Annotated in this window: 37 protein-coding genes, 1 tRNA gene and 3 pseudogenes; 15 read left to right on the top strand and 26 right to left on the bottom strand. The window is 67.2% G+C overall.

The window, feature by feature from the left end; genetic code table 11:
- Positions 1–508 precede the first annotated feature (508 nt).
- Positions 509–1,987 (bottom strand): PLP-dependent aminotransferase family protein, encoded by a 1,479-nt coding sequence (locus ACCD11_RS24720; protein WP_413315823.1) that lies wholly within the window; start codon positions 1,985–1,987, stop codon positions 509–511.
- Between the two features lie 94 nt (positions 1,988–2,081).
- Here ACCD11_RS24720 and ACCD11_RS24715 point away from each other — a divergent pair, with 94 nt between their 5' ends.
- On the top strand, positions 2,082–2,798 hold the full coding sequence (locus tag ACCD11_RS24715; protein WP_413315822.1) for a GNAT family N-acetyltransferase: 717 nt from the start codon (positions 2,082–2,084) through the stop codon (positions 2,796–2,798).
- Positions 2,799–2,820: 22 nt separating this feature from the next.
- Here ACCD11_RS24715 and ACCD11_RS24710 read toward each other — a convergent pair whose 3' ends face one another.
- Complete coding sequence (locus ACCD11_RS24710; RefSeq protein WP_413315821.1) at positions 2,821–3,666, bottom strand: symmetrical bis(5'-nucleosyl)-tetraphosphatase; 846 nt, start codon at positions 3,664–3,666, stop codon at positions 2,821–2,823.
- Between the two features lie 23 nt (positions 3,667–3,689).
- Between ACCD11_RS24710 and ACCD11_RS24705 the strand changes: the two genes are divergently transcribed.
- The 5 genes from ACCD11_RS24705 to ACCD11_RS24685 are packed head-to-tail and all read left to right on the top strand — an operon-like array spanning position 3,690 to position 8,580.
- Positions 3,690–5,003: a hemolysin family protein gene (locus ACCD11_RS24705; RefSeq protein WP_413315820.1), complete on the top strand. Its 1,314-nt coding sequence runs from the start codon at positions 3,690–3,692 to the stop codon at positions 5,001–5,003.
- 10 nt (positions 5,004–5,013) lie between these two features.
- Positions 5,014–5,997, top strand: a complete 984-nt coding sequence (locus tag ACCD11_RS24700) for a lipopolysaccharide kinase InaA family protein (protein ID WP_007835619.1) — start codon at positions 5,014–5,016, stop codon at positions 5,995–5,997.
- A 33-nt stretch (positions 5,998–6,030) separates the two neighbouring features.
- The gene (locus ACCD11_RS24695) at positions 6,031–7,011 is read left to right on the top strand and encodes a VWA domain-containing protein (RefSeq protein ID WP_413315819.1); all 981 of its coding nucleotides are present in this window, start codon (positions 6,031–6,033) and stop codon (positions 7,009–7,011) included.
- 7 nt (positions 7,012–7,018) lie between these two features.
- Positions 7,019–8,365 (top strand): adenylosuccinate synthetase, encoded by a 1,347-nt coding sequence (locus ACCD11_RS24690; RefSeq protein WP_413315818.1) that lies wholly within the window; start codon positions 7,019–7,021, stop codon positions 8,363–8,365.
- A gap of 8 nt (positions 8,366–8,373) precedes the next feature.
- Positions 8,374–8,580 (top strand): hypothetical protein, encoded by a 207-nt coding sequence (locus ACCD11_RS24685; protein WP_413315817.1) that lies wholly within the window; start codon positions 8,374–8,376, stop codon positions 8,578–8,580.
- 18 nt (positions 8,581–8,598) lie between these two features.
- Here the strand turns inward: ACCD11_RS24685 and ACCD11_RS24680 are convergent, their stop codons facing one another.
- A complete protein-coding gene (locus ACCD11_RS24680) occupies positions 8,599–9,798 on the bottom strand; it encodes an amylo-alpha-1,6-glucosidase (RefSeq protein WP_413315816.1) in 1,200 nt (399 codons plus the stop codon).
- Between the two features lie 46 nt (positions 9,799–9,844).
- Positions 9,845–11,746: a GspE/PulE family protein gene (locus tag ACCD11_RS24675; protein WP_413315815.1), complete on the bottom strand. Its 1,902-nt coding sequence runs from the start codon at positions 11,744–11,746 to the stop codon at positions 9,845–9,847.
- Between the two features lie 162 nt (positions 11,747–11,908).
- On the opposite strand from ACCD11_RS24675, the gene ACCD11_RS24670 reads away from it, so the two are divergent.
- Complete coding sequence (locus tag ACCD11_RS24670; protein WP_056590389.1) at positions 11,909–12,250, top strand: hypothetical protein; 342 nt, start codon at positions 11,909–11,911, stop codon at positions 12,248–12,250.
- A gap of 38 nt (positions 12,251–12,288) precedes the next feature.
- Here the strand turns inward: ACCD11_RS24670 and ACCD11_RS24665 are convergent, their stop codons facing one another.
- The 7 genes from ACCD11_RS24665 to ACCD11_RS24635 form a co-directional block, all read right to left on the bottom strand.
- Positions 12,289–12,729 carry a cupin domain-containing protein gene (locus ACCD11_RS24665; RefSeq protein WP_413315814.1) on the bottom strand — a complete coding sequence of 147 codons (441 nt, stop codon included), beginning with the start codon at positions 12,727–12,729 and terminating at the stop codon, positions 12,289–12,291.
- Between the two features lie 80 nt (positions 12,730–12,809).
- Positions 12,810–13,271, bottom strand: a complete 462-nt coding sequence (locus ACCD11_RS24660; RefSeq protein WP_413315813.1) for an N-acetyltransferase family protein — start codon at positions 13,269–13,271, stop codon at positions 12,810–12,812.
- A 78-nt stretch (positions 13,272–13,349) separates the two neighbouring features.
- Entirely contained in the window at positions 13,350–14,330 is a 981-nt protein-coding gene (locus ACCD11_RS24655; RefSeq protein ID WP_413315812.1) for a LysR family transcriptional regulator, read from the bottom strand.
- Between the two features lie 429 nt (positions 14,331–14,759).
- Complete coding sequence (locus ACCD11_RS24650; protein WP_413315811.1) at positions 14,760–15,482, bottom strand: Crp/Fnr family transcriptional regulator; 723 nt, start codon at positions 15,480–15,482, stop codon at positions 14,760–14,762.
- 52 nt (positions 15,483–15,534) lie between these two features.
- The gene (locus ACCD11_RS24645; RefSeq protein WP_081502672.1) at positions 15,535–16,137 is read right to left on the bottom strand and encodes a response regulator transcription factor; all 603 of its coding nucleotides are present in this window, start codon (positions 16,135–16,137) and stop codon (positions 15,535–15,537) included.
- A gap of 27 nt (positions 16,138–16,164) precedes the next feature.
- Positions 16,165–16,947 (bottom strand): Crp/Fnr family transcriptional regulator, encoded by a 783-nt coding sequence (locus tag ACCD11_RS24640; protein ID WP_413315810.1) that lies wholly within the window; start codon positions 16,945–16,947, stop codon positions 16,165–16,167.
- A 30-nt stretch (positions 16,948–16,977) separates the two neighbouring features.
- Positions 16,978–18,183, bottom strand: coding sequence for an EAL domain-containing protein (locus ACCD11_RS24635; protein ID WP_237726114.1), 1,206 nt, complete (start codon positions 18,181–18,183; stop codon positions 16,978–16,980).
- Between the two features lie 477 nt (positions 18,184–18,660).
- Here ACCD11_RS24635 and ACCD11_RS24630 point away from each other — a divergent pair, with 477 nt between their 5' ends.
- Positions 18,661–19,689, top strand: a complete 1,029-nt coding sequence (locus ACCD11_RS24630) for an alpha/beta fold hydrolase (RefSeq protein WP_413315809.1) — start codon at positions 18,661–18,663, stop codon at positions 19,687–19,689.
- 27 nt (positions 19,690–19,716) lie between these two features.
- On the opposite strand, the gene ACCD11_RS24625 is transcribed toward ACCD11_RS24630, so the two are convergent.
- The 7 genes and pseudogenes from ACCD11_RS24625 to ACCD11_RS24595 form a co-directional block, all read right to left on the bottom strand.
- Positions 19,717–22,848: an autotransporter outer membrane beta-barrel domain-containing protein gene (locus ACCD11_RS24625; RefSeq protein ID WP_413315808.1), complete on the bottom strand. Its 3,132-nt coding sequence runs from the start codon at positions 22,846–22,848 to the stop codon at positions 19,717–19,719.
- 374 nt (positions 22,849–23,222) lie between these two features.
- Positions 23,223–23,600 carry a hypothetical protein gene (locus ACCD11_RS24620; RefSeq protein WP_413315807.1) on the bottom strand — a complete coding sequence of 126 codons (378 nt, stop codon included), beginning with the start codon at positions 23,598–23,600 and terminating at the stop codon, positions 23,223–23,225.
- Positions 23,601–23,651: 51 nt separating this feature from the next.
- Positions 23,652–24,956 (bottom strand): c-type cytochrome, encoded by a 1,305-nt coding sequence (locus ACCD11_RS24615; protein WP_413315806.1) that lies wholly within the window; start codon positions 24,954–24,956, stop codon positions 23,652–23,654.
- Positions 24,953–27,205 carry a molybdopterin cofactor-binding domain-containing protein gene (locus ACCD11_RS24610; RefSeq protein ID WP_413315805.1) on the bottom strand — a complete coding sequence of 751 codons (2,253 nt, stop codon included), beginning with the start codon at positions 27,203–27,205 and terminating at the stop codon, positions 24,953–24,955. Before ACCD11_RS24610 ends, ACCD11_RS24615 begins: the two co-directional genes overlap by 4 nt.
- The gene (locus tag ACCD11_RS24605; protein WP_413315804.1) at positions 27,202–27,705 is read right to left on the bottom strand and encodes a (2Fe-2S)-binding protein; all 504 of its coding nucleotides are present in this window, start codon (positions 27,703–27,705) and stop codon (positions 27,202–27,204) included. Before ACCD11_RS24605 ends, ACCD11_RS24610 begins: the two co-directional genes overlap by 4 nt.
- Positions 27,706–27,890: 185 nt before the next feature.
- On the bottom strand, positions 27,891–28,112 hold the full coding sequence (locus tag ACCD11_RS24600; RefSeq protein ID WP_007835573.1) for a DUF1059 domain-containing protein: 222 nt from the start codon (positions 28,110–28,112) through the stop codon (positions 27,891–27,893).
- A 91-nt stretch (positions 28,113–28,203) separates the two neighbouring features.
- Positions 28,204–28,326, bottom strand: a pseudogene (locus ACCD11_RS24595) (SAM-dependent methyltransferase); the annotation flags it as partial.
- A 144-nt stretch (positions 28,327–28,470) separates the two neighbouring features.
- Here ACCD11_RS24595 and ACCD11_RS24590 point away from each other — a divergent pair.
- Entirely contained in the window at positions 28,471–28,959 is a 489-nt protein-coding gene (locus ACCD11_RS24590) for a response regulator transcription factor (RefSeq protein WP_413315803.1), read from the top strand.
- Positions 28,960–29,047: 88 nt separating this feature from the next.
- Positions 29,048–30,250, top strand: coding sequence for a DUF2252 domain-containing protein (locus tag ACCD11_RS24585; protein WP_413315802.1), 1,203 nt, complete (start codon positions 29,048–29,050; stop codon positions 30,248–30,250).
- Positions 30,251–30,288: 38 nt separating this feature from the next.
- On the opposite strand, the gene ACCD11_RS24580 is transcribed toward ACCD11_RS24585, so the two are convergent.
- On the bottom strand, positions 30,289–30,810 hold the full coding sequence (locus ACCD11_RS24580) for an Lrp/AsnC family transcriptional regulator (protein WP_413315801.1): 522 nt from the start codon (positions 30,808–30,810) through the stop codon (positions 30,289–30,291).
- A 92-nt stretch (positions 30,811–30,902) separates the two neighbouring features.
- On the opposite strand from ACCD11_RS24580, the gene ACCD11_RS24575 reads away from it, so the two are divergent.
- Positions 30,903–34,511 (top strand): indolepyruvate ferredoxin oxidoreductase family protein, encoded by a 3,609-nt coding sequence (locus ACCD11_RS24575; RefSeq protein ID WP_413315800.1) that lies wholly within the window; start codon positions 30,903–30,905, stop codon positions 34,509–34,511.
- A gap of 318 nt (positions 34,512–34,829) precedes the next feature.
- On the opposite strand, the gene ACCD11_RS24570 is transcribed toward ACCD11_RS24575, so the two are convergent.
- Positions 34,830–35,822 carry a helix-turn-helix transcriptional regulator gene (locus ACCD11_RS24570; RefSeq protein WP_413315799.1) on the bottom strand — a complete coding sequence of 331 codons (993 nt, stop codon included), beginning with the start codon at positions 35,820–35,822 and terminating at the stop codon, positions 34,830–34,832.
- A 390-nt stretch (positions 35,823–36,212) separates the two neighbouring features.
- Between ACCD11_RS24570 and ACCD11_RS24565 the strand changes: the two genes are divergently transcribed.
- The 4 genes and pseudogenes from ACCD11_RS24565 to ACCD11_RS24550 all read left to right on the top strand — a co-directional run.
- Positions 36,213–36,371 carry a hypothetical protein gene (locus ACCD11_RS24565; protein ID WP_413315798.1) on the top strand — a complete coding sequence of 53 codons (159 nt, stop codon included), beginning with the start codon at positions 36,213–36,215 and terminating at the stop codon, positions 36,369–36,371.
- A gap of 27 nt (positions 36,372–36,398) precedes the next feature.
- Positions 36,399–37,229 carry a hypothetical protein gene (locus ACCD11_RS24560; RefSeq protein ID WP_413315797.1) on the top strand — a complete coding sequence of 277 codons (831 nt, stop codon included), beginning with the start codon at positions 36,399–36,401 and terminating at the stop codon, positions 37,227–37,229.
- A 2-nt stretch (positions 37,230–37,231) separates the two neighbouring features.
- Entirely contained in the window at positions 37,232–37,573 is a 342-nt protein-coding gene (locus ACCD11_RS24555; protein WP_413315796.1) for a hypothetical protein, read from the top strand.
- Between the two features lie 498 nt (positions 37,574–38,071).
- Positions 38,072–38,318 (top strand): annotated as a pseudogene (locus ACCD11_RS24550) (transposase); the annotation flags it as partial.
- Positions 38,319–38,327: 9 nt separating this feature from the next.
- On the opposite strand, the pseudogene ACCD11_RS24545 reads toward ACCD11_RS24550, so the two are convergent.
- The 6 genes and pseudogenes from ACCD11_RS24545 to prfB all read right to left on the bottom strand — a co-directional run.
- Positions 38,328–38,492 (bottom strand): annotated as a pseudogene (locus ACCD11_RS24545) (IS30 family transposase); the annotation flags it as partial.
- A gap of 185 nt (positions 38,493–38,677) precedes the next feature.
- Positions 38,678–38,753: transfer RNA gene (locus tag ACCD11_RS24540), tRNA-Thr, on the bottom strand.
- A gap of 25 nt (positions 38,754–38,778) precedes the next feature.
- Positions 38,779–39,792, bottom strand: a complete 1,014-nt coding sequence (locus tag ACCD11_RS24535; RefSeq protein ID WP_413315795.1) for a class 1 fructose-bisphosphatase — start codon at positions 39,790–39,792, stop codon at positions 38,779–38,781.
- 23 nt (positions 39,793–39,815) lie between these two features.
- A complete protein-coding gene (gene pepN / locus ACCD11_RS24530) occupies positions 39,816–42,512 on the bottom strand; it encodes an aminopeptidase N (RefSeq protein WP_413315794.1) in 2,697 nt (898 codons plus the stop codon).
- The gene (locus ACCD11_RS24525) at positions 42,499–43,170 is read right to left on the bottom strand and encodes an HAD family hydrolase (RefSeq protein ID WP_007835554.1); all 672 of its coding nucleotides are present in this window, start codon (positions 43,168–43,170) and stop codon (positions 42,499–42,501) included. Before ACCD11_RS24525 ends, pepN begins: the two co-directional genes overlap by 14 nt.
- Positions 43,170–44,274 (bottom strand): peptide chain release factor 2 gene (gene prfB / locus ACCD11_RS24520; protein ID WP_108137465.1). Its coding sequence is split into 2 segments (ribosomal slippage): positions 43,170–44,192 and positions 44,194–44,274, totalling 1,104 coding nucleotides; the frame shifts between segments, so codons are not numbered across the junction. Before prfB ends, ACCD11_RS24525 begins: the two co-directional genes overlap by 1 nt.
- Positions 44,275–44,432 lie beyond the last annotated feature (158 nt).

Below are 44,432 nucleotides of genomic sequence, written 5' to 3'. Positions count from 1 at the left end.
TTGCCCAGCAGGGTCTTGGGATCGATGGCGTTGCTGCTGCCCAGCAGATCGATTTCAAAAACGTAAGCCTGGCTGAGCGTCTCTCGACCGACGAGGCGGTGGAATTGCAGTGCCTCGCCCAAGGGCGTCTGGATCGTGACGCGGCGCTTCACGGATGGCGTCTCCACGGGATCGGCAAGATCACCGGGGACGCGACGAATGTTGTCGCAATGGCGTGAGTCACGCACTCTCCCTGCTGTCGTTATTGATTGCTGCTTGCCTTGAGAGCGAATGGCCAGCTCTCGATGCGTCATCGTGCACTGCGACAGGACGCTTCAAGCGATTGCAATTATGTGATTCCAATGTTCGGCAACGCGCAGGTTTTGCCTTTTGGCGTAGGGATTCTTGTTGCAGGTATGCCAACAAGTTGACATGCCAAATCCACGCTTGCTTACGACGGATGTAGTCAATGGGCTCCAAGCCCCTTCCTTGTTTTGAACGAAAGGACTCTTGAGCCGTGTGATGCTGGCTAATCCGGCGATGCCGCTGCGCGCGCGAACTGTGACAAGCGTTTGACCAGCGGCTCGAACAGTTCCATGGGCGTGTTCCCGTAACCCAGTACCAACCCGTTGTCCGATGGCGTCGGCCGCATCGCAAATCCCGACAGCGGAAACGGCGCGATGCCATGTCGCAGCGCCTCGGCCGCGATCCGGCGGTCATCGAAGCGCGCGGGCAACCGCACCGTCAGGTGCAACCCGCAGTAGCCGCCGTCGATCTCGTGCGGCACCTTGAAATACTTCTGCAGCGCAAGCCGCAGCGCCTGCTGCCGGTCGCGGTACAGCCGCCGCATGCGGCCCAGGTGCCGGCTGAACTGCCCGCTCTCGATGAAGTCGGCCATGGCCAGCTGCTCGTAGCGATGCCCGCCGCGCAGCATTTCTTCCAGCGGTGCCTGCACGACTGGCAGCAGCTGCGCGGGCAGCACGAGAAAGCCCAGCCGCAGTGACGGAAACATCGTCTTGCTGAAGGTGCCGACGTAGAGCACGGGCGCGTCGTCCACCAGTCCCTGCATCGCACCGATGGGCTCGCCCGTATGGCGGAACTCGCTGTCGTAGTCGTCCTCGATGATCCACGCGCCGTGCTGGCGGGCTTGCGCGATCAGCGCGAGCCGGCGCGCGATGCTCAGCACCGAGCCGCCCGGGTACTGGTGCGAGGGCGTGGTGTAGATCAGCCGGGGCGGGTGCTTTTGCCAGTCGCGTTCGGTCACGCACAGGCCTTCGGCGTCGACCCGCACCGGCACGATGCGCATGTCGCCCGCATGCATGGCGGCCTTCACGCCGCGGTAGCCCGGGTCTTCGACCCAGCCGGTCTCGCCCGGGTTGGCCAGCAGCCGCACGCACAGCGAGATGGCCTCCTGCGCGCCTTCGGCGATGACGACATGTTGCGGCTCGCAGCGCACGCCGCGCGCCACCGACAGATGCCGCGCGATGGCCGCGCGCAGCGGCGATTCGCCCAGCGGATCGCCGTAGCCCAGCGCGGCCGATCCGGCGCCGCGGATCGCCCGGTCGAGCGCGCGCCGCCATGGGGCCGACGGAAAGTGCGACAACGCGGGCACACCGGGGCGCAGCGCCGCCTCCATCTCGCCGCGCGACGTGCCTGGCTTGATCTTCGCGAGACGCAGCGCGGTGGCTGGTGCGCCGGTCGGCTTGCCCGTGCGCTTCGGCAGGACGGAAGACGAGAGTTCGGTCACGCGCGTGCCCTGCCGGTCGGGCTGCACATAGCCCTCGGCCGCCAGATGCTCGTAGGTCGCGGTGACGGTGTTGCGGGATACGGCCAGCGCCTCGGCCAGGGCGCGCGAGCCCGGCAGGCGGCTGCCGGCGACCAGGCTGCCGTCGAGGATGGCGCGCTTGAGCCGGTCGTGCAGCTGGTGCTGCATCGAGCCTGCGCCGCGGTCCCTTAAGAGGGAGGACTCGAGCAGGGCAGTGGGAGAGAGGGTAGGTCGTGGCACCATGAAATGAATCCAACGTGGCACTTACGCTGGAGCCACGTTGCGCGTACTTTACGTGCTCCCGCCCAGTTTTTCCTTTTTTCCGAAAGAGCCTTTCATGTCAGCCCGCCAAAACAAGTTCGGCCAGTCCATCGGTCCCGATCTTCCCGAATGGACGCCGCGCGCCCAGCCGCCGCGCCGTGTGGTCGAAGGCCGTTTCTGCAGGCTCGAACCGATCGATGCCTCGAAGCACGCCGACGATCTGCACGCCGCCTACGCCCAGGCCCCCGATGGGCGCGACTGGACCTACCTCGGCGTCGAGCGCCCCGCCGAAGCGGAAGGCACCCGCGCCTACATCGAGCGCATCGCGAAGAGCACCGACCCGCTGCACTTCGCCGTCATCGACAGGCAAAGCGGCCGCGCCGTGGGCTCGCTGGCGCTGATGCGCATCGACCCGGCCAACGGGGCCATCGAAGTGGGGACCGTCAATTTTTCGCCGCTGCTGAAGAACACGCCGATGTCCACCGAAGCGCAGTACCTGCTGATGAAGCTCGCCTTCGACGAACTCGGCTACCGCCGCTACGAGTGGAAATGCGACAACTTCAACGAGCCATCGAAGCGCGCGGCGCTTCGGCTGGGCTTCAAGTACGAGGGCCTGTTCCGCCAGGCCGTGGTCTACAAGGGCCGCAGCCGCGACACCGCGTGGTTCTCGATCATCGACGGCGAGTGGCCCGCGGTGCGCACCGCGTTCGAGCGCTGGCTGGCGCCCGGCAACTTCGACGCGCAGGGCCGGCAGCGCATGTCGCTCGACAAGTTCCGGCTGCCTTCTTCCTGAGTGAGTCGCGCCGGGCCGGAATCTATTTGCCCGGCTTCTGCGACTGCTCGCACTCGACCTGGATCAGCTCTCGCTCGTCCAGCGTCGCGCCGATGCGCACCGCGCTCAGGCAGCCGCCCCACACGCAGCCGGTGTCGATCGAGAGCAGGTCGGGCCGCGACAGCCAGCCCAGCGTCGACCAGTGGCCGCAGGCGACCGTGGCCTTGGCCGTCTTGCGCCCGGGCACGTCGAACCACGGCATGTAGCCTTCGGGCGGGGTGGCCGCGCTGTCTTTGGCCTCGAACTCCATCACGCCTTCAGGTGTGCAGAAGCGCAGCCGCGTCAGCGCATTGACGATGGCGCGCAGCCGCGCGCTGCCCGTGAGCGTGTCGTGCCATTGCGCCGGCTCGTTGCCGTACATCGACATCAGGAACTCGCCCAGCGCCGGCCCGCGCAGCACCGACTCGACCTCGGACGCCAGCGCCAGCGTGTCGCCCACCGTCCACTGCGGCAGGACGCCCGCATGCAGCATCAGCAGGTCGCCGTCGCCAATGCGCATGTGCAGCGCCATGTGCTGCAGGCGCACCCATTCGAGCAGCGCCTCGCTGTCGGGCGCGGCCAGCACTTCGGCCAGCGTGTCCTTGCGGCCGGCCTTGCGCGCGCCGTGCGCCACGCCCAGCAGGTGCAGGTCGTGGTTGCCGAGCAGGCTCAGCGCCGAGGCGCCGTAGCCCTGCACGCGGCGCAGCACCGCGAGCGAATCGGGGCCCCGGTTGACCAGGTCGCCCAGCAGCACGATGGTGTCGCGGCTGGGGGAGAAATCGATCTTCTGCAGCAGCCGACCGAAGGGGGCGTCGCAGCCTTGCAGGTCGCCAATCAAGTAAAGTGACATTCCCTCATTTTCTCCCTCAGTTCATGGATGTCTTCCTCCTGGCCTTGTTGACCACGCTCAACGCGTTGTTCGCAATGTCCGAAATGGCCCTTTCCACCAGCCGGCGCGCACGTCTCGCGGCACTGGCCGAAACGGGAGACACCGGCGCGGTGGCCGCGCTGAAGCTGATGGAGTCACCCACGCAATTCCTCTCGACGGTGCAGATCGGCATCACCTCGATCGGCATGCTCAGCGGCATCGTCGGCGAGGCCGCCTTTGCCGAGCCGCTCGCGGTCTGGATGGAAGGCGTCGGCATGGGGCGCGGCACCGCCAGCGTCGCGTCCACCGCGGTGGTCGTCACCTGCATCACTTTCTTCACCATCATCTTCGGCGAACTGGTGCCCAAGCGCATCGGCCAACTCTATCCCGAGCCCGTGGCGCGATGGGTGTCGCGCCCCATGCGCGGACTGGCCAAGGGCGCCAAGCCTTTCGTGTGGCTGCTGGCGGGCGCCACGGCCACCATGCTGAAGCTGCTGCGCATCGACGCCAACGCGGCCCGTTCTGTCACCGAGGAGGAAATCTCGGCCAGCCTCGAAGAAGGCGTGGACGCCGGCGTCATCGAGCAGCACGAGCACCAGATGGTGCGCAATGTGTTCCACCTCGACGACAGGCGCCTGTCGTCGCTGATGATCCCGCGCGCCGACATCGAATGGCTCGATGCTTCGTTCACCGTGGAGCGGGCACTGCAGCAGGTTGCCGACGCGGCCGAGCTCAACCTCGTGCATTCCTGGTACCCCGTGTGCCGCAACTCGCTCGACGACGTGGTCGGCGTCGTCAGCGTGGCGCAACTGCTGCGCCTGGGCTCCGCGCATCGCGGCGTGCTGGGCCAGGAGGCGACGCCCGCCGTGTTCGTGCCCGAGACCCTCACCGGCATGGAGCTGCTGGAGCAGTTCCGCGCCCGCGCCGGCCGCCTCGTGTTCGTGGTCGACGAGTACGGCGTGGTCCAGGGCCTCATGACCCCGCGCGACCTGCTCGAAGCCATCACCGGCGAACTGCAGCCCGGCATGCAGACCGACGCCTGGGCGCGCGAGCGGGCCGACGGCGTGTGGGAGCTCGACGGCCTCATGCCCGTGTCGGAGCTGCGCGCGCGCCTGGGCATCCGCGAATTGCCCGATGAAGAGCGCGGGCGCTACAACACCGTGGCCGGCTTGCTGATGTCCGTGTCGGGCCACCTGCCCGAGGTGGGCGAGCGCATCGACTGCGCCGGCTGGTGCTTCGATATCGTCGCGCTCGAAGGCCGCCGCATCGACCGGGTGCTGGCGTCGCCCGACCCGACGGCGCCGTCCAAGGAAGATTGAGGCGGGGGCCATGCTGTCTCTGCTCGCTCTCAGCTGCCCCCAATGCTCCGCGCCGTTGCCGCGCGCTGCCCGCTGGCGTACCGTCAACTGCAGTTACTGCGGCACCACCGTCACCCGAGGCACTGAAACCATCGAGCGCGAGAGCTTCCGCGCCGCGCTGCGCCGGGCCAATGCCGACGTGCCCGGCGGCCGCATCCTCACATGGCGCGGCGCGCGCTACCGCGTGCTCGCACCGCTGGCCACCGGGGAGCACAGCGAAGTGCTGTTCGCCGAACGCCTCGGTGCGTTGCCCGAGCGCGTCACGCTCAAGCTCGCGCGAGACAGCGCCGCCAACAGCGTGCTGGTGCGTGAAGGCGCGGTGCTCCAGTCGCTGCAAGACCTGCCGGTGCAGGGTGCTGCCTATTTCACCCGCCGCCTGCCGCAGCCGCTGGGCGTGGGCATTGCCGAAGGCCTGGGCGACGGCGCCCGCCAGGCGCTGGTGCTGCGCCACCCGGCAGGCTTCTGGGGCAGCCTGCAAGACGTGCAGCAGGCCAACGCCCAAGGCATCGATCCGCGCCACGCAGTGTGGATCTGGCGCCGCATGCTCGAAGTGCTGGCCTTCGTGCACGGTGCCGGCTGGACGCACCGCGACCTGTCGCCCGCGCATGCGCTCGTGCATCCGCGCGACCATGGCGTGCTCGTCATCGGCTGGTCGCGCGCGCAACATGCCACCGGCACGGTCCACAACGCCGCCGCCGCACGCGACCTGATGCAAGCCGCCTGGACCGTGCGCGCCGTGTTGCACGGCGGTGCGGCCGGCGAGCCAGGTTTCGGCGCTCACACACCTGCACCGCTCGTGGCCTTGCTGCGCCAGTGCAGTGAAGACAGTGCCGCCTGCCAGCGCCTTGGCGCGCAGGGCATCGAGCAGGCGCTCTCCGCCGCGTCGCGCGAAGCCTTCGGCGCGCCGCAGTTCGTTCATTTCGATCCCGCGCCTCCCCACCGTACCGGCGCCTGAACCGCACATACGCACCAAGCTAGGAGTCACTTCATGGGCTACGGAAACTACTCGCATGCCGCCCACACGGCGCTCATTGCCGACCGCGCCGCCAAGCCGGGCGCCGAGGTCTTCACCCAGCGCTCCACCCATCCGCTGATGAACCCGCAAGGGTTGAAGGTGCGCGAGTCGCGCGACAACGCCGACCATCCGAACTCGCTGGGCATCGTTTTCGCGCTCGACGTCACGGGCTCCATGGGCGATATTCCGCAGACGCTTGCGCGCAAGGAGCTACCCACCTTCATGAAGCTGCTGACCGACTGCGGCGTGGCAGACCCGCAGCTCATGTTCATGGCCATCGGCGACGCCACCTCCGACCACGCACCGCTGCAGGTCGGCCAGTTCGAATCGACCGCCAACCTGATGGACCAGTGGCTCACCTGGAGCTATCTCGAAGGCGGTGGCGGCGGTTCGGGCGAAGAGAGCTACGAGCTCGCCTTCTACGTCATGGCCCAGCACACCGACATGGACTGCTGGGTCAAGCGCAAGAAGCGCGGCTACCTGTTCGTCACCGGCGACGAACTGCCGTACCCCGCCGTCTCGCGCCACCAGATCGAAGGCCTCATCGGCGAGAAGCTCGACGAGGACATTCCCATCGAGGAAGTCATCGCCGCCGCGGCCGAAACGACGAACCTGTTCTTCCTGATTCCCGACGCCCAGCGCCGCCGCCGCTGCGAGCCGCGCTGGCGCGAGCTGCTGGGCGATCACGTCATCTGCATGGACTCGCCGGACGACGCCTGTGCCGTGGCCGCCGGCATCGTCGCCCTCACCGAGAAGGCCGTGCCCAGCCTCGAGGCGCTGGCCGGCGTGATGGGCGGCACCGGCATGGCACGGGAACGCGTCGGCGGGGTGCTGCACGCGCTCGACGGCTATGCCGCGCTGCTCGACCCGACTGCGCCGCGCCGCGCGCCGCCGGCCGTGGCCATGAGCGCGGCAGGCCCGCGCTCCTCGTGGTGGAAGCGGCTCTTCGGCTGATGACCGAGTGAGCTCCGGCACCGCAGCGACAGCCACGCGCTACATCTCACTGCTCGGCCTCGGCTTCGGGGACTGCGGCAAGGGGCTCTTCACAGACCACCTGTGCGGCGCGCTGCAGGCCCACACTGTCGTGCGCTTCAACGGCGGCGCGCAGGCCGGGCACAACGTGGTGCTGGCGGATGGGCGGCATCACACCTTTTCGCAGTTCGGCGCCGGCAGTTTTCATGCGGGCGTGGGCACCGTGCTTGCGAGTCCGGTGGTGGTGCACCCGACGGCGCTGCGCGTCGAGGAAGCGGCATTGCGGCGGGTGGGCGTGGAGGACGCGTTCTCGCGCCTGCTGATCGATGCGCGCTGCCGCGTGACCACGCCCTTTCATCAGGCGGCAGGCCGTTTGCGCGAATGGGCGCGGGGGGAGGGGGCGCACGGCAGCTGCGGCGTGGGTGTCGGCGAAACGGTGCGGCATGCGCTCGCCGCACCCGACGAGGCGCTGCACTACGGCGACCTGTCGCAGCCGGCCCTTGCCTTGGAAAAACTGGAAGCCTCCCGCGCTGCGCTGCTTCGCGAGTTCGCGCACGCGGCGCCCTTGCATGCCGATGGCGCGCGGGAACTGTCGGTGCTCCAGGACGACTCGCTCGCACGGCGATGGCTCGATGCCGCCGCGCCGTGCCTGGCCCAGTCGCCGCCTGCGGGGGCGGACCGCATCGCCGAGCGCCTTGCGCGGCCCGGCGCCGTGGTCTTCGAGGGCGCGCAGGGCGTGCTGCTGGACGAGTGGCGCGGGTTCCATCCGCACACCACGTGGAGCACCATCTCGACGGCGGCGGTCGAGGCCGTGCTGCGCGACGTGGGCATCGACGCGCCCGTGCAGCACCTGGGTGTTCTGCGCAGCTATCTCACACGCCATGGCCCGGGACCGCTGCCCACGCACGACCGGGCACTCGATGCGCGGTTGCGCGAGCCGCACAACGCGAACGAAGGCTGGCAGGGCGTGTTCCGCAGGGGCCACCCCGATGCGGTGCTGCTGCGGTACGCGCTGGATGCGGCAGGCACGCTCGACGGGCTGGTGGTGAGCCACCTCGATGCGGTCGACGGCGCGGGGCTGCGCTGGTGCGCCGGTTACCGCACGGCGGAGGCGGGCCGCTTCGCGTCGCTACCGCTCGGCGGCGTGCGCGATCTCGGCCATCAGCACGCATTGACCCGACTGCTGCAAGGCGCCGAGCCGATCTATGAGCCGCACGCCGTCGCAAGCCCGCATGCATGGGTGGCGTACGCCGAGGCATCGAGCGGCTTGCCCGTGCGCTTCGGCGCTTTCGGCCCGACGCGCGAAACCGTGCGCGACCGCAAGCATCTTCCTTGAGAGACTTCGTGAGCTACAACATTCCCCTGATCGTCGGCGCCGCATCGAGCGCCATTGCCGCGCTGCTGCACATCTGCATCATCTTCGGCGGGCCGGCGTGGTACCGCTTCTTCGGCGCGTGCGAACGCATGGCGGCGGGCGCGGCGGCCGGGCATCTGTATCCGCCCGTCGTCACGGTGAGCATCGCCTGCGCGCCGGGGGTGTGGGCGGCCTGACGGGCCGGCCGCCCTCATTCACCAGGCCACCACGTCCCCCATCAACGCCCGCTGCGCCAGCAGGAACGCGGCCGCATTCCAGCTCTGCCCCGCCATTCCCATCGGCGCGAGCGTGCGCCCATGGAACCACTCCGTGAACCGCCAGTCGTCCTGCGCGTTCGCTTGTGCCAGCCGCGCAAGCTCGGCCCACGCCTGCCCGTGCAGCCCCTGCCGCGCCAGCGCCATCACCCAGAACCCGCCGACGAACGGCCAGATTCCCCCGTTGTGGTACTGGTGCACGATGTTCTGTCGATGCCGCCCCATGTAGGCCCGCCACAGCTCGTGCTGCTGCGACAGCGGATGCAGCACCACGCGCAACGGGTAGGGCTGCGATGCATGCGCCGCATCGATGGTCCGCACGATGCGCTGCGCCATCGCCGCATCGGCCAGCCCGCTCTGTATCGCCAGTACGTTGCCGAACACGTCGCCTTCGTCGCCGACCACCGCGAAATTGACGAAGCTCAGGTACAGCCCCGGGTCGCGCCGGCCGCGCCGCGCATAGTGCCGCAGCAGCCTTGCGCGGTGGTACTCGGGCAGGTCGCGCTGGAACGGATTGAACAGGTGGTTGAAATGGTGCTGCGTTTCCTCGGCGTGTTCGAGTGCGAAGCGGCGCTTCACGTCGAACCACAGCGCGTTGGTGTACAGCACGTAGCCCGAGCGCGGCATGATGTCGGCCCAGTCGCTGGCCTCGTTCTGCTGCAGCAGGCGAAAGTGCTGGTGCTCCTGCGCGAGCAGCCATTGGATCGCGCGTTCGACTTCGGCGCGCCAGTGCGTGGCGCCTACATCGCCGTGCCTGCGCACATGGTCCGCCGCGATGAGCCACCACAGGGTGGCGTCGATGCAGCCCAGATACCAGAAGTCGGCGTCCTGCCCCTCGGGGTCGACGTACTTCGGAATCTGCCCGTTGGCCGCCTGCTGCGACGCGAGCGCGTCGAGGCTGGCCACGGCGCCTTGCTCCAGCGCGGGCACGCCGCTGCCGCACATGGCCATGACGCAGATGGCGGCGTCGCGGCCGAAGATGCGCGTGTAGCGCCGCGCCACGGCGGCCTCGGTGCGGCTGGCGGCCAGGATGCCGTGCGGCGTGAGGTTGCCTTCCAGCAGTTCGAGCGAGGCCCGCGCGCAGGCATCGATCAGCGCCAGCGCGGAAGCGTCGAGGTTCGGGGCCGGGCGCGTGGTCATGGGGTGGGCATTCGCAGGCTCGGGACGCCGGGCCGCCGCGCCTCGCTCACACGTTGCTGGTCGCGCGCACTTCCTCGATGGTGGTATGTCCGGCCAGCACCTTCTCGATGCCGTCCTGCCGCAGCGTGCGCATGCCTTCCTGCAGCGCCGTCTGCTGGAGTTCTTCCGCACGTGCGCCGGTCTGCACCAGGCGGCGCAGCGTTCTGGACATCGTCATCAGCTCATGGATGCCCACGCGTCCCTTGAAGCCGGTGTCGCCGCAATGCTTGCACCCGGTGCTGGTATAGCTGTGCAGGTGCCCGTCGCGGCCGTAGCGCTGCATCCAGTCGTCCTGCAAGGCCTTGCGCTGGACCGCGTCGTTTTGCTGCGTGCCGAATGCGTGCATGTAGTCGTTCAGCAGTTCGTCGACCGTCTCCGGGCTTGCGGGCGTGCTGCTGGTGCAGCGGGTGCAAAGGCGGCGCACCAGTCGCTGCGCCAGCACGGCCAGCAGCGAGTCCGCGAAGTTGAACGGGTCCATGCCCATGTCGAGCAGGCGGGTCACGGTTTCGGGCGCGCTGTTGGTGTGCAGCGTCGACAGCACGAGGTGGCCGGTCAGCGAAGCCTCGATGGCGGTCTTCGCGGTTTCCTCGTCGCGGATCTCGCCGACCATGATCACGTCCGGATCGGCGCGCACGAACGCCCGCAGCGCCTTTGCAAAGGTCCACTCGATGCGCGGATTGATCTGCACCTGCCGCAGTCCGGTCTGCGTGATTTCGATCGGGTCTTCGGCGGTCCAGATCTTTCGCTCCGGCGTGTTGATGTGCATCAGCGCCGAGTGCAGCGTGGTGGTCTTGCCCGAGCCCGTGGGGCCCGCGCACAGCACCATGCCGTAGGGGCGCTCGACGGCCCTGGTCAACTCCGCGAGGTTGTTCGGCGAGAGGCCCAGCTTGTCCATGGGAATGGGCTTGGCCGACGCCAGGATGCGCATCACCACGTCTTCGAGGCCGTTGTTGGTCGGGATGGTCGCCACGCGCAGTTCGATGCGGTGCTGCGGCGAGTACTTGGCGAAGTTGATCTTGCCGTCCTGCGGGTTGCGCTTTTCGCTGATGTCCAGGTCGCACATGATCTTCACGCGCGCGACGATGGCGTTACGGTAGCTTGGCGGCAGCTCCAGGTAGGTGTAGAGCAGGCCGTCGCGGCGAAAGCGGATGCGGGTCTTTTCCTGGCCGGGATAGCTTTCGATGTGGATGTCCGACGCGCCCTCGCGGTGCGCCTCCAGGATCATGCTGTTGATCATCCGCACCAGGGAGTTGTCCGACTGCTCGATGGGAGCCTCGGGGGCGGGCGCGGCGGGGCCTTCCTTCTCGAGCGTCTGCAGCAGTTCGCTGGTGCCGGCCATGTCGAATTCGAGGGGCCGGCTGGGATCGAGGTTCGAGGAAAAGACGCCGGGGGCGGAGGTCGTCGACTCGCCGATTTTTTCGTAGGCTGCGTGCAGCACGTTGTCGAGGTCGATGCATTGCCCGACCACCGGGGTGACCTTCATCTGCGCGATGAACTCCACCTCGTCGAGGGCCGAATGCCGGCTGGTCGGGTCGTCGATCGCAACCACGAGGCGCCCCTCGTGCAGCCGCAGCGGCATGACCTGCAGGCGCTGGGCCACGGAATACGGCAGCTTGCGCAGTGCGTCGGCCGCCGCGGGGAACAGGTGCAGGTTGACGAGGGGATAGCCCATCTTGCGCACCAGCGCGGTCTGGAGCTGGCCCTTGCTGACGATGCCCATGCGCACCAGCGTCTCGCCCAGCGGCACCGTGGGATCGAGCTGTTGCCGCGCCAGCCCCGAGCGAAGCTGATCGTCGGTGATCATGCCCAGCGAAATCAGCGCTTCGCCGATCCGTGCGATCGGCGTGCGGCTCTGGGCTTCGAGTGCGCTCAGGAGCTGCTCGGGCATGACGACTTCGTTGGCGGGCATGGGCGATTTCCTGTCTGGTTTCGGACACTGCATCGTAGAGCGGGATTCATGCGCTTGCCATCACTTCAACTTGTGAGTACGCAAGTTCTCATGTCAGGACCCGAGCTCGGAATCTCCTCTTGTCCTACGCGGGCCGCCCGCCACCTGCCTAGCATGTCGGCGATGCGTCAATTGATTCTTGCGACAACCCTGGTGCTGGTCGCTGCCGCCGCAGCGGTGCAGGCCGAGCCCGTCAAGGTGCCCGTCGACAGCGACGAGAAGGGCACCGTCTACGTGGCCCCCAACGTGAACCCGACCGAAACCTCGGCCACCGTCAAGGGGGCGAGCTTCGGCGTGCTGCGGCCGGACGGCAGCGGCACCTACATCGGCACCGACACCTCCACGCCACGGCCCACCTACTCGCTGGGTGCGAGCACCGGCGGCAATCTGTCGCTCTCGGGCGGTGTTCAGTCGGACGGCAAGGCCAACAACGGCGTGAAGGCCGGCATTACCTTCAGGTACTGACAGGAGGGCCGCGCGCGCGACAGGGGGTTTTGTCGGACCTACGCAGCAGGCTGCGCGGGCAGGGCCGGCGTCAGCCCGTAGCGCGACATCACCGCGACCAGCTTCGCCTTGTCGGGCGGTCCGCCCGCATTGACCACGGCCGCGACCTCGCGAAAGTACTGCGCGCCGATGTCCGGCGAGAGCACGACGATCGCGCGCGCCGTCTGCGATCCGACATTGCGAAAGCCGTGCACCGAGCCGCGCGGCGTCGACATCCATTCGCCGGGTGTCAGCTCGCGCGTTTCGGCATCGACCGAATAGGTGACCGCGCCTTCCACGACATAGAAGAACTCCTCGTTGTCCCGATGGCTGTGCGGTGGCGGCACGTTGGCGCCCGGCGGCAGGGTGAGTTCGAACACCCCCATGCTCCCTGTCGCGGAGCCATCGACCAGATAGCGAATTTCGAGCTGACCTGCCTTGATCACTTCATCGCGGTTCATGTGTTTCTCCTGTCGCTGGTGCCCAGGCGTTGACTCTACGGCGTTGCAGGAAAAAGATAAATCGCCTATTTTTCGCAGGCTCAGACCAGCGTGCCGTAGACGATGAATCCGTCGTGCGTCGCGACCTTGTCGTACAGCGTGCGGCCGGCCGTGTTGGTCGCATGGGTCTGCCAGTACACGCGGCGTACGCCCGCGTGCTTCGCGCGTTCGTAAACGCCCTGGATCAGCTGGCGGCCCACGCCGCGGCCGCGTTCTGACGGCAGCGTGAACAGGTCCTGCAGATAGCAGGTCGGTTCGAGCCGCGTGGTGCTGCGGTGGAACAGGTAGTGGGTGAGCCCGACCAGTTGCCCGTCGCGCTCGGCGACCAGGGCATGCACCGGTTCGTAGACATCGAAGAAGCGCTGCCAGGTGGCTTGCGTGATCTCGTCGGCAAGGGCTGTCGCACCCTCGCGTCCGTAGAAGGCGTTGTAGCCGTCCCATAGCGGCTTCCATGCCGCGTAGTCGTCGGGCGCCGGAGGGCGGATCTGGAGGGGCGTACTCATCGCGTCTGTGGCCTGCATTCTGAAAAAATGCGATTGCAACACAACGCGTGCCGCTCCCAACCTTCGGTCAGCTCGGCGCTATTGGCTACTGCCGACCTGCTCCTGCGCCTTGGAACGGGCGCATCCAGGCGGCATCACCGCCACCGGTAGCGCGGGCGGCAGCGCCGGACCCTCGGTCAGGGCGCCCATCGATTGCTCCAGGAAATCGAGCATCGCGCGCATCGCGGCGCTGTTGTGGCGGCGCTGCGAGTAGGCCGCATACAGCCAATGGTCGCGCGGCATGTGCTCGCGCAGCACCGGCACCAGCGCTCCGCGTTCCAGGTGCGACTGCGCCAGCGGCTCGGGCACATAGGCCACGCCCACGCTGCGCAGCGCCAGTTCGATCAGCGCGACGGCGTCGTTGGCTTCCAAGCGGCTGTGCACGGGCACGTCGTACTGCCTGCCGTCGGTCTCGAAGGGGAGGTGGGTGGTCGGCTTCGCCGAGTAACTCAGCACCTCGTGCCGGCCCAGATCCTCGGGCGTCTGCGGCATGCCGCGCTGCGCCCAGTACGCCGGCGTGGCGCAGACCACCATGTCGAACTGCACCAGCCGGCGCACGATCAGGTTCATGTCGTCGATGCGTCCGCCGGTCAGGTGCACGTCGATGCCTTCCTCGATCAGGTCGAGGTCGTCGTTGGTGAACACCAGGCTCACGTAGACGTCGGGGTAGCGCTTGATGAACTCGGCGATCACGTCCGAGAGCCAGCCGGCGATCAGCCCGTGCGGCGCGCTCATGCGCAGGCGCCCGCGCGGGTGCGACCCGTGGGCCTGCAGGTCGTTCAGGGTGTTCTCGGCCATGGTCACCAGCTCGGTGCTGCGGTCGAGCAGCACCTGGCCGGCGTCGGTCAGGCTCAGGGAGCGGGTCGAGCGGTTCAGCAGGCGCACGCCGCTGCGCGTTTCGAGCTCCGCCACGTAGCGGCTGACCGTGGCCTTGGACATGCCCAGCGAGATCGCTGCGCGGGAGAAGCTGCGCCGGAACGCGACTTCGCGGAATGTTTTGATGAGATCGAGGCCGTCCATGGGTGGACACATTGTTCCAGCATCGGGGATGAGGCCGTGGGCGTAGGGGCATACCACCTGCGACGTGGTTGTACGGCGCCGGTGATGCCAACGAGCGATACGGAAGCGTTCTACCCGACCCGCATCAGTGTCCCGTATACCCCGCAGCGCTCGCCTCCCGCGCACGCGCATCATCCACCGCTCGTTCGGAGCGAAGCTGGCGTCTTCCACAATTCGCACACTCATAAAGACGCAGCCAGGGCAGCAGGCGCATCCACCCACTGCGATGAATGCGCCCAAGGTGCGCGATGTTGCACGTACAAGCGACGAACAGGTGGGACATGGAAGGTCTGTGTAGAAACAACGGGAGGAAATCGTCGTTCGATTCTTTCTCCTCACCCTGGCGAATGCAACTCACCGGTTCCAGCTATTTTTCGCCCTTGTGGCCGGCTACGGTGCGGAAGGCGGCAAGCCGAAATCTGTTCCCGCGAAGTCCTGGGGAACATGCACGCCCTGCGAATCGCGCAGCAACACGCCGCGCCTTTCCATCTCCCGCATCGTCCTGTTGACGACCTCGCGAGAAACGCCGGCGTAGGAGGCGATGACACCCTGCGTGACGCGCTTGTCGTAGGCCTCGTGGCCAGCGGGAGCTATCTGGGTCATCTTGTGGAGTACGCGGCCGACCATCTCTTCTGAAGATAGCGAAGAGATGCGCCGGATCTGACGGCGCAAGACATTCATGCGGGCAGCCTCCGCACCAAGCAATTCCAGTGCGATGCCGTGATGCCGTTCGCAAAGCGCCCTGATCACCGGCACGGGAACGAGGTATATCGTGCTGGGAAGCACCGCGATCAATCTGTGGGCAGCCAGATACTGTGGCTCGCTCAGGGAGCCACCAAGATAGAAGTCGTGCCGGCGAATGAAATCCGTGGTCACTTCCGTATCTTCCTGCGCGCCGTCGCGGCCTTGGGCAACCACGCGCACCAGGCCGCTTTCCACGCAGTAGAACGAACGCGTGCATTCGTTCGACGCAAGGATCGTCTCGTTGCGAGCGTATGAACGCAGCTCGCAAAGCTGCCCGATGGCCGAACGTTCCACCAGCGGCAAGCGGGCAATCAATGGATGCAGGTGCACGCAGCGATGATGAAAGCCGGGAGGTCGAAACGCAATCACCCGAATTAGGGATTCCTTACTACAGCATCCCATCGCGCCGCGGCAGCTATTTCTATTCGCAGGCCTCCAGATCGATCAGGCCCTTCTGCATGGCATCGCGCACTGCCTGGGCACGCGACTTCACAGCCAGCTTGCGATAGATGCTCTTCGCATGCGCATCCACCGTGTGCAGCGAGCGATGGCTCAGTTCGGCAATCTGGCGGTTGCTCAGGCCTTGCGAAATCATCCGAAGCACGTCGAGTTCGCGACGCGAGAGCGCGCGGCCTGCAGCGCCTGGACTCGCCGATGGCGGGAGGCGCGTTTCTTCAGTTTGCGAAGAGACTTCCACTGGTGTCGGCAACGAGGCCGAAGGCGGCAGTTCAGGCCCCAGCACCGCACGTCCCCGTTCCACGATGCACCACGCGATCCGCATCGCCGTGGCCGAATCGCCCTCGGCAATCAGGCGCATCAGAAGGACGAGTTCCTGCTGAGCCGCTTTGGCGAACAGGAGGGCGGCGGCGGTCGAGGAAGTCGACGAATCGATTCGCGGCACTCCATCGCTGGTCCCCTCCACGCGCGGCTCGCCACCGCTGGAACCGGCCGTGCGCACGGACGATGATTCCCTCGAGCCTTGTTCGGGCCGCGTGGCAATGCGCCTGCTCTTTTCTTTGGACATCGATGCCTTCAAGTAGCGCAAGCGCGATCAATCGTCCTCGGGTTTGCGCCCCGATGGGTCGCTCGCCGGGGCCGGGAAGCTCTCGAAGAAGATCGGTTCGACCCGGCTCGGCTCGGCACGCGCCAGGTTTTCCTCGGCGGGCAAGAGGTTGCCGAAGTCGGTGGACGCGAAATTGGCGGGCACGTGCACGCCTTGATCGTCGCGCCGCACGAGGCCGCGCTGCTCCATGTCGCGCATGGTCTTGTTGACCACTTCGCGCGACAGACCCGAGTAGGAGGCGATCACCGATTGGGAGATGCGCTTGTCGAACGCGCCCATGCTCGAGGGGGCCAGCACGGTCAGCTGGTGCAGCACGCGGCCGACGACGTCTTCGGTGGACAGCGCGGACATGCGCCGCAGCTGGTTGCGCATGACGGCCATGCGCTCGATCGCGAGTTCCAGCAGCCTGATGGCCACCTCCGGGTACGAACTGCAGATCTTGCGCAACGCCACGACGGGGATGAGGTGCACTGCCGCGGGCAACGCGGCAACCAGCGTGTGCTTGGCCTGGTAGGTGTCCTCGGAAAGAGACGGACCGATGAAGAATTCGTTCTGGCGGATGAAGTCGGTCGTGACATTGGTGGCGTGGGCGCGGCCCTTGCCATGCTCCACCACGCGCAGCAGTCCGCTGGCCACGCAATAGACGCAATCGCTCGAGCTGCCGGCCGCGAGCACCACTTCATTGCGCCGGTAGGAGCGCAACTGGCTGCTCTGGACCAGCGCAACGCGTTCGGCCTGCGACACGTTGGTGAAGAGAGGATTCAGGTACATGGTCGAAGAAAATCCGTGCCGTGGTTCGAGTCACCCGAAAGGATGCCCGGGAGCGACAGCAGCAGGCTTGGCGGCCGGCTCGGTGCCACGCACGCCGTAGCCCTGCAGCCACCGCGCGCCCACGCGCGAAGCGATGTGCATGTCGTCTTCGCGCTCGATGCCGTCGACCACGACCTGGGCCGCGAAGTGCGTGCAAAGGGAAATCATGCCCTGCAGGCACTCGATGCCGAAGGTGTCGTCGCGCGCGCGGCGCAGCAGCGACGCATCCAGCTTCACGATGTCGGGCCCGCAGGACTGCAGCGCGGCGAGGTTGTCGTTGCCGCCGCCGATGTCCCGCACGGCGATGCGGCAACCGCGCAATTGCATCTGCACGCAGAAGTCGTGGGCGGCCTCGAGATCGGCCAGCGTGGCGCTGCCCACGATCTCGATCACGAGGCGCGAGGCCAGCGCGGGCTCTTCGTCGAGTGCCGCGCACAGCGAGGCCCACCAGTGGTCGAGCTTGGTGCTCTGCGCGCAGATGCCCACGCCGATGTGCGCGCAGGTCTGCGACCGCAGTTCCGCCAAGGCCTGGCGCACCGCGATGCGATCGAACGCGCGAGCCAGCCCCAGCCGCTGCAGGCACGGCAAGAACACCTCCTGCGCAAGAAGCGCCGGCTCGCTGCGGCTCGGCGGCAGACGCACGCGCCCTGCGAGGTAGAAAGTACTGGCATTGCCGCCAGCGTGCACCACCGGCTGCCATTCGAAGGAGAGCGCCTCGGTGCGCAGCGCTTCGCTGACGCGCACGGCGACGTCCATGTCGGAGCGGTAGCGCTGGCACCATTCGTCGGCCCTGTTCTCGCGCAAATCCGGAAACGGTTGCGCAGTCCACAGGGCGAACTCGATCTCCGACGTGCCGAGCTGCTCGGGCGGACGCACCTCGATCCAGTCGGCATGCAACTGCACCATCGCGGCGATGCCCTTCGCACGCACCGGTTCGGCGCCAAGCACGGCAAGCAGCGTCTCGATGGGGCGGCTCCGGTGGCGCACGTCGTGCGGCAGCTCACGGATGTCGCGCGCGCCGCAGACGAACGCGTCGTTGGCCCACAGCAGGAAGCAGTCGTCGCGCAGCCGGGCCATGTCGGTGGCGGCCGAGGTGAGGAAGTGGGCGCACAGGCGGCGCTGTATTTCAAGGCTGGCGGCGGCTCCGAAATCCTGCCCATAGGCTTCGATGAGGTGCGGCAGGTTTGCGATGAACACATAGGCGCAAGGCCTGCGCGGCGCTGCTTGCAGGGTGGGTGCGGCGTCGGTTGCAACAAATGGCGCGGCCCGCGCGTTTCGCTCGGCATGTTCCCCATGCGCGCGGCTCCCCGCCGCTGTGCGTGGAGTCCATGCGACGGACCACGGAGTCTGTGGTGAGAGGGCGACCATCTGATCCTCCTTCGGACAATTCGTTTTATGAACCTTCCGGATGCTACGGATTGCAATGGTCGTTGACAGCGCTTTCGCGTCCCAACTGTGTTTCCCATCACATCTGCCCCGGGGCTCGCATTGCGCCAGCGAAGATTTCATTTCCTTTTGGCGTGCATGGAGTAGCGCATTCCACACAGGTTTTTTCAAGATAGCCGAAAGGCTGCGCGCCGACAGCGAAAGATCGATTGCGCAAAGGATGCGGTCGATAAGCTGAAGCGGAAAGTACGCGGTACAGCAGCGCCGTTGGTGGCACCATCGGCATCAGTGAAGCACTCGTCGAAACTTCTGGTGATGCGTATCGTCCTCTGGAGCGCTGCAATCGTCGCCCTGGCCATCCTCATGGGCGTCGTGTACGAGCAGGCCGGCCGCTACCGCGCGGCGCGCGACTTCCCCGCGCCCGGGAAGATGGTCGACATCGGCGGGCGAAGAATCCAGCTGGATTGCCGGGGCTCCGGCTCGCCGACCGTCGTGTTCGAGGCGGGCCTGAGCGCCGGCGGTTCGCTGAGCTGGTCGGCAGTCCAGCCGAAGATCGCAGCGCGCACGCGCGCCTGCTCGTACAGCCGCGCGGGGCTGATGTGGAGCGATCCTCCGGATGCGCCTCCCAGTGCCAGGCAGGTGGCGCACGATCTCCACACGGCACTCGCCCGCGCAGGCGAGCGGGGCCCCTACGTGCTGGTAGGCCAGTCGCTGGGCGGGCTCTTCGCCACGAGTTTCACGAGGCACTTCGGCGCCGAGGTGGCGGGGCTGGTTCTCGTCGACCCTTCGCATCCGGACCAGGTCGCGCGCGTCGCGGACTTCATGACGGAGACGCGGTCGTTGCGCTCGCGCATCGCCGTGTCGCTCGCGTGGTCCGGCCTGCTGCGCGCGGCGGCTCCCTCGCTGCTGCCGCAGGCGCGGAACCAGACGGCGCGCGATGCGCAGGCGATCCGCGCCTTTGCGCCGAAGTCGTTGAGCACGCAGTTGGTGGAAAGCGATGCGACCGACGCCACGCTCGCCGAGGCCGGCGCCTTCCGCGACCTGGGCAATCGACCGCTGGTGGTTCTCACCGCGATGGCGCCGTACACCGAGGCGGAACTCCGGGGGATGAAGATCACGCCCGGGCAGGGCACGCAGGTGCAGGCCATCTGGAAGCAGCTGCACGAGGACGAGGCGACGTGGTCCTCGCGAGGCAGGCAGGTGCTGTTGCCGAACGCCGGTCACGACATCCAGTTCGACGACCCGGATGCGGTGATCGACGCGGTGCTGTCCGTCGTCGCGGCGGTTCGCGCGGATCTCGGCGCCGCGCCGCACTGACGCAACGGCGGAAACAGTGGCAGCGCGTTACCAGCGGACCTTCACGCCCACGCTGCCGTCGATTCCGCTCTTCGTGCGGGTGGCTCCGCCCGAGGCCCACAGCTTGCCCAGTTCCGCGTACAGGCTCATGCTCGGCGTCAGCTGCAGCGTGGCGCCTGCCGCCAGCTCGGTGCTGGTGCCGCCGGTGCGCGTGGCGATGTCGGTGTACGCCGCGGGGCCGATGAAGCGGCTGACGTCGGTGCCGCCGCCGCTGCGGTAGACGTTGACCCGCACGTAGGGCTGCAGCAGGCCGGCGGAGGTGGCGATCTCGCCCTTGACCCGCACGCCCGCGCGCGCCAGCCAGCCGCTGTGGCTGTCCTGCTGCACCAGGGCGCCCGGGATGCCCGTGTCGTGCAGGCTCACGCGCTGGTGCACCAGCTGCAGCTGGGGCTCGAGGGTCCAGTTCGGCGCGATGGAGAAGGCCTGGCCCACCTCGATGGAGGCCAGCAGGCTGTTGCCGCTGCCGGAACTGCCGAAGCCCAGCGTGGGTGCCGCCGTGTAGCGGTGGCGGCCGGCCTGCAGCACGCCGTCCACGTACAGGCCGCTGCCGTTCTTCCAGGTGGCGTAGGCGCCCAGGTACTGGCTCTGCAGGTCGTTGGAGCCGGCCGCGTAGTTCGCAAGGCCGCGGGCGAAGCCGGTCACGCGCATGTCGCCGTCGAGTTCGCCGATGTAGATGCCGGCACGCCAGTTGGCGTCAGCCCACAGGTCGGTGCCGGCCTGGAAGCCCGTGAGACGCCCCTTGCTCGCGGGGCTGACGGTGCCGCTCTGGTCGATGGTGCGGTTCGTGCTGATGAGGCGGGCCCAGGTCTGGCGGTAGCCCTGGTCCGGTGTAGCGGTGCTGGCGCCGGCCGGGCCGTCGTCGCCCACGCGCTGGTGCATGTTGCCCAGCATCGCCAGATTGGATTGGCGCAGCTGCTCGGGCAGCGCCGCGTACAGCGGCACTTCGGCGCGGTAAGTTGGCACGATCACGCCGCCGCCACCGCCATTACCGCCTGTACCTCCAGTACCGCCTGTACCTCCAGTACCGCCGCCGGTGCCGGTGCCGGTGCCGCCACCAGTGCCGCCGCCGTTCCCGCCACCGGACGGCGGGACGATGACGGCGCTGGAGCGCAGGTACCAGTTCTCGCCCGCGCCGGCCGCGTCGGCGGCGTACAGCCGGTACTCGAAGGCGCCGGCATCGACGTGGCCGCCCGCCAGGGCGAAGGCGCTCCTTGTGGTCTGCGCGGTGGTCGTGGCGCCGTTCAGCGCGCTGACGACTTCGATGCCGTTGCCGGCGGTCAGCGCGCCCAGGCCTCCCAGGTTGGTGATCTGCACGTTGGTCGTGCCGCTGGCAATGGCGGTGCTGCCGCTGAGGACCAGCCGGTCGCTCGCGCTGGTGCTGTCGCCTAGCGCCGTGCCCAGGCGCAGCGTGCCGCCGTTGCCCACCCACGGGCCTGTGACCGTGAGGACGGTGCCGGGCGCGCCGCCCAGCAGCGAGACGGTGCCGCCGTTGGCCATGGACGCGATGGTCTGGCTCTGGCCGGCCAGGTCCAGCGTCGCGCCCGAGGCGACCGTGAAGGCGCTGGTGCTGCTGAAGGTGTTGGCCGCGCCGGCGCGCAAGGTGCCGGCGGCGACGTTGGTGGCGCCCGTGTAGATGTTGGCGCCGCCCAGGGTGAGCGTGCCCGCACCGTCCTTCACGAGGCTGCCGGCGCCCGTGATCGGGCCCGTCCAGCCCATGTCGTGGCCGTTGGTGTTGAAGGTGCCCGTGCCGCCCAGCAACAGGGCATTGCCCAGGCTCAGGCCACCCGCGCCGGCGATGATGCTGGCCGTGGCACCGCTGTCGATGGCAACGGCGCCCGACAGCGCCGCGCCGGTGTTCAAGGTGAGGCTGTTGCTGCCGCCCGTGAACTGCACGGCCGAGGCCCGGGTGATGCCATCGCCGCCCAGTCCGCCGGAGATGGTGCCGCTGCTGCTGATGGCGAGGTTGGCGCCCATCACGCCCACGCCGCCTGCACCGTTCGCGCCGCTCGCGCCCCCGTTGCTGTTGGCGCCGCCGACGCCCCCGGCGCCGCCGGCGATGGAGCCGCTGTTGGTGATCGTTGCCCCGGCGCCCGTGGCCCCCAGGCCGATGCCGCCGTCGCCGCCAGCGCCCGGCGCGCCGGTGCCTCCCGCGCCGCCGCCGCCGGCTCCGCCAGCGCCTCCGGCGCCAGCCGTGACTGCGCCGGTGTTGACCACGGTCACGGTGCTGCCGGTCAACGTGATGCCATTGCCGCCGCCGCCGCCGCCGCCGCCCGAGGCATTGCTGCGCGCCGGCAGCAGTTCGGACCCGCCTGCGCCGCCGGCTCCGCCCGCGATGGTGCCGCCGTTGGTGAACGTGAGGCCCGGCGCCGTGGCGTTCAGGAAGAATCCGCCGCCGCCGCTGCCGCCACCACCGCCTTGCGAGAAGGCGCCGCCGCCCTGGCCCCCCGCGCCGCCCGTCGAACTGCCGGAGGCCGTGTAGTTGCCGAGCGGGCCGTTGAGGATGGACCCATAGCCTCCCGCGCCGCCGCCGCCGGCCGCCCAATAGCCGTTGCCGCCCGCGCCCCCGGTGCCGCCGGTGTAGCTGTCCGAGGAGGAAGAGACGCCGCTGCCGATGGACGCGCCCTGGAAGCCACCTCCGCCGCCGCCGCCGTATCCGTTGCCGTTGCTGAAGTCGCCGGTCTGGGACTGGCCCGCGCCGCCGTTGTCGCCCTGCATCACGCCCGGGCTGACGACGTTGCTGGTAGTGCCCGCCGCGCCACCCGTGCCGGCGGTGGCGCCGCCGAAGGAGCCGATGTTCGCGTTGGAGCCCGCCGTGACGCCGGCATCGGTCGACGACCCGCCAGTTCCTCCGCTGGCGCCCACCGTGGTGTCGTTGAGCCCGCCGCTGCCACCGCTGCCGTTGCTGCCGCCGCTGCCGGCGTGCAGCGTCGGATCGCCGACGGGCTGGCCGCCGGCGCCGCCAGCCGCCAACGCCGGCCCGGCGCCCAGAAGCAGCACCGCCATGGCCACGGCCCCCAGTTCGCCCAGCCGCGCCGACCGCGCGTGGCCGCGCGAGGTTTCGGGGGCGGCCACCCAAGTGCCGAGCGTTGGATTCCACAGGGTTCGAAAAATCTTGTTCATGGCTTCAATCGTCCGTTCGTTACCTGGCGGGCAGGCTCCCGTGCGCCGGAGCACTCTCCTCTTGCGCATGCAGATGTCTTGTTTTCTGTTTGCCAAGACAAAATGTAAGTACGCGTATGGGGCGGCGATATGCCCGGAACCGGGTACCCCTGAGGAGGCCGATGGGGAGTGCGTGGGAGCGTGCAGCCTGTACCGTGTCCGCTCGGCGTGGCTCGCGGCGCGGCGGCGCGGGCCCCTTGGGGCCGATCTCGAGGGCCGCAAGCGTCAGGGGCGGAGCGCCGCCTGCCGCGGAACTCCCCCTGAGCAGTGTCTGAAAGTAACCAATGTTTCGTGTCGGATACAGAGCTGTCCGGCCGTTGCGGCCGATCCGGTCCTCAATCGCGAGTGCTTGTCGGAGCTTCCGGCGCCGGCAGGGTGGACTCGAATTGCGCGGCGCCGCTCGCCGCATCGCAGCTTGCCTTCAACTCGGCCGCGACCTGCTCCGGCTCCTGGCGCAATTCCGCAAGATCGCGCTCCCCGACGCAGCGGCCGTCGAGCCGCACATAGATGCGTTTGAAATCGCCACCGAGTGCCCGGGCCACGTCGCCCAGGCACTCGGCGAGCGTGGCGAAATCGCCGTCACGGTACGAGCTGGGCGGTATCACGCCTTTCGAACGCGGCGCGCGAACCGTGTAGGCGTAAGACGCGGCTTCTTGCCTAAGCTCCACCACAGGCTGCAGGCAGAACTGGACTTCCCTGACTCTTTTTTTCATGGCCGCAGTGTAGGTGCGGCCCCACCGGTGCTGCCCCCGGGGGAGGGGGCGTCATTGCGTGCGCTGCTTCGCGACGAACTCCGGCGTGACCGTGCCCTGCTTGTTGCCGAATTGCGCGATCACGTAGTTGGCGAGCGCCGCGACTTCGGTGTCCGTGTAGGCCTTGCCGAAGGCCGGCATGTAGACCTCCTTGTCGTGCACGCGCATCCTCACGCCCTGCAGGATCATCTGCGTGACGTTGGAGCCGTCAGGATCGTTCACGCCGCGCGTTCCCAGCAGCGATGCGTTGGCCGTCTGCTGGCCTTGCCCGTTCCACTGATGGCAGCTCGCGCATGCCGCAGCGAAGAGCCTGAGCCCTTGCTCGTGGCCTTCGGCCGTGTTGGCTGCCGGTGCCGCCGCGCTCGCCGCAACGGCCCACGGTGCCTTCGCATCGACCTCGATCGGCGCCTTGCCCGACTTCGCCGGCACCGTGCGCAGATAGCTCACGAGCGCCGAGGCGTCCTCCGGCTTCAGGTATTGCAGGCTGTGTTCCACCGCCTCGCCCATGGGCCCCGAAGCGGAGCCTCGGCCCTCGGCATGCCCGGTCGTGAGGTACGAGGCAAGCTCCGCATCGCTCCATGCGCCGATGCCGTTCTTCGCATCTGACGTGATGTTGTAGGCGCGCCAGCCCTGGACCGACTCGCCCGCGAGGTCGTTGCCCCTTTCCATCGCGAAGGCGAAGTTGCGCGGCGTATGGCATTCCGCGCAGTGGCCGAGCGCTGTCGCGAGGTACCTGCCCTGGTTCCACGTCGGCGGCTTGGACGCATCGGCCTCGAAACGGGTGCTCTTGAAGAAGGCCGCATTCCAGAAGCCCATGGCCCAGCGCTGGTTGAACGGAAATCCCAGGTCGGCCTCCCTGTTCGGCTGGTTCACCTTGGGCAGGCTGAAGATGTACGCCTTGATCGCGAGGATGTCCTTGCGGCTCAGCGCGGTGTACGAGGTGTACGGGAACGCCGGGTACAGGCGCTTGCCGTCCGCGCCCACGCCGTCGTGCAGCGCGCGCACGAACTGGTCGTCGCTCCAGTTGCCGATGCCCGTGGCCGGGTCCGCGGTGATGTTCGACGAGTAGATCGTGCCGAAGGGCAGCACGAAGGGCAGGCCGCCCGCAAAGGGCTGCCCCTTGCCGGGCACCGTGTGGCAGGCGATGCAGTCGGCGGCCTTGGTGAGGTATTCGCCGCGCACCAGCAGCGCCGCATCGGCCGGCGCACCGGCCAGCACCGGCGCCTCGCCCTCGGAGCCGTCGGTACGGTTCAGGAAGAAATACAGCGCCGCGCCAACGACGAACAGCACCACCAGCACCTTGAGGAGCCGCTTCATGCTGCGCTCCTTGCGCCGTGCCCGGCATCGGCGATCTTTTTCTTCAGCGCCTCCTTGTCCTGCGCCAGCAGTGCACGGTTCACCGGCAGCGCGCGCAGCCGCACGCCCGTGGCCGCGAAGATCGCGTTGGCGAGTGCGGGCGCCGCAATGGCGGTGCCGACCTCGCCGAGCCCGCCGGGCGCCTCGCCGCTCTTGACGGTATGGACCTCGACCGGCGGCGCCTCGTTGATGCGCAGCATCCGGTAGTCGTGGAAGTTGCTCTGCTCGATGGTGCCTTCGCGCAGCGTGATCTCGCTGAAGAGCGCGGCGCTCAGGCCGAACAGCAGGCCGCCCTGGATCTGCGCCTCGATGGAGCTCGCGTTCACGGCAATGCCGCAGTCGAGCCCGACCACCGCGCGCCGCATGCGCACCTCGCCCTGCGGCGTGACCTCGACCTCGACGATGGCGCACACGCGGCTGCCGAAGGCATCGCCCACGGCCACGCCGCGCCCGACGCGGGCCGGCAGCGTGCCCTTGCCCCAGCCGATCTTGTCGGCGGCCAGGTCGAGCACCGCCAGCGTGCGCGGGTTCTTCTTCAGCATCGCGCGCCGGTAGGCCACCGGGTCCTTCTTCGCGCGCTGCGCCAGCTCGTCGATGAAGCTCTCCATCACGAAGAGGTTGTGCGTCGGCCCCACGCCGCGCCACCAGCCGACGTTCAAGCCGGGCGGCATGTCGTGCCGCACCCACTCGACCTTGAGGTTCGGCAGGTCGTAGCAGGGCTCGGCCACGCATTCGATCAGGTCGCTGTCCATGCCGTCCTTGCCCATGAAGGCCGGAGCCCATCGGCCCAGCACCGTGCCGCCCGCAATGCGGTCGCCGAACCAGAGGATCCGGCCCTCGCCGTCGACCACGGCCGAGATGTCGTCGTGGTACATCGGCCGCACGATGTCGTGGCGGATGTCTTCCTCGCGCGTCCAAACCACCTTGAGCGGGTAGGGCACCTGCTTGGCGAAGGCCACGGCCTGCTCGACCGAATCGGTCTCGAGCCGCCGGCCGAAGCCGCCGCCCAGGTACTGGTTGTGCAGAACGACCTTGTCTTCCGCAAGGCCGGCGACCTTGGCCGCGGCGCTCACGCAGCGCGTTGGCACCTGCGTGCCGACCCAGATCTCGCACTCGCCGGGCCGCACGTGCACTGTGGTGTTGAGCGGCTCCATCGTCGCGTGGGCCAGCATCGGCAGGTCGTAGGTCGCCTGCACCAGCGTGCCCTCGGGCCGCTTGCCGGTTTCCTTGCCGACGATCGCCTTGTCCTTCGCCAGCGCACCGGCCAGTGCCGCGCGCAGCTGCTGCGTGGTGAGCGCGGCGTTCTGCCCCGGCGTCCACTGCACGTTCAATGCATCGAGACCCCGCTTCGCAGCCCAGAAATGCTCGCCCACCACCGCAACCGCGTCCTTGATGCGGAGCACGTCGATCACGCCGGGAATCGCACGCGCCGCCTTGTCGTCCACCGAGGCCAGCACGCCGCCGAGCGTGGGGCACGCCTTGACCGTCGCCACTTTCATGCCCGGCAGGCGCACGTCGATGCCGAACTGCGTGCTGCCGTCGACCTTGCCGGCCGAATCGACGCGCCGCAGCGGCTGGCCGATGAGCTTGAAATCCTTCGGTTCCTTCAGCGCCACCTTGGCAGGCATCGGCAGCTTGGCGGCCGCACCGGCGAGCGCGCCGAAGCCGAGTTGCCGGTTGGACGGCGCGTGGCTCACCACGCCGCGCGCGACCGTGCAGCTCGCAGCATCGACCTTCCACTGCGCGGCGGCAGCGCTCACCAGCAGCGTGCGCGCCACCGCGCCGGCCTCGCGCAGCACGCCGTAGGTGCCGCGCGTGCTGGTCGAGCCGCCGGTGATCTGGCCGCCGAGCAGCGGCATGCCGTACAGCGCCTCGTTCGGCGGCGAATGCTCCACGCGCACCTGGTCGAGCTCGACGCCGAGTTCCTCGGCCAGCAGCATCGCCGAGCCGGTGTAGATGGCCTGGCCCATCTCGGCCATCGGCATCACGAGGCGCACGCCGCCATCGGCGTCGATGCGAATGAAAGCGTTCGGCGCGAAGGCGGGGTTGCCATCCACCAGCGCAGCGGCCGCGTCGGCGGGCTGCTGCCGCGGGCTGATGGCGGCAAAGGCCTTGCTGCCGCCGACCCAGGTGAAGGCCAGCGCCAGGCCGCCGGCCTGCAGTGCGCCGCGCCGGCTGATACCCACGGCACCCACGGCGGCCGGCTTCACGATGCGCTCCTGACAGGCATCGCGACGACCGACTGCAGCACCTCGGCCTTGCCGGTGGCGGCCTGCTTGATGGCCGCGCGGATGCGCGAGTAGGTGCAGCATCGGCAGATGTTGCCCGACATGGCCATGTCGATGTCGGCGTCGCTCGGGTTGGGCGTGCGCTGCAGCAGCGCGGCCGCAGACATGATCTGCCCCGACTGGCAATAGCCGCACTGCACCACGTCGACGTCGAGCCAGGCCTTCTGGATGCTCTTGCCGGCTGGTGTCTGCGAAACGGCTTCGATGGTGGTGACGGCCTTCTTGCCGATGGTGCCGATCGGCAGCACGCATGAACGCACGGGCTGGCCGTCGAGGTGCACGGTGCAGGCGCCGCACTGCGCGATGCCGCAACCGAACTTGGTGCCGGTGAGGCCGACGACGTCGCGCAGTGCCCAGAGCAGCGGCATGTCGTCGGGAGCGTTGAGGGCAACGGACTGGCCGTTGATGTTGAGATCGATCATGGACCCGCCTTCTTGTCTGGTTCGCCGTGGTGGCAGCGAACCATAGCGCGACTTCGGAAAGCGCGCTCGGCGGGCAGGGCAGCACTCAAGCGGGCTGCTCGGTTTTCATCGACGGGTGCTCGTTGCAAGCACCCGAAGGTATTCATCGCCGTGCGAAACGGCGCTCGGATCTGCGCAGGATCGTCTCAGGCGGGAGCCTTCTGTGCGGGCGCCTGCACCGGCGGCGTGCCGGTCTTGAACATGCTCGCCAGTTGCTTGCGCAATTCGGGTGTGTCGGTGTGGCCGTGGACGGCCACGGCGTGCTGGACGGCGGCATCGAGCAGTTCGCTCTCGCTGTCTGCGGACAGCGCGACACTGCAGTTCATCGTGCTTGGATACTCGCGGCAGTCGATGTATTGGCGTGACATGGCAGCTCCTGGAATGTCCTCACGGACGTGCTTCGAAAATCAGGTTGAAGGGCGTCTCGCTCGCCCGCCTGCGCACCGAGGCAAAGGCCCCGGCCAGCGCCTTGTACAGGCCCAACTGGTCGCCTGCGACGATGGTGGCTGCGTGCATCACGGCACCGATGTCATGGACGAAGTTACCCATGAACGCGTTAAGCCGTGTTTCGTCGATAGCCATGTGTATCCCCTTCGCCGGCCGTCGGCATACGCGGCACTTGCCTGCCTATACTGAGTCGGCGGCAAGGGCCTGCGAGCATCCTGCGTCTCGATGCATGCAGGCGCCATACGCAGCAATGCGTACGTGCCGTGAAAGGGGCATGACATGACGCACCTGACGCGCAACGACTGCGCAAGCGCACTTCGCCTGCTGGAGCAGCTGGAGTCCGGGCATTCGCCCGTGCGGCATCGCGAGGCCGGCAGCAATGGCTTGCGCACGACCCTGCACGTCGCCAAGGCACCGGGCCGGCGCGAATTTCGCCAAGCCGAACTGCAGGCCGACTACTGCCGGCGCGTGGGGCTGGAGCATGCGGTGGCGGTGGCCTTGCTTTATCGGCTGGCCCGCCGCACCGAGGCGCCGTTGCCCGATGCGCCGGCCATGAACGCACCGCCCCCCGGCCTCACGCCCCGCGAGGGCGAGGTCATGCACTGGCTCTCGCGCGGCAAGACCGACGCCGAGATCGCCGCCCTGCTCGCGATCAGCCCGCGCACCGTGCACAAGCACCTGGAGCACGTCTACGTGAAGCTGGGCGTCGAGACGCGCACGGCGGCCGTGCTGCGCTCGCTCGGCATGGGCGGGCCCGACATGCCCTGAAAAAAAGCGCGCCCGGCAAGCAAAGCCGGGTATCGGCACGCGTTGGCCGAGAATCTGCCGCTCATTCAAGCGGGAAACGAACAACGCCATGCTGAACGTCGCCAAGACCATCCGCAGCTTCAACGCCGGGCGCGATCCCGAGCGCCTGGTGATGAAGTACGCCAACCTGCGCGCCAACCCCTTCGTCTTCCTGCGCGGCACCTGCCACCTTTTCTACGACCGCCTGCCGGCCGGTGCGCTGTTCACCAAGGCGCCGGCGGCCTGGCTGTGCGGCGATGCCCATCTGGAGAACTTCGGCAGCTACAAGGGCGACAACCGACTCGCCTATTTCGATCTCAACGACTTCGACGAGGCCGCCTTGGCGCCTGTGACGTGGGAGCTGGTGCGCTTCCTGTCGAGCATCCTGGTGGCCGGCGGCAGCCTGCGCGCAACGCCCGACGATTCGAACGCGCTGTGCAAGGTGTTTCTCGAAGGCTACGCCGGTGCATTGGCGCTCGGCAAAGCCCGCTGGGTGGAGCGCGACACCGCCAGCGGCCTCGTTCATGAACTGCTCGCGACGCTCAAGGCCCGCACGCGCGCCGCCTTTCTCGACAAGCGCACCGAACGCAAGAACGGCGGCCGGCGCATTCGCCGCGACGGCGAGCACGCGCTGCGGGCCGACAGGGCCGGGCGCGGGCGAGCGGCCAGGCTGATCGACGCATTTGCGGCATCGCAGGACAACCCGGGCTTCTTCAGGGTGCTCGACGTGGCGCGGCGCATCGCCGGCACCGGCAGCCTGGGAATGGAGCGCTACGTCGTCCTGGTCGAAGGCAAGGGCTCGCCCGACGGCAACTACCTGCTCGACCTGAAGCAGGCAACGTCGTCGTCGCTCGTGCCGCACCTGAAGATCAGGCAGCCCGCATGGCCGTCGCAGGCGCATCGCGTGGTGGCAATCCAACGCCGCATGCAGGCTGTGTCGATGGCCTTCCTGCATCCGATCGTCGATGGCAAGTCTTCCTACGTGCTGCGCGACCTGCAGCCCAGCGAGGACCGGGTGAGCCTCGACGTGCGCCGCACCGGACTGGGCCAGGTCAGCGGCGTGATCGAAGAGATGGGGCAACTCATGGCCTGGGCGCACCTGCGCAGTTCGGGGCGCCAGGGCTCGGCCATCGCAGACGAGCTGATCGACTTCGGCACCTCGGCCAGGTCGTGGCGCCGCGACCTGCTGGACGCTGCGCACCAGTGCGCAGCGCAAGTCGAGAACGACTGGAAGGCCTACTGCCAGGCTCATGACGCGGGGAAGATGGCGTAGCCTTCCCCGCCGGGCTGCGTCAAGCCGTTCATGCAGTCCTAGCTTCGCCGCGACCCAGCGGCGCGTGCCTTGCCAGGCAGCAGGTGGTCGAGCGGCAGCGCCGTCTCCGACTTGATCTCGCGCAGCACGATGCTCGAGCGCACGTGCGTCACGCCGGGCAGGCTGAACAGCACCTCGTGCAGGAAGCGCTCGTAGTGCTTCATGTCCGGCACGGTCACGTTCAGGATGTAGTCCGCGGGCCCCGTCGCCGACACGCAGCGGATGATCTGCGGGCTCGCGGCCACCGCCTCCTCGAAGCGCTGCACCATCGCCTCGCTGTGGCGGTCGAGGTTCACCTCGGCCACAGCCGACACGTGCAGGCCCACCAGTTCGGGATCGACCAGCGCCGTGTAGCCGCGGATGACGCCGGCCGTCTCCATGTCCTTGATGCGCTTCCAGCAGGGCGTGGGCGAGAGCCCGACGGCCTCTGAAATCTGCTGCACCGTCTGCCGGCCGTCGTGCTGCAGTGCAGAAAGGATCTTGAGGCAATGCTCGTCAAGAGAAACAGAATCAACGTTCATCGTGATTTTCGAGAGGATTCTTCTTCAAACAAGGGTCTGCGCCAGTGTATTGAAGAAACACTTACTCGGGGTGCGGCAGAACAATTCCGGGCATGAACGCCCCCCACGAGACGGCCGCGCTGCGACGGCCCGACTACCGGCTCTCCGACAACCTCTGGGCCGATACCGGCTCGGTCTTCATCACCGGTACGCAGGCGCTGATCCGCATCCTGGCGATGCAGAAACAACGCGACGCGGCGCGGGGCCTGCACACGCAGGGTTTCGTGAGCGGCTACCGCGGCTCGCCGCTGGGCATTGTCGACCAGGCCATCTGGAAGGCGGGCGAGCGCTTCAAGGAGACCGGCATCCGCTTCGTGCCGGCCGTGAACGAGGAGCTCGCGGCCACGCAGGTGCTGGGCACGCAGCGCGTGGAGTCCGACCCCGAGCGCACCGTCGAGGGCGTCTTTGCCATGTGGTACGGCAAAGGGCCGGGTGTGGACCGCGCAGGCGATGCGCTCAAGCACGGCAATGCGTATGGCTCGTCGCCGCATGGCGGCGTGCTGGTGGTGGCGGGCGACGATCACGGCTGCGTGTCGTCGTCGATGCCGCACCAGAGCGACCACGCCTTCATGGCCTGGCGCATGCCGGTGATGCAGCCCGCGAGCGTGGCCGAGTACCTGGAGTTTGGCCTCTACGGCTACGAGCTCTCGCGCTATTCGGGCGCGTGGGTCGGCTTGGCGGCACTGTCGGAAATCGTCGAGAGCGCGGGCACCGTGGACCTCGACGCGGTGAACGCGCGCGTGGCCGCCTGGGAAGACGCCGATGCTGTGCGCGCCGCCACCGGCCATCGCGCGCCAGCGGACGGCCTGCACTACCGCTGGCCCGACCTGCCTTCGCTGCGCATCGAGTCGCGGCTCGAAGACAAGCTCGCGGCCGTGGCCGCCTTCACGCGACGCAACAGCATCGACCGCCACGTGATCGTGAGCGAGCGCGCGAAGGTGGGCATCGTCACATGCGGCAAGGCGCACCACGATCTGATGGAAGTGCTGCGCCGGCTCGAACTCTCGCCGGAGCAACTGGCCCGCGCCGGCGTGCGGCTCTACAAGATCGGCCTGAGCTTTCCCGTCGAGCAGACGCGCATCAAGGCCTTTGCGCAAGGGCTCGACGAAATCCTCATCGTCGAGGAGAAGGGCGCGGTCGTCGAGACGCAGCTGCGCGACATCTTCTACAACGCGCCCGCAGATGCCCGGCCCGTGCTCGTGGGCAAGCACGACCGCGAGGGCCAGCCGCTGGTATCAGCGCTCGGCGAGCTGCGCCCCTCGCGGCTCATCGAACTGGTCGCGCACTGGCTGGCCGTGCACTTCCCCGACAACCACGACCTGGGCGACCACCTGCAGCACGTGCGCGACTTCACGCCGCCCGAGCTGCTTGGCAATGCGAGCGACGCCGTCAAACGTGTGCCGTACTTCTGCGCCGGCTGCCCGCACAACACCAGCACCAAGGTGCCCGAAGGCTCGACCGCGCGCGCCGGCATCGGCTGCCACTTCATGGCCAACTGGATGGACCGCAGTACGGCGGGGCTGATCCAGATGGGCGGGGAGGGCGTCGACTGGATCTCGCACGCGATGTTCACGAAGACGCCTCACGTGTTCCAGAACCTGGGCGACGGCACTTACTACCACTCGGGCTATCTCGCGATCCGGCAGGCCGTGGCGGCCAAGGCGACGCTCACCTACAAGATCCTGTTCAACGACGCGGTGGCGATGACCGGTGGCCAGCCTGTCGACGGCGCGATCAGCGTGGACGCCATTGCGCGGCAGGTCGAGTCCGAAGGCGTGAGCAAGGTCGTCGTTGTCAGCGACGCCATCGGCAAGTACGACGACATCAAGGACCGCTTTCCGAAAGGCACCGAGTTCCACGATCGTGCCGCGCTCGACGACGTGCAGCGCCGGCTGCGCGAAATGGCCGGCGTGACCGTGCTCATCTACGAACAGACCTGCGCGGCCGAGAAGCGCCGCCGCCGCAAGAAGGGCGAGCTCGCCGATCCACCCAAGCGCTTGTTCATCAACGAAGCTGTGTGCGAAGGCTGCGGCGACTGCGCCGTGCAGAGCAACTGCGTGGCCGTGCTGCCGCACGAAACGCCGATGGGCCGCAAGCGCAAGATCGACCAGACCAGCTGCAACAAGGACTATTCCTGCGCCAAGGGCTTCTGCCCCAGCTTCGTGGGCGTGACGGGCGGCAAGCTGCGCCGCAAGAGCGGCGCGCTGGCCGCCGGGCGCGACGCCTTCCTGCATCGCGTGGCCGCACTACCGCACCCTGATGCGCACGTGTGGACCGCGCCCTACGACCTGCTCGTGACCGGCGTGGGCGGCACCGGCGTGGTGACCGTCGGCTCGGTGATCGCGATGGCCGCGCACCTCGAAGGCAAGGCCGCGAGCGTGCTCGACTTCATGGGCTTCGCGCAGAAGGGCGGCTCGGTGCTGAGCTTCGTGCGGCTGGCCGATTCGCGCGAGCGGCTGCACCAGGTGCGCATCGACACGCAGCAGGCCGACGCGATCCTCGCCTGCGACGTGGTGGTGGGTGCGTCGGCCGATGCGCTGCAGACCGTGCGGCACGGACGCACGCGCGTGCTTGCGAACATCCACGAGATTCCGGTGGCCGAGTCGCTGCGCAACCCCGATGCCGATCTGCACGTGGACCTGCTGCTGGAGAAGATGCGCTTCGTCGCCGGAGAGGAGCAGGTCGAGACCTTCGACGCGCAAAGCCTCGCGGAAGAATTCCTCGGCGATACGCTGGCGGCGAACATCGTGGCGGCGGGCTATGCATGGCAGCGCGGCCTGGTGCCGCTGAGCCTGGAGGCGCTGATGCATGCGATCGAGCTGAACGGCGTGGCCGTGGCGGCCAATCAGTCGGCGTTCTCGCTGGGGCGGCTTGCGGCGGGCGCCCCTGCGGCGCTCGATCAGTTGCGCGCAGCGCCTACGGACGCACACGCTTCGCAGGCCGACGAGCGCCCGCTCGACGTGCTGATCGCCGATGCACGCCGCCACCTGACGGGCTACCAGAACGCCGCATGGGCAGACCGTTTCGAAGCGCGCATCCGCAGCCTGCGTGCGCGCGAAGCCGCGCTGGCGGGGGGCGATGCGAGCCTGCCTTTCACGCGCAACGCGGCGCGCAGCCTGCTCAAGCTCATGAGCTACAAGGACGAGTACGAGGTGGCGCGGCTCTACACCGACGGAGAGTTCGTGAAGAAGCTGTCGGAGCAGTTCGAAGGTGACCTGAAGCTCGAATTCCACATGGCGCCCCCGCTGGTCTCGCGTGCCGCGAACGGGCATGCGCCCGCCAAGATCCGCATCGGTGGCTGGATGCTGCCCGCCATGCGCTGGCTTGCGCATGGCAAGCGGTTGCGGGGCACGGCGTTCGATCCCTTCGGCCGCACCGGCGAGCGGCGGACGGAGCGCGAGCTGATCGCGCATTTCGACGGGCTGTTCCATGCGATGGCCGGCGAACTCTCGGCCGGCAACCAGGCAACGGCCGCGCGCATCGCGGCACTGCCGCTGTCGATTCGCGGCTTCGGCCACGTCAAGCTCGCGAACCTCGAAGCCGCGAAAGTGCAGGAGGCGGAACTGCTGCACCGGTTTGCGCCGGCGCACTATGCGAAGCCGGAGCGTGCGCCGGGGGCAGGGCAGATTCGGGGGATTGCGATCGTGGCTAGCGCGCGATAGAGGCCGCATTGACGAGCTTGTCGAATGGGCTGAGTGGCCACCACGGGACTTCAAAAAAGTTGATCGAAGTTGTTGACGGTTGTGTAAAGACTATTTGCATTTCGATCGGTTCGTGGTGTCGCTCAACCCGCATCGCCGGCACCTGACGGAGTCGCAGGGTGCGGCAGTAGCGGCAAAGCTGGCGAAGATCGGTGCGGGGCTGTCTTCCGGCAACTAGCATGCGCTCTCTGCAAATTTGCAGCCCCTCAAGTCTCCCGGGCCGAAGCGGTCCAACTGCTCAACGTCAGCACCCGCCGCGTCACCGCTGCCGTGGCCATGTCAGACTGCCGGTTTCTTTGGCGGCACTCCGTAGTAGGCATGGAACGCATGGGCAAAGCTGGCATAGCTGCTGTACCCCACGCTCCTGGCAATGTCGCTGATCGAAAGATGGCCGCCGTCTAGCAGTGTCTTCGCTTCCCGCATTCTCAGCGCGTGGGCAAAGGCATTAGGCGTGGCCCCAAAGCGCGCCTTGAAGCCCGCTGTGAGCATGTTGCGATTGAGCCCGACCTTCTGAGCCAGCTCGTCGACGGTCGGGGGGCTGCTGAGCGTGCGCCGATAAATTTCAGCTGCGGCCCCGATGGCCTGTTGAGTAGCTTCCCACGTGTGGATGCGGCCGGGGCCTCTCGCGCCGGCCATCGAATGCAGTTGAGCGACGACATTGCAGAGGATCTCCGTTACTTTGGCCGCCACGTAGAGACTATTGAGGGGCTCCTTCATCCGGCACGAAAGAATCTCCTGCGCAGCAACGATGTTCGGTCCTTGAGTTGCGAGCTCGATCGCGACGGGCATCCCCCGCGCGGATTGAAAGAGAGGCACATAGTCGGTAGGCACCATGTCAGGCTGCAGACCGTAGCGTGAGAGGAAATGCCGCCTGTCACAGGCGATCCAGATCCCTTGCAGCTTCTGGCCTGCATTGGTCACCGACAGAGATTCGGGTAGGTTGGAGATGGAAGTCATGGACGACTCGACGATTTGTGATCGAACGGCACTCCGTCGCATGTAAGTGCCCGCCAGCATGATCTGCACGCACACCATGTCCGCACGTTCGATCTTCAGTTCGTAGGGCAGCAGCGTCTCGTAGTCCATGACGTGAAGCAGCGTTCCGTCATCGACCCGACGATAGCGATGATCTTCGGCCCGATAGAGCCCCTCCAGAGGTCCCAGTACTTCGCTTCCCGCCACCGAAGGCTGCCATCGAAGCTGTCGTCGAATCTGCTCCAGGTCGATCGACAGAGTCCTGCGGTTCTTCGGTCGACTGGAGTGCGGAGGCATGCGCGGGATCACACGTCAAATGGCACTCGCTGTCAACTTGGTCGGCAAGATGATGACCAAGCAAATGAAGTTGCTCACACTTTGATTGCCAAAGCGTATTCGATTTCATCACGAAATGTGTGAAAGCTTCACGCGGGCACTAGTTCACGCACTACGGATGCCTGCCGTCTTCAACAATCTGCCCTGTCCTGTCGTGAGCGCCTGTAGGTACGGACGGCCCGTGCTTAAGACCTCTGGCACACGGATGCGGGTTGCGTTCGTGGGCTGAGCAAGCCTGGACACCCGGCTTCATCCCGAAACAGGTCGCCACCGCAAGCAGTGGCGAAGTGCGCTCCATTGACTCTTCGAACTCTCACCTCGCAATTTCATTAATCGATTTTTTGCACTCTTATGAAAAAGACTCTCATCGCCGTTCTTGTCGTCTTCACGCTTGGATTGTCGGTTGCCGTCGCGCAAACCACATGCCCTAACCCGGTGACCAGCGGCGGCGGCGGTAACAGCGGCGGCGGTAACAACGGCGGCGGCAATCAAAGCGGCGGTAACAACTGACCCAAATTGAACAGGGCCACCACCATCATGAAACTCTCTCGTTTTCTCGCTGCCGCGCTTCTCGCGGTACTCGCCCTCCCTGCGCTCGCGCAGTATTCGGACTCCTACAACTACAACTACCCGACCGCGAACGCGAACACTTCCAGCTACTCGCCCGTCTCCGTGTCGGTCGATCCGTGCAACCCGAGTCAGGCGACCAGCACGAGCAACAGCACCGCCGCGGGCGGCAACCAACGCCAGCAGCAGGCCAACAACAGCACGAACACAAACACCGTCGCGGGCGGCGCGGGCGGCGCGGGCGGGACCGGCGGTGTCGCGAACGTCACAGTCAATGCTGGCGGTTCGTCCGGTGCGGCTGGCTCTGGAGGCGGCGGCAACCTTTCAGTGTCGAACACGACCGTGCAGGAGCGCACCACGGTTTGGGCGCCAGTGATTCACGGACAGGCCGCCGCGCCGCTCGCTGCCGCGAACATGATCGTCACCCCGATGGCCTGCGGCCCGCGCGTCCGGGTCGTGCGGCGGCCGGTCATGGGCAAGCGCTTCGGTGTGCTCGGCGGGCAGAGCGACGTGGAACAAGGCGAAGACGATGACATTGAGCCAGCAGACCAGCCGTTCGTCGAGATCGGCGGGAAGCTCTTCGGCCATCAGGTGACGCAGTACGCGGCGATCCTGGGCACGTCCTCGTCGGGCAGCTTCTCGCTCGGCGGCTACGGCTCCAGCGGCAACGGCGCGCAAGGCGGCGCGGCGCAGAGCGGCCAGCTCCAGCAGATCAGCAGCCGCTTCTACGTCCGTGACTGCCTGATGGCCGTGGCGGAGCCCACCGTCAAGCTGGTCGAAGCCAAGCCGATCCGCGAGTAAGCATGGCCCTCGCCACCGTCAGCCTCACGGCCGCAATGATCTGCTTCCAGGGCGCCTGTCACCCGGCGCTGGTCGGCAAGGACACGCCCGTGGGCACCTTCCCGCTCACGCAGCGGATCGTCCAGGCCGAGGGTTATGGCGGCGATGTCCTGCAGTTCAAGGAGACGGCTCGCGAGGTCTTCGCTGTGCACAGGGTCTGGCTTGGCAACCCGGCGCAGCACCGGCTCGAACGCCTACGCGGCCCGGCCGCCGGGCGCCGTGGCATCACGGGTGGTTGCATCAACGTTGCACCCGAGGTCTACGACGCGCTGATCGGTATGACCGAATTGAAGGTGACTTGGTGACGAAGTTTGGCCAGCTTTGAGCTCGATGGCGCGGCGTGACTCAGTTCGCAACACAGGTTTGCACAGGAAGCGGCGGAATGTGAGGGCAATGGCGGATGGAGAGCAGAAGTCGATCCATGACGCGACCGCATTGAGGTTTCCCGTAATAGCGCGATCCGAAGTCCGGCTGCAGGTTCGGCGTCGATGTTTCTCGAGTGACCGATGACGAATTGGATTGGCTGATTCGCGCGCCTGGCCAGCGTGCGGAAGATTCATTCGTCGTTGCCGTGCCCGATCACGCTGCAGTGTGGGGGCTTGCCATTTCTACGGGGATAGACAATGTGTGCAGATCAACGGAATTGAGGTCGCACTTCAACCGCGTCAATACAGCTTCGCGCTGCAACTCTTTCGGCGCACCGGTAAAGTGGTGGCGCGAGACTGGCTGTGGCGGGGCATTGAATCGCCCCGAGTTTTCTAGACACCTCTGAGCCTCAAACCCGAGGCCCAATAGGAGGTGCCATGAGTAAGCAGAGATCCCGAAGAATTCGAGGCCGAAGCGGTCAAGCAGATCACCGAGCACGGCCACAAGGCGGCCGATGTGTCGACCCGGCTGGGCGTGAGTCAGCACAGTCTTTATCAATGGATCAAGGCCCGGCGAATGCCGGCCGGTGATCGGCAGGCGCGGGTGTCGCAGACAGACGAACTGCGGCGGCTGAAGGCCGAGCTCAAGCGTGTGATCGAGGAGCGCGACATCCTAAAAAAGGCTGCCTTGGATTCAACCGGTCGCTGCAACGGCTCGCTGAAGTCTACTTGCAGGCGTCCCGTAGTCCAGTGTCTTTCGAGGCCTGGTGTTCAAGCGCATGGAGATCGCGTCCAAATCTACTTGGCTGTAGATCGATAGATCCGCACCTTTGGGCAGGTACTGGCGCACCAGCCCGTGACCGCGGCAACGAGGGCAGGGGCTAGAAGTTTGAGAAGGTGCGCGAGCGCGTTCCGAGAAGGAATCGGCGGGGAGAGCGACAGCAACATGGTCATGCCTCTAAATCCTCTTACATCGGCCGTTACATCGCGCAAGAAAAAGGCCCCGTAGCTATCGATTTGATAGCTACGGGGCCTTATCTGTATTGGTGCCGGAGAGATGAATCGAACACCCGACCTTCTCATTACGAATGAGCTGCTCTACCGACTGAGCTACACCGGCGAAGCCTCAGATTATAGCCAAGAAATCAGGCCTTCTCGGCGTGGTACTGGGTCAAGCGCTCAACTTCGTTTCGCGAACCCAACATCACGCTCACCCGTTCGTGCAGTTTGGTGGGCTGCAGGTCCAGGATGCGCTGCTTGCCGTTGGTGGCCGCGCCGCCGGCCTGTTCGACCAGCCAGCTCATCGGGTTGGCCTCGTACATCAGGCGCAGCTTGCCGGCCTTTTCGGGCTCGCGCTTGTCCCACGGGTACATGAAGACGCCGCCGCGCATCAGGATGCGGTGCACGTCGGCCACCATGCTGGCGATCCAGCGCATGTTGAAGTCCTTGCCGCGCGGGCCTTCCTTGCCGGCCAGGCATTCGTCGATGTAGCGCTTCATGGGCTCGTCCCAGTGGCGCATGTTGCTCATGTTGATCGCGAATTCCTTGGTGTCGGCCGGAATCTGGATGTCTTCCTGCGTCAGCACGAAGCTGCCCTGCTCGCGGTCGAGGGTGAACATGGCCACGCCGTTGCCCACGGTGAGCACCAGAGTGGTCTGCGGGCCGTAGATGCAGTAGCCGGCGGCCACCTGCTGCGTGCCGGCCTGCAGAAAGTCGCTTTCCTGCACGCCGGGGTGGTCGTCGGGCTTCTTCAGCACGCTGAAGATGGTGCCGATGCTGACGTTCACGTCGATGTTGCTGCTGCCGTCGAGCGGGTCGAACATGAGCAGGTATTCGCCCTGCGGGTAGCGGTTGGGCACCACGTAGATGCTGTCCATTTCCTCGCTGGCCATGGCCGCGAGGTGGCCGCCCCATTCGTTGGCCTCGATGAGCACTTCGTTGGCGATGATGTCCAGCTTCTTCTGGATCTCGCCCTGCACGTTCTCGCTCTCGGCCGTGCCGAGCACGCCCCCCAGCGCGCCCTTGTTGACGGCCTGGCTGATGCTCTTGCAGGCGCGCGCGACCACTTCGAGCAGCAGGCGCAGCTGGCCGGGGATGAGGCCGTCGGCACGCTGTTGTTCGACGAGGTAGCGGGTGAGGGAAATCTTTTGTTGAGCCATGTGTCTTGTGGGGTTCGGTTGCTTCAGTTTCCCGCCAGGGCGCGGGTCACGACTTCGTGCGTGTCCTTGCTCAGGTCGGGCTTGGCGGCCACGCGGGCGATGGCTTCGCGCGCGGCGCTGCGGTACGGCTCGGCCAGCTTGCTCCAGCGGTCGAGTGCGCGGGCGAGGCGGGCAGCCACTTGCGGGTTGATGGCGTCGAGCTCGATCACGCGCTCGCTCCAGAACACGTAGCCGGCCGCGTCGGGGCGGTGGAATGCGCCGGGGTTGGCGCTGCAGTAGCTGAAGATCACGCTGCGCGCCCGGTTCGGGTTCTTCAGCGAGAAGTCGGGGTGCTTCATCAGCTGCTTCACCAGCGGCAGGATGTCGCCGCCGCGGTCGCTGGCGCCGGCCTGCAGCGAGAACCACTTGTCGATGACCAGCGCCTCGTCCTTGAAGATGGCGTGGAAGCGCGCCAGCGCCTGCGCCGCCAGGGTGTGGCCCGACGATACCAGCGCGTTGAGCGCGTTGAAGCGGTCGGTCATGTTGCCCGCGTCCTTGAAGCGCTGCAGCGTCTTGCCCGGCCACACGGCGTCGCCCGAGGAGCGCGCCGCCAGGCACAGAAAGTTGAGCGCCATGCCGGCCAGCGCGCGTCGGCCCGACGAGGTCGGGTCGGGGCTGTAGGCGCCGGTGTCGTGGTTCTCTTCATAGGCCCACTGCCAGTCGGCAAAGAGGGCGGTGGCCAGCTGGGCGCGCATGGCTTCGCGCACGAGGTGCACGCGCTGCGGATCGACCACGTCGAGTTGCTCGGCGATGTAGGTTTCCGACGGCAGCGTGAGCACCAGTTCCTTGAAGGCGGCGTCGAGCTGCGGGTTGCGCAGCACGCTGCGCATGGCGTCGATGTACGCGTCGTTCAGCACCGGCGTGGTGTCGGTGGCCAGTGCGGCAATGCCTTGCAGCGCGGCACGCAGGCCCAGCCGCTGGCCGGCTTCCCAGCGGTTGAACGGGTCGGGGTCGTTGGCCAGCAGGGTGAGCAGTTGGGCGTCGGTGTACTCGAAGTCGAGGATCACCGGCGCGCTGAAGCCGCGCAGGATGGAAGGCACGGGCTCGGCGTCCAGGCCGGTGAAGGTGATCTGCTCGCCGGCGCGCGACAGCACCACGGTGCGCGTGCCGTGCGTGGCTTCGCTCTCGCCTTCGAGCTGCAGGGGCAGTTCGCGGCCGTTGCTGGCGTCGAGGAGGCCGACGTTCAGCGGAATGACGAAGGGCTCCTTGGTCGGCTGGCCCGGCGTGGGCGGGCAGCTCTGCACCACGCTCAGGGTGTAGCTGCGGCTCTGCGCGTCGTACACGCCGTGGGCCGCGAGGCGCGGCGTGCCGGCCTGGCTGTACCAGCGTTTGAACTGGGGCAGCAGGCGTGCCAGTTCCGAATCGGGGTTGGCGTCGGCAATGGCCTGCGCGAAGTCGTCGCAGGTCACTGCCTGGCCGTCGTGGCGCTCGAAGTAGAGGGTGATGCCGCGCTCGAAGCCCTTGCGGCCGACCAGCGTCTGCATCATGCGCACCACCTCGGCACCCTTCTCGTAGATGGTGACGGTGTAGAAGTTGCTGATCTCGATGTAGCTGTCGGGCCGCACCGGGTGGGCCATGGGGCCCGCGTCCTCGGGGAATTGGGCGGTGCGCAGCACGCGCACGTCTTCGATGCGCTTCACGGCGCGGGCCGAGGCGTCGGCGCACAGGTCCTGGCTGAATTCCTGGTCGCGGAAGACGGTGAGGCCTTCTTTCAGCGAGAGCTGGAACCAGTCGCGGCAGGTGACGCGGTCGCCGGTCCAGTTGTGGAAGTACTCGTGGCCGACCACGCTTTCGATGTTGCTGTAGTCGGCATCGGTGGCGGTGGCCTGGTTGGCCAGAACGTACTTGGTGTTGAAGATGTTCAGGCCCTTGTTCTCCATGGCGCCCATGTTGAAGTCGCTGGTGGCCACGATCATGAAGCGGTCGAGGTCCAGCGGCAGGCCGAAGCGGGCTTCGTCCCACAGCACCGAGTTGATGAGCGAGTTCATCGCGTGCTCGGTCTTGTCGAGGTCGCCGGCGCGCACGTACACCTGCAGCAGGTGCTCCTTGCCGCTGCGCGCGGTGATGCGCTGCTCGCGTGCCACCAGCTTGCCGGCCACCAGGGCGAACAGGTAGCTGGGCTTCTTGAAGGGGTCGACCCACTTCGCGAAATGGCGGCCTTCGGGCAGTTCGCCCTGCTCTACGAGGTTGCCGTTCGACAGCAGCACCGGGTAGGCGGCCTTGGCGGCGCGCAGCGTCACGGTGTACATCGCCATCACGTCCGGACGGTCGAGGAAGTAGGTGATGCGGCGGAAGCCCTCGGCCTCGCACTGCGTGAAGAAGGTGTCTTCGCTCACGAACAGGCCCATCAGCTTGGTGTTCTTGATGGGGCAGCAGGTGGTGAAGATTTCGAGCTCGAACGCGTCGGGCAGGCCGTCGATGACGAGCTGGTCGCCTTCCATGCGGAACGACGCACCCTGGCCGTTGACGAGCACGCGCGCCAGGTTCAGTTCGTCGCCTTGCAGGCGCAGCGGCTCCAGCGGCACTTCGGGGTTGCGGCGCATCTGCATGCGGTTGAGCACGCGGGTCTTGGCGGGGTCGAGGTCGAAGGTGAGGTCGACGGTGTCGATCCAGTAGGCCGGAGCGGCATAGTCTTCGCGGCGAATGGCAATCGGTTGCCCTTGAGCGTCACGCAACATCATCGAGTGTCTCCAGAAAATTCGAATGGGCGAGTTCGTCGTAGTCGCGAACCGCGGCAATCACATGGGGGCCGGCAAGCTCGGCGGCGGTATGGGTGCTGCATACGGCCACGGCACGCATGCCGCCGCGGCGGGCGGCTTCGATGCCGAAGGGCGCGTCTTCAAAAACGATGCAGCGTTCGGGCGCAACGCCGATGCGGCGTGCAGCTTCGAGAAAGATGGCGGGCGTGGGCTTGCCGCTGAAGCCTTCATCGCCGCCCACTATGGCCAGCGGCAGCGGGTCCATCTTCAGGCGCGACATGGCGAACTCGATGTTGTGCCTGTCGCCGGCCGTGCCGACCGCCACCTTCAGCCCGCGCGCGACAGCCGCCTTGGCAAAGGCGGAGAAGCCCGCCACTTCGGTGAAGTTGTCGCTGAACATGGCGCGGTAGATTTCTTCTTTCTCGTGCACCAGCACCTGGCACTCGGCGTCGGAGAGGTCACGCTCGAACAGCTCGCGCATGCACTCGGTGCCGGTGCGGCCCGTGGTGCGCGCGAGGATGTCGCTCACGTCGAGCTTCAGCCCGTGGCGCGCCACGAACTCCACCCACGAGCGCGCATGCCAGGGCATGGAGTCGATCATGGTGCCATCCATGTCGAAGATCAGCGCTTCGACCTTCATCAGACGCCTTGCTTCAGAGAGGCTTCGATGAACACGTCGAGATCGCCGTCCAGCACCTTCTGCGTGGCCGAGACTTCGACGTTGGTGCGCAGGTCCTTGATGCGGCTGTTGTCCAGCACGTAGCTGCGGATCTGGTGGCCCCAGCCCACGTCGGTCTTGCTGTCCTCGAGCTTCTGCTGCTCTTCCTGGCGCTTGCGCATCTCGTGGTCGTACAGGCGCGAGCGCAGGCGCTTCCACGCCACGTCGCGGTTGCTGTGCTGGCTGCGGCCGTCCTGGCACTGCACCACGATGCCGGTCGGGATGTGCGTCAGGCGCACGGCCGAGTCGGTCTTGTTGATGTGCTGGCCGCCGGCGCCGCTGGCGCGGAAGGTGTCGGTGCGCACGTCGGAGGGGTTGATCTCGATCTCGATGGAATCGTCGATCTCCGGGTACACGAAGATGCTGGCGAAGCTGGTGTGGCGACCGCCCGACGAGTCGAACGGCGACTTGCGCACCAGGCGGTGCACGCCGGTCTCGGTGCGCAGCAGGCCGAAGGCGTAGTCGCCCTCGACCTTGATGGTCGCGCCCTTGATGCCGGCGGTGTCGCCGGGCGTTTCGTCTTCGATCTGCGTCTTGAAGCCCTTGCGCTCGGCGTACTTCAGGTACTGGCGCAGCAGCATGCTGGCCCAGTCGCAGGCCTCGGTGCCGCCGGCGCCGGCCTGGATGTCGACGAAGGCATTGAGCGGATCGGCCGGGTTGTTGAACATCCGGCGGAATTCGAGCTGCTTGATGTCGGCTTCGAGCGTGGCGGCGTCATCGGCAATGGCCTGCAGGCCGTCCATGTCGCCGTCTTCCTTCGACATCTCGAAGAGCTCGGTGTTGTCCGAGAGCCCGTTGGTGAGCCGGTCGAGCGTGACGACCACGTCGTCGAGCGACTTCTTTTCCTTGCCCAGTTCCTGGGCCTTCTTCGGGTCGTTCCAGACGTTCGGGTCTTCGAGCGATGCGTTGACTGTCCTCAGTCGTTCAGCTTTGGCATCGTAGTCAAAGATACCTCCGTAAATCGACCGTACGAACGCTCAGGTCCGCGAGCATTGCGCCGATTTGGTTGATCTGTTCTGCGTCCATGGGGTGTCCTGACTGTGAGGGTTGGTGTTCGGGGGAACCCGACATTTTCTCACGCTCCGAAAACCCGCCCTGCCGAGGCCCTGTATTGCTCCTTCCTTCTCTGGGGGAAGGCTGGGATGGGGGCGGGCAGGGCGCTCCATGGATGCGCCGCCGTGCCC

The organism is Variovorax sp. Varisp36, from assembly GCF_047304235.1.
Classification (GTDB): domain Bacteria; phylum Pseudomonadota; class Gammaproteobacteria; order Burkholderiales; family Burkholderiaceae_C; genus Variovorax.
Note: the sequence above shows the minus strand (reverse complement) of the source record. Positions and strands in the feature narration are given on the sequence as shown.

Coding starts and splice junctions, on each gene's coding strand:
- ACCD11_RS24570 (WP_413315799.1), bottom strand. CDS start 35,822: ATGCCTCCGCACTCCAGTCGACCGAAGAACCGCAGGACTCTGTCGATC.
- ACCD11_RS24670 (WP_056590389.1), top strand. CDS start 11,909: ATGCGTCAATTGATTCTTGCGACAACCCTGGTGCTGGTCGCTGCCGCC.
- ACCD11_RS24710 (WP_413315821.1), bottom strand. CDS start 3,666: ATGTCACTTTACTTGATTGGCGACCTGCAAGGCTGCGACGCCCCCTTC.
- ACCD11_RS24575 (WP_413315800.1), top strand. CDS start 30,903: ATGAACGCCCCCCACGAGACGGCCGCGCTGCGACGGCCCGACTACCGG.
- ACCD11_RS24625 (WP_413315808.1), bottom strand. CDS start 22,848: ATGAACAAGATTTTTCGAACCCTGTGGAATCCAACGCTCGGCACTTGG.
- ACCD11_RS24605 (WP_413315804.1), bottom strand. CDS start 27,705: ATGATCGATCTCAACATCAACGGCCAGTCCGTTGCCCTCAACGCTCCC.
- ACCD11_RS24620 (WP_413315807.1), bottom strand. CDS start 23,600: ATGAAAAAAAGAGTCAGGGAAGTCCAGTTCTGCCTGCAGCCTGTGGTG.
- ACCD11_RS24705 (WP_413315820.1), top strand. CDS start 3,690: ATGGATGTCTTCCTCCTGGCCTTGTTGACCACGCTCAACGCGTTGTTC.
- ACCD11_RS24700 (WP_007835619.1), top strand. CDS start 5,014: ATGCTGTCTCTGCTCGCTCTCAGCTGCCCCCAATGCTCCGCGCCGTTG.
- ACCD11_RS24660 (WP_413315813.1), bottom strand. CDS start 13,271: ATGAGTACGCCCCTCCAGATCCGCCCTCCGGCGCCCGACGACTACGCG.
- ACCD11_RS24640 (WP_413315810.1), bottom strand. CDS start 16,947: ATGTACCTGAATCCTCTCTTCACCAACGTGTCGCAGGCCGAACGCGTT.
- ACCD11_RS24695 (WP_413315819.1), top strand. CDS start 6,031: ATGGGCTACGGAAACTACTCGCATGCCGCCCACACGGCGCTCATTGCC.
- ACCD11_RS24535 (WP_413315795.1), bottom strand. CDS start 39,792: ATGGCTCAACAAAAGATTTCCCTCACCCGCTACCTCGTCGAACAACAG.
- ACCD11_RS24600 (WP_007835573.1), bottom strand. CDS start 28,112: ATGTCACGCCAATACATCGACTGCCGCGAGTATCCAAGCACGATGAAC.
- ACCD11_RS24645 (WP_081502672.1), bottom strand. CDS start 16,137: ATGTCCAAAGAAAAGAGCAGGCGCATTGCCACGCGGCCCGAACAAGGC.
- ACCD11_RS24615 (WP_413315806.1), bottom strand. CDS start 24,956: ATGAAGCGGCTCCTCAAGGTGCTGGTGGTGCTGTTCGTCGTTGGCGCG.
- ACCD11_RS24655 (WP_413315812.1), bottom strand. CDS start 14,330: ATGGACGGCCTCGATCTCATCAAAACATTCCGCGAAGTCGCGTTCCGG.
- ACCD11_RS24555 (WP_413315796.1), top strand. CDS start 37,232: ATGGCCCTCGCCACCGTCAGCCTCACGGCCGCAATGATCTGCTTCCAG.
- ACCD11_RS24715 (WP_413315822.1), top strand. CDS start 2,082: ATGTCAGCCCGCCAAAACAAGTTCGGCCAGTCCATCGGTCCCGATCTT.
- ACCD11_RS24565 (WP_413315798.1), top strand. CDS start 36,213: ATGAAAAAGACTCTCATCGCCGTTCTTGTCGTCTTCACGCTTGGATTG.
- ACCD11_RS24720 (WP_413315823.1), bottom strand. CDS start 1,987: ATGGTGCCACGACCTACCCTCTCTCCCACTGCCCTGCTCGAGTCCTCC.
- ACCD11_RS24665 (WP_413315814.1), bottom strand. CDS start 12,729: ATGAACCGCGATGAAGTGATCAAGGCAGGTCAGCTCGAAATTCGCTAT.
- ACCD11_RS24525 (WP_007835554.1), bottom strand. CDS start 43,170: ATGAAGGTCGAAGCGCTGATCTTCGACATGGATGGCACCATGATCGAC.
- pepN (WP_413315794.1), bottom strand. CDS start 42,512: ATGATGTTGCGTGACGCTCAAGGGCAACCGATTGCCATTCGCCGCGAA.
- ACCD11_RS24675 (WP_413315815.1), bottom strand. CDS start 11,746: ATGCCCGCCAACGAAGTCGTCATGCCCGAGCAGCTCCTGAGCGCACTC.
- ACCD11_RS24560 (WP_413315797.1), top strand. CDS start 36,399: ATGAAACTCTCTCGTTTTCTCGCTGCCGCGCTTCTCGCGGTACTCGCC.
- ACCD11_RS24585 (WP_413315802.1), top strand. CDS start 29,048: ATGCTGAACGTCGCCAAGACCATCCGCAGCTTCAACGCCGGGCGCGAT.
- ACCD11_RS24590 (WP_413315803.1), top strand. CDS start 28,471: ATGACGCACCTGACGCGCAACGACTGCGCAAGCGCACTTCGCCTGCTG.
- ACCD11_RS24580 (WP_413315801.1), bottom strand. CDS start 30,810: ATGAACGTTGATTCTGTTTCTCTTGACGAGCATTGCCTCAAGATCCTT.
- ACCD11_RS24680 (WP_413315816.1), bottom strand. CDS start 9,798: ATGACCACGCGCCCGGCCCCGAACCTCGACGCTTCCGCGCTGGCGCTG.